Raw genomic sequence first — 42,347 nt, forward strand, 5'->3', positions numbered from 1 at the left:
CTGATTGAGGTGTCACCTTGTGTGTATGCCTTAACTATTTTTTCTCGCAAGTCGAGCGAGTACGGTTTCATTAGACTTCATTTGTGTACTCCTCTTACTGTACCTCATAAACTTGCAATAGGCTGTATATCTTAAGACAAATTATATGTATTGGGAATGTGCATTGTATGCACTTTCAGAATGCGCGATCGCATTTTAAAAATATTAAATCAATCATAATATTTTTTGACTAGGAAACTCATAAAACTAGCAAAAAGCCTTGGTTAGTTCTATTATCTCAAGTAGCTGAACTATTCTGCACTTTTATGTATCGACATATTTTCTACTCTGTTAGATGCTTTAAGTAGATGGAACTCATACTAAGTAACACTAACTCCGACCAGGACATCAGTTTTCTTATTATAGTTTAAAGTAGAATCTCTTAGCTTTTGAAAATCATTGCTAATTGCATTCAAAAAATATATACAAAGCAACATTTATCAAAGTGCTGCTTGTAAGTTGTTGTACAAGCATTACAAGTACACTTAATCAACTTTGAATAACAAATTTTATGTTTATATTTGAAAATATGAAATAGGAGTTATGTATGAACAAGCAAAAAATTAAAAAACTGCTCCAAAAGGATAACCCAGTTGTATTAGAAGTAGGATCTGCCGGTGGCGGAGATTCCCTAGAATTTTTGAAGGAGTTTTCGCAAGTTCAACTATATTGTTTTGAACCTGATCCTCGAGCTATAGCATTGCACAAAAGTCGGGTACAAGATAGCAGATGTCAGCTATATGAAATAGCTATGTCTGATACTAACGGGCAAGCAGAATTTTATCAGAGTAGTGGTCAGCATCCAAAGTATACTTCGATTCATGATTGGAGTGCATCATCTTCTCTCAAAGCACCTAAAGAGCATTTAAAATTATATCCTTGGTGTACTTTTGATACAAATATTAAAGTACCAACTTGCAGACTAGATACATGGGCTGAAGAGCATCAAATTGGTGAAGTTGATTTTATTTGGGCTGACGTTCAAGGTGCAGAAGAAGAACTCATTAAAGGAGGGCTTAAAACATTGTCTCGCACCAGGTACTTTTATACTGAGTACTACAATAAAGAAATATATCAAGGTCAGCCCAATATTGAGAGAATAAAATTTTTGATTCCAGCTTTTAAAGATATTGAATACTATAAAGGGAATGTACTTTTTAAAAATCTGGAGCTAGTTGATAGATAAAAGATCTTCGTTTTATTCTTCTTAACAGTTCCCAATAATACTTGATTTATGATAGCCTCCAATTTCAGCTATGTGACTTATTTTAATGGCGACGGGTTGGCAAATCGTTTACGGTTACATTGCTTAGCTTATGCTTATGCATTAAACACAAAACGCAAGCTGATTGTGAATTGGAAGCGTAACAATAATTGCTATGCTACTTACCACGATCTTTTTGTCGGAAGACCTTGTAGCTACGAGTTGTTAGGTCTTGGAGAACGCTTATTTTTTCGTAGTGTAAAACGATTTGACTGTTACTCTTTTGAAAAGGGTACATTAACAAATGGTGAGAATGTTGAATCACTAATAAATCCACCACATAGAGTTGTATCAGTGAGTAATTTAGAAGCCTCTACAGGTGGTGGTTCTCGGCTTGGTTCCTATCATCAAGAAGTCCTTAGAAGTCTTCTACCTCGACCTGAGATTGAAAAAAGAGTTAGCCAATTTATGGGTCAGTTTAAATCTCCTACAGTGGGAATTCACGTGCGACAAGGAGATTTTCTAAATAAGTACAACACCGCATTACCTCCAGTAAAACGTTATGTTGCGATCGTGCGGCTACTTGCACAACTCTGGCCAAGTGCAGTTTTTATTCTTGTTAGTGATGGAAATGAAGAAGTACTGATGCCCTTACTTAATACTGGCAAATGCAAAGTACGGGAGAAAGTTAATGAACGCCATACTTTAGAGGGCGTACAAGATGCACTTATAGACTTGCTGATATTAGCAAGAACTAACTTAGTAATAAGTACACCTTATTCGTCATTTGGTGGCTTTGCTGCGATGCTTGGTAATAAACCTATAGTGAGGGCACAAGAAGATTGGGAAACTCAACTAGTTGAAGCTATAAATCAGAAACTAACTTTCTGCGATCGCCCTAGATAATCTTAACTAGTTTATAAAGTTTTTTTCAAACTGACAAAGTTAGCTTGATTTACTACAACATTTACTATTGTAAAACTTGCTAAAGAAAAAATTAATACATCTCATCTTACTATCACACAATTTTTATAAAAGTAATACTAGTACAATTTTAGTTGATACAAAGAGGTCTAATGCAACTAGTTTTTTCTAACGAAACCAAACCTACACTAGCTTTTTTTGGACATCACAAAGGAGCTACCACTTGGATTAGAAGTGTACTTAGAAAGGTGTGTTCAGAACTGCGTTTAAAATATGCGATCGCTGGCGCTCCAAACAAGTTTGATTACAATCTAAGTAGGTTTATAGATCAGAATAAGATAGACTTTTTATTTTATGTGAACGCAGATTATAGATATGTGAATTCATTAAGCAATTTCAAAGGATTTCATGTAGTTAGAGATCCTAGAGATATTATAGTATCTGGCTACTTTTCTCATCGCTATAGCCATTCAACAGAGAACTGGGAAAAACTCATATCACATCGAGCACAGTTAGAAAAAGTTTCAAAAGAAGAAGGTCTACTGTTAGAGATGGAATTCAGCAGACAGTTTTTAGAGGAGATGTATCATTGGAACTATAATTTGCCTAATGTCCTCGAACTCAAGATGGAAGATATGATCCAAAATCCCTATGAAAGTTTTGTGAACATCTTCCAGTTTTTAGAAGTTATTGATGATTCTAGAAGCAATACACAAAAGTGTTTGAAGTATTTTTTATCAAAAGCAGTAGTGCGTAAGCTTAATAAATATACGCCTTTTGAAGTGAGTTGCAAGCGGATTTTGATGAGCAGATTGTTAGAAATTGTCTACATCAATCGTTTCACACACAAGTCACAAGGTAGACGGCTTGGCGAGGAGGATATCACTAGCCATTATCGTAAAGGAGTTCCTGGTGATTGGAAGAATCACTTTAATTCAGAACATGTACAATTTTTCAAAGCAAACTACAACGACTTACTGCTCAAGCTAGGATATGAATCATGCTTGAACTGGGAGCATACTCCTACTGATACTCGACTACTTTACCCAGTTAACTAGTTTTATTTAACTCACTACAATCATCTCTGAACTTTTCTGTATCGACATACTTGAGTTTTTGAGTGAGGGTTATAAGCAAGTTTTTGTCACTTAACATCTTACTCAACTTCTTTCCTCAGAGTTAATATAAGTACGGCTCTGCCTACGTAGAGATTCTTATAAATAGTTACTTCGTAATTAACTAGTGAAGATTTAAGCAAATATTGTTTTAAGTCGAAGCATTTATTATAGATTTAATTAAAATTAACTTTACTATATGGATGACCAATGGAATCAAACCTTTTTTTAAAAAATACTAAACCTACACTAGCTTTTTTTGGACATCACAAAGGAGCTACCACTTGGATTATAAATATTCTTAAGCAAGTATGTTTTGACTTAGGGCTAAAACATGCTGTAGCTAGTAATTCTAATAAGTTTCAACAAGATCTAAGTAGGTTTATAGATCAGAATAAGATAGGCTTTTTGTTTTATGTGAACGCAGATTATAGATATGTGAATTCATTAAGCAATTTCAAAGGATTTCATGTAGTTAGAGATCCTAGAGATATTATAGTATCTGGCTACTTTTCTCATCGCTATAGCCATTCAACAGAGAACTGGGAAAAACTCATATCACATCGAGCACAGTTAGAAAAAGTTTCAAAAGAAGAAGGTCTACTGTTAGAGATGGAATTCAGCAGACAGTTTTTAGAGGAGATGTATCATTGGAACTATAATTTGCCTAATGTCCTCGAACTCAAGATGGAAGATATGATCCAAAATCCCTATGAAAGTTTTGTGAACATCTTCCAGTTTTTAGAAATTATTGATGATTCTAGAAGCAATACACAAAAGTGTTTGAAGTATTTTTTATCAAAAGCAGTAGTGCGTAAGCTTAATAAATATACGCCTTTTGAAGTGAGTTGCAAGCGGATTTTGATGAGCAGATTGTTAGAAATTGTCTACATCAATCGTTTCACACACAAGTCACAAGGTAGACGGCTTGGCGAGGAGGATATCACTAGCCATTATCGTAAAGGAGTTCCTGGTGATTGGAAGAATCACTTTAATTCAGAACATGTACAATTTTTCAAAGCAAACTACAATGACTTACTGCTCAAGCTAGGGTATGAATCATGCTTGAACTGGGAACACACTCCTACTGATAATCGATTACTTTACCCAGTTAACTAGTTTTATTTAACTCACTACAATCATCTCTGAACTTTTCTGTATCGACATACTTGAGTTTTTGAGTGAGGGTTATAAGCAAGTCTTTGTCACTTAATATCTTACTCAACTTCTTCACCTCTGTTACTAAAAAGTGTACTACCTTGTACTATTCACAAGAATTGAATTTACAACTTAATCAATCTCATCTTTACTAGGAAAGAACATGACTTTAAAAACATATCAGTATATTGAAGGAAGTTATAATCACTTACAAAGTACGCGACCAAGCGCTTTAGAGATTATTCCAGAAGTTATCAAGCTTGTTCAGCCCACATCAGTAATAGATCTTGGTTGTGGTATTGGCATATGGCTATCAGTATTTCAAGAATTAGGTATTGAAAATGTTACCGGTGTAGATGGACATTGGGTAGATCAAAAAAAAATAAAAATCCCAAAAGAAAACTTCATTTCTGCCGATCTTAACCAAAGTTTTAGTCTTAAAAAAGAGTTTGATTTAGCTGTTTCTGTTGAAACAGCAGAACATTTATCAGTTAATAGTGCTGAAACATTTGTTGAGTCTTTAATTAAGTTAGCTCCAGTTATTCTATTCTCAGCAGCAGTTCCTTTTGTACCTGGAAATATGCATATCAATTGTCAGTGGCCATCTTATTGGGCAAAACATTTCAGTAATAGAGGGTATGTAGCGGTTGATGTTATTAGAAGTAAATTATGGTCAAACTCAAAAGTTATGTGGTGTTATTCTCAAGGAATTCTTCTATTTGTAAAAAAGGAATTGTTAAGCAATTATCCTTTATTAGAGGTAGGAAAAGTTGAATCTAATTTAACACAACTTGATGTGATTCACCCAACTTACTATCTAAAAGTTGTGAAAGAATTAAACTACGAAAAATCACTAAGAAAAAACTCTTCCTTTTTGACTAAAAAAAATATGTTTAAAAAATTTAAGAATTTTGTTAAAGCATAATGCAGTTGCTCGTGGTAGCTTGTAAATTTTACAGCTACAGGTTCAAACACTTTTTGATATTGCTATTGAGATAGTTTTCTATAACCTTCTAAATTCTAAGTATGAATAACTATATCAGAACATCACTCAGTCACAGATTGTATTTGCAGATGTTGGAGAGCTATTTACACAGTAATAGCCATATTTTTCTATATCGCAAAGCATTTAGATACTTTATTAAAATGCTTGCCCTTGTAAGTGGTAAGAAGCAAGGTATTCAGTTTCCATCTCGAACGACTGGTGGTTGGCGATGGACATGGCGCTGGCGCTGGGAAATGATTATGGGTTGGTACGAATATGAAACAGTTCAATGGTGTCAGCAGTTGATTAAACCTGGGATGCTTGTCTTAGATATAGGCGCTCACATAGGCTATTTCACCTGGTTATTTTCTGACTTAGTTGGACCTAATGGAAAAGTAATTGCCTTTGAACCTTGTCCTGAAAACTACCCCTTACTATTGCATAATATCAAAGCTAGAGAGTGCCACGTTGCAGAGCCAGTTTGTCAAGCACTCTCAGATAGTGTCGGAGAAGTAGAACTTTTTATTTCTAAGGGAAATTGCACACATAGTCTAAATGAGCAATGGACTCGGAACGAAGAAGGAAGCGTTAGAGTTCCATGCACTACTGTGGATGCTTATATGTCTGCATTGAAGAATCCTGCAGTGGGCTTTGTGAAGATCGACGTTGAGGGTGTAGAACCTCAGGTTCTGGCTGGTATGGTAGAAACGGTTCGTAGAAATCCAGAACTAGTAATAATAATTGAGCTAAATTCTGAAGCACTTAAGGCTGGTGGACATAGTGCAAAAACGCTAATTTCTCAACTAGAATCTTTGGGCTTTATACCTAAAGAAATTATGGAAAATGGTCAACTAGTATCACCTAGCGAAACCTCTTCTAGAAAGGTACGAAATCTACTTTGCATTAGAGCTTGATAATGTATTGATAAATCTTTAATGTATTCTAATTTTGTTTCAAAGGAGATACAATGAAATCAAAAATTTTAATATTCTCTATTGCTCAAAATGGTTATGAGTTTACGTATAGTAAGTGTATTAAGAGTCAACAGTTATATGCAAGTAGGAACTCTTATGAATACGTACTTGTTAATCGTCCCGCGTGGGTTAACTCTCCTAAAGAAAGTGCTTGGCTAAAAATTCCTTTAATTGTTAAAGGGTTGAATAGAGGGTATGAATGGGTTGTTTTTATAGATGCAGATGGTGAAATTCGTTCACAAACACCTAGAATAGAGTCTATAGAAGTTCTAGGAAAATCTATCTATTTAGTACATGGACATTCCGGTAGAATTAACTCTGGAGTGATTATTGTTAAGAATACTGCTGATGCTAAAGAGTTTTTTGAGCAAATTTTAAATGCGATAGAAGCTGAAGTTCCTGAAGAAGATAAAGCACCATATGAGAATGGACATATTATCCATCACGCTAAAGAATCTAGATATGTACAGATCTTAGATCAGCGTTGGAACAATACTGACAATGCAAACCTAAATGATTTTGTTAGGCACTATACTGGTCCTATGAGTCAGTATTACAAAAAGCCGACTTTCAGCCAACTAAAAGTTAGAATTTTTAGATTTCAAATGAAAGTAAATACGCAAATAGCTAAACTAATTGGCTTTTACTCAGAACCTCATGATTCTTTAAAGTATCGGCTTGAAAAACTTGTTCAGCATTGTCAAAACAATTTTTCAGTTTTTATGTCAGTTGATTGAAGTTATAAGCGGCTGAGCTTCCTTGAGTTAATTTCTCGTTATTAAAGTTTTTATATATAGTAATAATGTAAAACTATTTATAAATATCATACATCTATTTTTATAGCAGAATTTTATAATATTATGAGTGGACGTACGTAGTTATGTATCACACGTTCTATGCTGGTTAATAGTTAATTGCTGTTCTATTGAATATTGATTAGTGACCGAAGATATCTGAGCTTTTCTGTATTGAAAATATCAGGTTTTAACTGCAGTATTTATATAACAAGTTTACTAATGTAGGAATCAGAATTTGAAAACAGCAATTTCATCGGAATTACATTAATGAAACTGAAGTGAGGTTGATAATCTGTACTGAATGACCTTCTTTGTTCTCCTATCAAATTAGTTAAAAGGAGGAAACTTGAACACAAAGAAAAGCATTTTAATCTGTGGGTACTATGGTAGCTATAACCTTGGTGACGAGGCAATGCTTGCAGGTATGCTTAAGCTATTACGTGAGCTGCAAAATAATCTGCAGATTACAGTTTTTTCTAGAGATACTCAAGATACTACAGCCCGTCATTCTGTTAGAGCGGTTCATTACAGAAATAGTCAATTAAAAATCAAACATAATATAGCACTGCTTCAAAATCAGTTTTTCATATTAGGAGGTGGCGATCTGCTGCGAGATGGCGTTGACCAATCTATTGCACAAGGTTGGTTGCGTCCCCTACAGCAAGCCATCAGACTTCGCCGTCGCACTCTTGTTTTGGGGATTAGCGTTGGTGAAATTTGGAGAAAGGAAACCCAAGATATGATTCCTCAAGTTCTCAACCGAGTTGATCTCTTGACAGTCCGCGACGCAGATTCCAAATCCAAGCTAGAAAAACTAGGTGTACGTAAATCGATTCATATCATCAGCGATTTGGCGTTGCAGATTTTACCAGAAACGATATCTTTACTAAATCAGCCAGTTGAGCAACCTGTTCAAATAGGTATTTCTATTCGACCATTAAATTTGCGCGGACGATATACAGATACAGGTATTTATCTGAGATATCAGCAAGAGATGGCTGCGATCGCAGATCTGTTAGTAGAACAGTATGAAGCTACTGTCCATTTTCTACCATTTCAAGCACTGAAATCCGGCTATCACTCAAGCAATGATGACTACGTTGCTACTTTAGAACTATTGCGCTACAGCCGTTATTCAAACCACTTCGTTGTTCATCGCTCTTTTGAATCTCTCCATACCCTCAATCAACTAATTAGTGAATTAGACTTAGTAATTGGTATGCGCCTTCACTCACTAATCCTAGCGGCTGGTTTAGGTGTACCAGTTATAGCTGCAGAATACGATTCTAAAGTACGTGGATTTATGGAGGAAATTGGTCAAGCGCAGCATTCCATTCCTTTAGAGTACTTTGAGCGCAGGCAGATACTTCCCATAATTGATATTATTTTGAGTAACCCGCTAATGGTTCGCAAGGATGTAGAGGCAGGAATTCAAAACTACCGTCAACGCTTGTTAGGGATACAGCAAACGCTTAGACAAGTACTGGCATGAGATTAGAGGGTATCAATATTTTTAGACCTAATCACAACAAAGTTTTTGATTTAATTCTGCCTAGCTACTTAAGTTTATCTAAATTTTCCTTTACTAATGCAAGTTACTGTGAGGAATTGATTGCAGCATTTTCCTAAAGGAACATTTTTGTCATTCAGCCATAAACTGACTTTTCTAAGAAAAACGAATAATATTTCTAGAATTTGGAATTAATTAGTACCTTTATGAATGCACCTATTAAAGTTATTTATATACTGAGTTTAGGACACAGTGGAAGTACTTTGCTAGATCTCATACTTGGCTCGCATAGCCAAATTGAAAGTGTAGGAGAGATCATGGCTTTTGGGAAATATTGGAAATCTTTTTCTGATAATTCACTAACGTTAGAAGACAAGGATCGTTGTACTTGTGGATTTCATGTCAATGAGTGTGACTATTGGAGTAAAGTTAGATACGAAATAGAAGCAAACTGTGAGGAACTTGGTATAGTACCGAGCTTTAATAGTAAAGAGGAAATCGATCAAAATACCTACTGTTTGATGAAGGCAGTTCTAAAGGTGTCTGAGAAAAAAATAATATGTGATAGTTCCAAAAATCTTTTTAGATTAAAAAACTATTTGAAATCAGAATTATTTGAAGTTTTTATTTTGCATCTTGTTAGAGACGGTCGCGCAGTAGCATATAGCTGGGCAAAAAAAAGAACTCACTCTGAAAAAGAAGCACAATATAGCTATTTTAATATATTAAAACGTTGGCAAAAGTTTAATATAAATAATTACTTAAGTTTTAGTAATTTTAATAACTACTTTTGTCTAAGATACGAAGATCTTGTAAATGATCCACCACATATAGTATCTAAAATTCTTAAAAAAAATAGTTTGGAATTTGAAAGCGATCAATTACAGTTCTGGAAATTAAAGCATCATAATCTTTATGGTAATCGCATGCGTAGAAGAAGCAATCAGGAAATAAAAATAGATAGTAGTTATTTAGAGAACTTATCGCATCAAGAGTGGTGGCTTGGTACTCTTTTGACAGCATCAGGATTAAGATTATTTGACTATTCTATACAAAGAAAGTACCAATTAAAGTAGCCTGGCTACTCACAATAAAGATTCTATCAACTATTTGAACGAAGGACAAATTTATGCTTAAACTAACAGTCAATAGACCGTACAAATTGGCTGAAATAAATAAGCCTCAATCTACAATTAAAGTATTAACTCCTCCTGTTTATCCGTTAGAAAATAACTACATATCTTGTTTGTGGTCATCTGTCCACTCCTATGGAGTAGAAGTCGAGCAAATTGAGCTATCCTCAATCGTTATCCAGCTCAAAACAAATCAGAGAACAGCGGATGTATTTCATTTACATTGGATTCAAAGTTGCTATGATTTGGCTCCTAACAGAATACTTCAATCCTTATGGTCTACCCTGAAAAACCTGCGCCATCTTTTCTTGCTTAAGTCTCAGGGTTATCAACTTGTCTGGACAGTTCACAACACGCTATCTCATAATTGTAGTGCTCCGCTAATTGAGCGAAGCTTTCGTTGGATTCTGAGCCGCTTGTGCAGCGATATCATAGTTATGAGTGAGTATAGTCGGCAGGAATTCGCTCAGATGTATGGACGCACCCATCGAGTGCATATTGTCCCTCATGGTAACTACATCGGCGCTTACCCCAATCAGATCAGTCGTGCAGAAGCCCGCCAGGAACTTGGTATTGCTCCCCACCAGAAGGTTTTACTTCATTTAGGTAAAATAAAACCTTACAAAGGTATTAACCAGCTACTCGCTGTATTTAGGCAGATTAAAGATCCAGATGTTGTGTTAATTATTGCTGGACTCTGTCGCGAACCTGAGCTGCTAGCAGAAATTAAGCAAGCTACCGAAGCAGATTCCCGAATTCACCTACAGCTTGAATTTATCAAAGATGAAGATATCCAAATTTACATGAATGCGTGCGACTGGGTAGTATTACCTTACGAAAAAATTTTGAACTCTGGAGGAGCCTTATTGGCGCTTTCTTTTGGTCGACCTGTCATCGTTCCATGTAAGGGTTCCCTAAGCGAGATCATTACTGATGGTAAGCACGGCTTTTGTTATCCTCGCGATCGCGATTTAGGAATAGCAATTAATCGTGCCTTAACAACTCCTATAGAACACTGGCAGCAAATGTGTACTCAAAGTTATGCCTTAGCACAGAAGTATAATTGGTCTAAAATTGGTAGACAAATTTACAAAATATATCAGCAAGGTGTATAGTACTGTATATTCAGAATTTGTCTAGGGCACGATCGCAATTATATGTAAGTTAAACTCCTGAGTCAAACACGTAGATCTACAATAAATACTTGAATTAATATAGCTTTTATAGGAATTTAGATTGAGGAATAACTTTATTTCTGTAGTCATAAATTTTAGTATAGAAAAGGACTAAGTCTTGATCTATTTGTTTTAGATACATTGATAGTACTCAAGGAATGAAAGTAACGGCTGAGGCATCAACTGTTTGAGTGTAGTTGCAAAAAAAAATATTATAATTCTCAAATTAATTAGCTAATTATAATTAACTGCTTTAACTCTTTTTTATTAGTACGATAATATTTACTTTGCTGTGCCTCTCTACAGATTTATCAAAGTTTTAATAAAGCAAAACTTATATTTATTCACTTGTTAAGTAACTCTTTATTATTCTAGCCAGGTTGAAAGATCGCGGTGGAGAAGGTCTTGTAAGTGTAATATATCATCGCGGTATATATCAATTAACTGTTTACGTATTTCCAAAGGTAGTTTTGGAGGTTGCACAAAATTAAAATTTCGTATATTGGCATAAACATTATAAATTTGTTTGAGCAAAGCTTCTGAGATAAATGGTTTGATAGTATGACTGAGTCTTCTTGATTTCTCTAAGTAGTTATAAATAATTTTATTTTTAGGAATTCCACCTGCATTGTAAATATCTAATGACTTATCTACATGAAAATTTTCATCTACATCTAAAAATAGAAAAACATCTTGTAATAAACTTTCAGTGTTATTTTTCAAGTCTTCAAATAGATAAATTTTTAGTTGTTCTTGATTAAAGAATTGAAGATAGCGTTGTATTTTCTTGTAATACAAACCATTCATCCGAATTGACGAAGAAGTAAGAACTGCTTGTTCAAAAACATGTAGGGGGTCTTGTTTACTAGAAATATCAAACTGCTTACGATATTCCATTAAAAACTTGGAGTATGCTCCTTCAACCGGATCGCGAAGAATAGTAATTAGTTTTACATTTGGTAGGCAAGAATAAATACGTTTCGCTGCTTGTGGATGGTTTAAGTAACTAGTTGATGCTTCTCCAATAGCCGTTTCATTAGAAACTTGTCGGAATAAAGCACAATAATCTTTTAGATTGGTTATAGGTGAAATTTCGGCGATAGGACAACGCTCATCATAACCATAAGAGAAAAAATGTGGTTCCTTTAAGGAACTTAGATAAATCTCTGGGTGTTGTTTAAGATAGTTATAGAGTGTAGTTGTTCCCGACTTATTCGCACCAATAATCAAAAAATTAGGCATCTTCATAGATCTGTGTCCTCTGCCTGAAAGAGTTTAAATTAGTCATTTGTACTTTTAGTTGACAAACTAAAAGCAAAATTGCAGCTAATTACGTCAATACGCAGTGTTATTTATGACTGCGCTTTTACTAGGACAACGTGAGACGAAGTCGACGCCAAACATAATCGGGAATATTACTCATTCGACTTCGGTTAGCAGATAAAGAGCGTATCCCTGCAAATGGCAAAATCATCCAAAACCATACAACCAAAGCATAGGATGCAGAAACTTGTTCATAGTCATAGCCAGCCTTGCTTAATAGATTGCCACAGAAGGTTTGTAAACTTCCAATCTCTGTAGGACTAAGTTTGTCTCGCCAACGATATGCAGGTTCACAAGATAACCCTACACCAGGCTGTCTCCAAGCAGACGAGTAGGAACTGTTCACTAAATCAACATCCAACATAGAAGGTTGATATTCTAGCGATAGCCATGCTGTTAAAGCTTGGAGTGTTGCTTCTGGTTCAGTGACTAAGTCTTCAAAACGTTGAATAAATATGCGGCTTTCACCAAATTGTTTGCGGGCTTCCATTGCTGCGTTAAAAGCAGCTCTCCAATGCAAGCTATTAAGTGCAAGGTTATAGGAATCTGTAAGTCTACGTTTTTGAGAAGAGTCAGTAGCAACATTCTTCCAGTCACGAGATGAAGCCAACACACCTCCTGGATGGCGAACCATACAAATTACCTGTGCATTAGGATAAAGAGAAAAAATTGTCGATAGTTGAAAAATATGTCTAGGTGTTTTTTCACCGAATCTAGTTTTATTCATTCTTTGAGCACAAAGCTGGCAGAAAGCCTCAAAATATGAGTCAGTACCGCGACCAATTTGCTGAGCTAATGTCCGTAGCTCTATACGCTTCATCCAGCCTTGCTCTGGATCGGACTTGACTCCATAAGATTTGTGGGTGAGAGCTAAAAAATAGTCTTCAGTAAGTTTTACTTCTTCTGAGTTCAAGATTTGTTGTTCGCGACCAGCCATCTTCATGCGCAAATCTTCAAAGTAATGCGTTTCTTTAGCGATCCACACATCTGAATGCTTATTTAAAATCTGACTCATCAATGTTGTACCCGAACGGGGTGTACCAACAATGAAAACCATATTTTTATCAGAAATACTAATTTTGTCCGCTTCCATAATTTCACATTACGAAAAATAAAGATTTTTTACTACTAATAAAACTAGCTACTAAAACTCAATATAAAACTTAATTTTCTCACTAAAGAGTGATATTAATGACAGCACTGCGATTATCTGAGAATGAATTAATAACTTCAATAAAAAATCTAAAAATAGTATTACCTAAATAGCACAGCTCAAATCTAAAAATAGAAAATAAATCTTTTTCCCAAAAACTATATTATTAATATTTCTTGTCTATTTCTATTTTAGTATTTTCTGGTTTTTAAATAATATGTTTTTTAGTTTTTATATGTTACTGATACTTATATGTTCCATGTCACTTGAAAAATATTCAATGTATATAAGTTCAGATATATCTAAGCTAAATGTATGTTTTTTTCAGCTTATTTATATATACGATTAAGTAAAAAATTATTACTCAGCTAGAGCATCATATAATGTTTAGCTCTTATACAGCTGCATCTTTATGCCGTAATAATCTTTGTGAACTTGATGTACAAGAAAGTAGAAAAATTACGTTTGTGAGTTTGATAACTCATATAACTACGTACTTGTTGTATTAGTCTCAATGTCATATCTAAACAAAAGTAGGATAATGTTATCCCTGAATTTTTATTGAAAAAACAAGCTAATAGACTGCAGAACTTATCAGTATCGACAAGCTTTAGTTTTCAGAAGATTATCCAGACAAGGAGAAATGTTCTTGCGTAAAGTTTGATAAGGATCGAATATATCTGTTGCTTAGGAAAGATATACGAATCGAGTTACATACCAATTAAGAAATATGTAATAGATTAGCTTCATTTTTTATTGTGTTTTCTAAAAAATAATAGATGTTGAAATTTTATGGTAGCAGCAAAAGAAAAAATCAATATCTTGAATATTGAAATAGATAACCTTACAAAAAGGGAGTTGCTAACACAACTCAAATCAGGTGTTGTATTTACTCCTAATGTAGACCATTTAATAAAACTGCAGAAAGACAAAGAATTCTATACAAGTTATTTGATGGCTGACTACAAAATTTGTGATAGCCAAATATTGATGTATGCCTCAAAATTTTTGAATACACCAATTAGAGAAAAAATCTCAGGTTCTGACTTTTTCCCTGCTTTTTATAATTATCATAAGAATAACGAAGACATAAAAATATTTTTATTAGGTGCAAAACCAGGAATTGCTAAAAAAGCACAACAGAGAATCAATCAAAAAATCGGTAGGAATATCATTGTAGGTTACTATTCTCCCTCTTTTGGATTCGAGCATAATAACGAAGAGTGCAAAGAAATTATCGAAGTAATTAATCAGTCAGAAGCAACTGTACTGGCAATTGGGGTTGGTGCTCCTAAGCAAGAAAAATGGTTGTGTAGATACAAGAATTCCTTACCCAATATTAACATCTTCCTCGCACTAGGTGCAACTATTGACTTTGAGGCAGGCAACCTAAAACGAGCACCAAAATGGATGTGTAATATGGGTTTTGAATGGTTACATCGGTTGTTGTCTGAACCCAAAAGATTATGGAAGCGATACTTAGTAGAAGGATTACCATTTTTTTTATTAATTCTAAATCAAAAACTAAATTCGTATAGCTTACAAACAAGTGATGAATAGATTAACGAGTATTAGCAAAAAAAAAGTTATTACTTCAATTAACAATCAGGCAAAATTTAGAAAGACTACAGATGTTCATATTTCTGTCTACTCTGCACCTAAACGCATTATAGATATTATAGGCTCCCTAATTGGGTTATGTATTACAGGATTTTTGTTTATTCCTATTGCAATTGCTATTAAGCTAGATAGCCCAGGATCAATACTATTTAGGCAAACTCGATGTGGTTTACTAGGAAAAAAATTTTGTATTTTGAAGTTTCGCTCTATGGTAGCTAATGCTGAAGAAATTAAAGAATTAGTAGAAAATCAAGCCGTAGGCCCAATTTTTAAAAATAGTAATGATCCTCGGATCACGCGGATAGGGCATTTTTTAAGAAAAACAAGCCTTGACGAGCTTCCACAGTTTTGGAATGTCCTGAGAGGAGAAATGAGTCTCGTTGGAACAAGACCTCCAACCCCTGATGAGGTTGCTCAATATTCTCAGTTTTTTTGGCAACGCTTAAATGTTAAACCTGGTATGACTGGAGAATGGCAAATTAATGGTCGCTCTAAAATCTCTAATTTTGAAGAAATAGTTGAACTAGATCTGCGGTATCAAAAGAATTGGAGTATAGCCTACGATATAAAAATTATTTTTAATACTTTAGTAGTCTTTTTTAAGAAAAAATATGATGCTTTCTGATTGATTTTAACTATAAATTGACTTGAAAGTAATTGAGCTAAAGTAGCAGTTTTTGTAATTGCTTAAGGAGGATTTTTCAGCCATTTGTTCTAACACTAACCAATATTTTACTCATGAAAGTAACGGTAATAATTCCTGTATACAAGGTAGAGAAGTACATTGCAGAAACAGTGCGCTCTGTACTGCAGCAGACATATAGCGATTTTGAGTTGCTGCTGGTCGATGATGGCTCTCCAGATGCGAGTGTTGAGGTGTGTCAAAACATTTGTGACCCGCGCATCAAAATCTTACGTCAGCACAATCAGGGACCTGCTGCAGCACGTAACCTGGGAATACGTCATGCGCAAGGTGAATACATTGCTTTTATTGATGGTGACGACCTGTGGTTGCCACAAAAGCTAGAGAAGCACCTCGAACACTTGCACAATTCACCTGATGTCGGTGTCAGTTTTAGCCGCTCTGCTTTTATTGATGAAGCTGGTCATTCTTTAGGCATTTATCAACTGCCGACTAAACTCCAAAATATTACTCCAGCATATGTGCTTTGCCGCAATCCTATTGGAAATGGTTCAACGCTAGTAGTACGGCGTGCGGTACTTGAAGCAATTAAGTTTGAGTGCGATCGCAATGGCACAACTGAAGATTGTTATTTTGACCCTCAATTTCGCGGACCAGAAGATGTAGAATGCTGGCTGCGAATTGCACTGCAGACTAATTGGCAAATCGAGGGGATTCCAGATGTCCTGACGCTATATCGTGTCAATTCAGGAGGACTTTCTGCCAACTTGTACAAACAGCTAGAGGCTTGGGAGAGAGTGCTAGACAAAACGCGTGATTATGCACCTGAGTTCATCGCGCAGTGGGAAAAGCCCGCTAAAGCTTATATGATCAGGTATTTAGCACGGAGGGCAGTAACACTGCGAGCAGCTTCAATTGCAGTGGAACTTATCCATCGTGCCATGCTTGTATACTGGCGAATTTTACTAGAAGAGCCACGCCGCACTTTGCTGACTTGGGGGGCTGCTTATGCACTGTTGCTTTTACCTCAGTTCTTTTACGACCAAATGGAAGCTGCTGCTCTAAAGACTACAGGAATGACTCAAAGACGCCGTATTCTTCAAGACTTATCTGGGGAATTAGTATAGACCATTTCAAGTCCTGAGTGCTTCAAACTACTCGTCTTTTTTGTTGTGAATGCTAACTGATAAAACAAAATTACTCATGAAAGTAACGGTAATAATTCCTGTATACAAGGTAGAGAAGTACATTGCAGAAACAGTGCGCTCTGTACTGCAGCAGACATATAGCGATTTTGAGTTGCTGCTGGTCGATGATGGCTCTCCAGATGCGAGTGTTGAGGTGTGTCAAAACATTTGTGACCCGCGCATCAAAATCTTACGTCAGCACAATCAGGGACCTGCTGCAGCACGTAACCTGGGAATACGTCATGCGCAAGGTGAATACATTGCTTTTATTGATGGTGACGACCTGTGGTTGCCACAAAAGCTAGAGAAGCACCTCGAACACTTGCACAATTCACCTGCTGTCGGTGTCAGTTTTAGCCGCTCTGCTTTTATTGATGAAGCTGGTCACTCTTTAAATAGCTATCAAATGCCTGTGCTAAGAGACATCAATCCAAACTCTATAGTTTTGTGCAACCCAGTTGGCAATGGTTCAGCACCAGTGGTACGGCGTGCGGTACTTGAAGCAATCAAGTTTGAGTGCGATCGCAATGGCACAACTGAAGATTGCTATTTTGACCCTCAATTGCATCGATCAGAAGATGTAGAATGCTGGCTGCGAATTGCACTGCAGACTAATTGGCAAATCGAGGGGATTCCAGATGTCCTGACGCTGTATCGCGTTAATTCAGGAGGACTTTCTGCTAACTTGTACAAACAGCTAGAGTCGTGGGAGACAGTGTTAGATAAAACGCGTGATTATGCACCTGAGTTCATCGCGCAGTGGGAAAAGCCCGCTAAAGCCTATCAGTTACAGTACTTAGCTCGCACCGCAGTACGTCTTAAAGCAGGTACGATGGCTGCGCAGTTTATTTATCGTACTCTGTTCACATACTGGCGAATTCTGCTACAGGAGCCACGCCGTATATTGTTGACTTGGGTGGCTGCACACGCGCTATTGCTTTTACCACAATCTGTTTACTGGTATATGGAGAAGCTTGCTTTAGAAAGGACAGCAGCTATCCAAAAACGTCATATGCTTCAGGAGCTATCTAGATCTCTCTAAAGATTGAAGCTAAAAAGAGCGATCGCTTCAACCGTATATTTAATGAAATCTATATGCTTATTAAGCATATAAAAAGACTATCTGTGTTTCTCTTCATCGCTTCTTCAATTAGATAACTAACAGTAAAATTAAAACCTAAGAAACAGTGTATTTTAAACTTCCTAAACAAATCGGTGTAGTCCTAAAAGCTAGTAGCTTTTGGCAAGGCAACTATTTAATCATCAAAGAATTCAAGCATTTTCGTCGAATTATTTTATTAGCATTACTATTTACGCTTTTAGCAGCAGTTTTTGAAGGCATTGGAGTTGGGTTCATCTTAACCTTTATCCAAAGCTTGACTAATCCCAATGCAACTCCGATCAAAACAGGGATACAAGTATTTGATATCTGGATCTTGGGAGTAAATGCTCCTGCAACTGAGCGACTTTACCGCATATCAGGGCTAATTCTACTAACAACTCTATTTCGTTTAAGCCTGACGTACTTAGGACGGCTTTATGTATACACTTCTCAGTTTACTTTAGCTTATCGGCTGAGTTTAAGAGTATTCGAGCAATTACAGTCACTTAGCTTAAGCTACTTTGTGAAAACAAGAACTGGAAATCTAGTTAATAGCCTCACCGTTGAAATTAATCAAATTGCCCAAGCTTTTGAGGTAATTTCTATTTTTGTTACCAAAGGTTTAATTCTGACAACCTATGTTGTGTCAATGTTTTTATTATCTTGGCAGCTAACAATCATTACTGTAATGTTATTTGGTCTGCTATCAGTAGGGATATCTACGCTTCTAAAACAAGTACGAGAAGCAAGTTTTGCCAGATCCAAAGCTAGTCGCTGGTATGTTTCAGTGTCACTGGAGTTCATTAATGGCATTCGTACTGTTCAAGCATTTACAGCACAAGAATTTGAGCGTAAGAGATTTTATCATGCGAGTTCACAACTCTTGCAAGCTGCTACTAAATCTAGATCAGCCCAGGCATTAGTAGAACCTCTCTCAGAAGGAGTGGCCACTGTAATACTCATTTGCTTGTTGATTTTGGCATTCGCTGTTTTAATTCCAAGAGGACAGCTACAAGCAGCTTCACTGCTAACGTTTTTGTTCGTTCTATTACGGCTAATGCCAATTCGGCGTCAACTCGATGGAGCTAGAGTAAAATTTAGTAACTTCCAAGGGTCAATTAGCAATATTAAAAAACTACTTCGTACTCACGACAAAGCTTATATTCAGAATGGTCAAACCCAGTTTCCTGGATTGCAGCAAACTATTAAGTTTGTGTCTGTAGACTTTGGATATAACCAAAGTGAATTGGTGTTACGCGACATTACACTAACTATTCATCAGGGACAAATGACAGCACTTGTTGGTGCTTCTGGTGCTGGCAAAAGTACTTTAGCAGACTTAATTCCCAGATTTTACGATCCAATGGGCGGTCAGATTCTGATTGATGGTGTTGATATACGAAAATTTGACCTTAACTCGCTACGCCGAAAAATCGCTATCGTTAGTCAAGACACGTTCATTTTTAATACTTCTGTGCGTAACAATATTGCTTATGCTCTAGAAGATGTAGACGAAGCGGCAATTTGGGAAGTAGCGCAACAAGCAAATGCTTTGGAATTTATCCGAGAGTTACCTGAGGGTTTTGAAACTCAGTTAGGCGATCGGGGTGTACGGTTATCTGGAGGTCAACGCCAGCGTATTGCGATCGCCCGTGCCTTATTGCGTAATCCAGATATCTTAATCCTAGATGAAGCTACAAGTGCATTAGATTCTGTGTCTGAAAATTTGATTCAAGAATCATTAGAGAAACTTTCTGCCGGTCGAACAGTGATTGCGATCGCCCATCGATTATCTACCATTTTTCAAGCAGACAAGGTAGTAGTACTTGAGCAGGGCAAAATTGTAGAAGAAGGAGGATATCAAGAGTTACTAAAAAGACAGGGAAAACTGTGGAAATATCATCAGATGCAACACAAATAAGAGCAATCTTATAGTTTTTATAAAAAGAAGTAATGAATTAGCAAAAATAATCATTTTCTAGATTTTTACCTCTAATTTGAGTGGAAGTATCCTTGCTAAACTTTAGATTTTACACTATAAAAACTTTTGAGAAGGTATAATTTATACCTGAACTTTTCGGTATCGACTCTTTTAGAATTTTAGTCAAATATGGTTTTATCGTGATGAAAGACTTAGAAAGATTTTCAAATCATAGCAAACATCCTCATTATGTAATCACTGAATTTAACTAAATTAATTAAATTACTTCTATCACTCTACATAAATTATTCTAGGTTCTACTGGGGAAATTTAAAATTAAATTCAGCAGTGATTGAAAAATTTTTAATATAGAGAAGATGAAAATATCTATTTTTAACAAAAAAGTTAGAATAATCTATGTCTTTATCCTAGCTTTCACTATTTTATTCTCATGTTTTGTTCAGATAAATGCTAAAGCAATATACAAACAAAATGGTGTCGATCCTTGGGTAATGAATGAGCGTATTGGTAAAGGCATTAATCTAAAATCTCAGATTACTCCTAATGATCCTAGCTGGTGGATAGCTTGGAACCCAAAGTTACCTTTTCTTGTGAAAGAAGCAGGGTTTAACTCCGTACGTTTATGGATATATCCAATGAGAAATGCTCAGGGAATGAAGCTAGAAAGTGACTTTTTTGATTCCCTCGATCGTGCTATCAATGATTGCCTTTCTCAACAACTCGTTGTAGTTCTCACCATGAAAAATCACAAAGAGTTTATAAATGAGCCAGACAGCTATAAGTCACACTTTCTTTCTTTTTGGGCACAGATTGCTAATCATTACAAAAACTATTCTGCCAATCTTATTTTTGATATTTTAAATGAACCTTACGGCAATTTAAATAGCACTATATGGAACCAATGGATTGCTGATGTTGTTCCTACAATACGAAAAACTAATCCTAACCGAAATCTTATTATTGGTAGTGCTGGCTATAGTAATTGGCGGCAGCTTGTTAATAATTTAAAGCTTCCAGCTTCTGACAATCATATTATTGCTCAACTTCATTATTATAAGCCATTAAACTTTACACATCAAGGTATTAATGGTAGAAAAAAAGGATTACTTTGGGGAACAGAGAAAGATTACAAAGAGCTATCTACTATCTTTCAGCAAGTATATCAGTGGTCTAAAAAACAAAACAAACCAATTTACTTAGGAGAGTTTGGAGCCAATAATTTCGTACCTGAAAATTTACGATTGAAGTGGCTTAAGGCTGTTCTTGCAGAGGCAAGTAGTAAAGGTTTCTCCTGGTCTTATTATAGTTTTGGTAAAGCAGGTCATCCTTGGGCAATATACAATCCCAATCAGAGAAAATGGGAAGAACCAATTACATCTGTTCTTTTACCTAATAAAAATTACAACTCTGAAGTAAAAAACAAGGTTAATTAAATTTATTTCCAACTTTTGTTTAGTTTCAAACTACTTATGTTAGTTATTGTTTCCCAATTAACTTGCTACGTCAAGCAAAACTTATTAAAAAGTAAGTATTTGTTATTGTCTTAGATTGTAACTTCTGAATATCTATTTACATAACAGATTTCTTCAAATTAAACAAATATGTAAGAGCCATAAGCAAGCAATCTTTAAATTATATTAGGTGTAGTTATGACAGTAAATAAAACAGATAACGCCAGCAAACCAATAATTTTTATTGTTGGTGCTTCACGTTCTGGGACAACGTTAATGAAGCAAATTCTAAACAAACACTCAGACGTACATATTACTCTCAGAGAAACTCACTATTTTGACGATTTACGTGTAAAAATGGCTGGACGCGAGCAACAGGCTCTAAACCTAGAAGAGATAAAACTCACTGAAGACTACTTTCTTGCTCTTACTCACAAAAGGTATGGGGAAGGTATTCCAGAACAAGGATGGATGGATCGAATAGAGTTACGAACATTAGCACAGAAGCTTGGTTGTGGCACTGACTCGTATTTTGAAGCATTTTGCCAGCTGTCTGCTCAGCGTGACAATAAAAATATTTGGGGTGAAAAGACACCTAGACATATTTTTAAGCTTTCAGAAATTTTAACTCGCTATCCCAACGCAAAAGTTATTTGTATGGTTCGTCATCCAGGAGGAGTTATTGCTTCGTACCGCGACTGGAGGAATGTTGCTGCTTCTTCTCAGAAAAATAGAATTACAAACTCTTATAATCCAACGATCATTAGTTTGATGTGGAAAGCAGCTTTTAATGCAGCGCTTCAAGCTCGCGATCAATTTGGTACAAATCGTGTTTATATCCAACGCTTCGAAGACCTAATCATAGATCCTGAGTCAACACTTAGTGCCCTAACATCATGGTTAACTTTAGACTATGAACCCTCAATCCTTGAAATTGATTTAGTCAATAGTTCCTACTCTAACAAGCAAAGATCCTCAAAAGTCGGTTTCTCTATGGAGCCAGCATACAGATGGCGAGAGAAACTTAACTCTACAGAAATTGCTACCTTTCAGTATATCTGCGGTAGTTTATTAGACAAAGCTAGGTACGAGCAAGAACCTATCCCAGTTCCACTTGTTCTAATCATCAAGTCTTGGCTGACTTTGCCTTTTGCTGGATTACGCTCCTTGATTGCTAATAAAAGCCGAATAAGTAACACTTTTAACTATGTTTGGCATCGATTCCGCCTTGCTTTCGGTCAGTAAAAAATTAATTAAAATTAAAATGAGTGGAGTAAAAACTCCACTTATATTTATATCCTTTAAATCCTTATTTATATACTTAATTTCTAAGTTAAACTTTGATTTTGAATTGATACCATAGGAAATTTTTTGCCAAAAAACTTGATAAACTGTATAGCTTTTCTATAGGGAAATATTTGCAGCAGAAAGAGCTTAAAAAATATGCGCTGAGTTTCTTTTTCTAGTACAATTTTAGGATACAACTGAACTGCTTTTTTTATTCGTTGGCTGGCTCTCTCAATCCCATCACTATCCAAAACGTACTCAAGATATAGCTTTGTAAAAAATTGGTAGGTTTTTGCTAGAGAGTGCTTCTTTAGATATTGTAGTTCTGTTGGGGCGATACAAAAAGCCCTCTCAGTGACGGTAAGAATTGCTTTTTCCATGACATCTACTTTAGACGACATGGCTTGTGATGACTTCCGGTAAAGTATTTGGTATTTAGGAACAACCACAAAAGGACACTGAGCGGCTAAACGGATATTATAATCCCAATCCTCAGCAGACTTAAGAGAAGAATCAAACTCTCCTGTAGTCTCAATAAATTTCCTACGAACAAGAATATTTGAGCCACTGCAGATAAAGTTTTCAACTAATAGGTGAGGATAAATATTACCTTCAAAAAACAGTGGTTTTCCAGCATATAGTAATTTTTCTTCTTCATCGATAAAAGCAGTCCAGCTATAAGCAGCTCCTGCCTCAGAAGACTCTTGTAAAGCGGCTAACTGTAGTTCTAGCTTATCAGGTGTCCATAAATCATCTGCATCAATAAATGCAATATAATCCCCACTAGCGTGGGTAATACCACGATTACGAGCTACGGGAAGACCACCGTTTTTATAGGAAAAAACTTTTAATCTTGGATCAGAAACTGTACTCAGTAATTCACAAGTTTTGTCAGTTGAACCATCATCAATTACAATTAACTCAAAACTAGAATAAGACTGCTTTTGAATAGAGCTAATTGTTTTTAAAATAGTTTTTTCTGCATTGTAGGCGGGGATAATAATAGATACATTTGCCATGATTAAAGCTCAAGATTATGAATATTTTCTAATTTCCTAGATAAGTGGTTGCTTAATAATTTTTTTGTAACTGAGTTTGCAATGAGCTTTGAGATAATTTTCTAAAAATAGAATTCATCAAATGTATTACTAGTAAAACTTGATAAGTTCAGATAGCGAGTCATAATATACTATGCTCTTTGCGTTGCATAGCATCAAGGAATTTAATTAACAGATGCTTTTACTTTCAACGCCATGCCCATCATGACTAAGCCAGGCCAAAAAAGATAGGTGAGTGGGTCTAGATTTTCAACAAAACTGAAAACAAACAAAGTTATTAATATGCTTAAACTAACTCTTGCAAGTATATTCTTCTGTGCCCTTGCTATCAGCTCAAGAAAACTCCACAACATAGGAAAAGCTAAAGCAGAAAAACCTACTATTCCATGCCGAAATAGAAGACCAATCCATGTATGGTGAGTGCCAAGAGGTACACGTAGGATAGCTGAGGCAGCTGACTCAACCATTCCATGACCCCAAATTGGTGCTTGTTGCCATCGATATAAAGACATACTATTCAATACGTCTCTAGTCGCTGAAGATGCACTGCGAAAGCTATGAAAATAATTTTTGAAATTATTTACTACATCTAATAACTGCGTGCCTAAAAAACCTAGAAAGAAGCTAGTAGTTCCAGTAGCAATTTGTACTCGTGGTTTGGTAAAGTTTACGAGAAGCCAAGTTAGAACTAAAGTAGCTGGCAAACAAATAATAGCTGCTCTCGATACTGAGCCAATAATCATAATAATAGCAGCAGCTATACCAATCCACCGCCACTTCTTCTGAGGTTCTAAACAAGCGAGGTAAAAGTAAACATTAGCTACTAGTCCCAAAGCAGGAGACCAAGGAGCAAATAAACGTAGGCGAATTTGGCTTCCTCGCACATGATCAAATAACTTTACAGTGTAAAATAAATCACTTAAACCTCCTATTTTCTGCAATGGGGAAATATACGTAAAACCAGCTAAGTTTGTATGTGCTATTAAATATGAGAAAGGAACAATAATTAAAGTTTGCAGGCAAAGAAGGCAAATCGCTCTACACAGTATTTGAGGTCGGATATTAAGAAGGCTGCCAATGAGAGGAAACAAGACGAAAAGAGCCCATGTTCTAGCAAAAGAGTTTATAGTTGATTTGATAATCTTGACCGTTCCTAAGTCGAAGTCAAGATGACCCATGATTAGAGCAACTTCCATGGCTAACATGGAAGCAGCCCATATCCAAATAGCAAAAGGAATAGTAAGCCTCTTGTCAACTGGTGTGTCGTCTGTTTGCTCCCAAAGTTTTTTGCATACGTATAACCCTAAAATCCAAGCCATCACAGGTATTACTATGAACTGGGCTCCTAGAAAGTACAGTACATACGTTCCAACGATGCAATACCAAATTACTTTTTCTTCAAAATTTTGTGGCTTCATGAGATATTAGGGCAGAACGATTTACTATGTTTTTTTAGGAAAAGTCTCTGCTTATAGTGGCATTTCCTTTGTACGCAATTTAGATTTTTTAAACAATGAACTGTAATGTCTGCGGTAAAAAATTGCTAATAAACCAGCAGTTAAAAACAGAGATCCTAATGTCGTCCCTAGCAAAATAAATTGCTTGTTTGGTGCACTAGGGCTTTGCGGTAGACTAGGTTCTGTGAGAACTTGGATAGGAGGAAACGAGCCTAAATTGTCTGAACCACCAAGATCTAAATTGGCTAGTGTAGAGGAAAATATTGCCTCAGAAATGAGCACATCTCGCTGAAGATCGTCTACTACAGACTGATGCTGAGCTAAGTTTTTGAGCCTGTTATCAAGTATTGCTATTTGCTTTTCGATTTCCTTTGCCTGCGCTTGGAGTCCTTGCTTATCTGCTTGAACTAAAACTAATTGTTGAAAAAGTTGTTGTCGAGCGCCACTATTATTTAGGCTTAGTTGCTCCACATATCCGAGACTAACAGGTTTTCCTAACAGAGACTGACTTCGAGCTAACAAGGCTGCTTCCATAGCATCTCGTTTAGCTTCCTGGTTGATTAAGGCAGGGTTTTCTGATGTGTATCTAGAGCTGAGATCAGCTACAATACCACTCGTTTCTCCGTAATCAGTCAATGCTTTTTGAAAATAAGGATCTGTTTGCAAGCTGAAAGCTTCTGTAGCTTGTTGAGCAGACAAACCTAAGTTAGCTGATAGCTGCTGCAAACGAGCATCAGCTTGTTGTTGTTGAGATGCGATGTTAGCTTGTTCCTTGCGTAGCTGTTCAATACTAGAAGAAAGTTGAGTAACTTGTTCGTTAGCGCTGAGACCTGAACGAGCTTTGTAATCAGACAGGCGTTGCTGCGATTCCTGTAGTTTTTTGCGTGCTGTACCTAGTACTGCTTCAAAGCCAGTGTTTTGGATAGTAGATTCTTGCACTCTTAGCTCGCGAAGTCTAGCATCAAGCGCCTTATGAAGTGCATATGATTTTGCCTGAGCTTCTTCTGGCGTTTCTCCATTAACCTTGAAAGTTACAAGCGTGGTATTGGCAATTCTCTCAACTCGCGGCTTACCAAACTCTTGTAAAGTCATATTAACTAGAGAGGCAGCGGCTAAACGAACTGGTTCACTCTCTGCAATAAACTTATAATTCTCTCTGGGGTCTTGCGAGGTGTTGCTATATGGAGACTGTACCTGAGTAGAAGTTTGCCCAATCTGAGGTAAATTTACAGATGTTCTTGACTCTGTGCCTGGTAAAGTGGCTGTCCAACTGCTAGTGTAGGTTGGTTGTTGAGTACTGAGATAAGTAAACGCTGACGTCCAAAGTACTGCATTGACAGCCAAACCCAAGAATAAGTAGTTTTTTCCATTCCACTCTAGTTTTTGACGCCTTGTAGCGCGGTGAGGTATTCTAATAGATTCTGCCATCTTTCTTTTATTGAAGAGTAGTAAGTGGGAAAAAGTTATTTTTGTCCCCAAGTAGCGCTGCTGTACACTGAAATATCAATCACTTTAACTAGCTGATTTAGCCAACAAGCACTGAAGATAAATCTAGTAACGCCTTGCCCTCGCAATACTCAGGAATTGGAGCATCCATAAGCTTCAAAATTGTTGGTGCAAGATCTAGCGCATGACCCAGGGGTAATGTAGAACCAGAAGCAATTCCAGGTCCCTTAGCAATTAGGAAACCTTGCGAACGATGACTACCTGTCCGAAAATAGGGTACTGGACCAATACGTCCCACCGTAGGACTATCCACAACATCTGCAGCATGATCTTCTTGCCAAATGACTACTAAGTCAGCATCCGGTAGCTTAGGATCAACATCAATTGCTGATTGCCGCGTGCGAATAATATTTTTGACTATGGGCGTACCAGTTCGACTATTTCTTAATGCATAAAGTTCTTGGCTTAATTGATCGCAAAGGGCTTCGTACTCTGATGGTGCAACAATTCCTTCAGATTCTCTTCCTTGTAAATTGATGCGAATATAACCTTCTGAAAAACTTGGCAACGCAAATGCTTTCATTTGAGACCAAAATGGTTTATACCAAACTGCGGGTTGGTAGTACAAAGGATCTGATTGCGCTTGTAATTGGAAGGGAGAAATTAAATCGAACTGTTGAGAATTACCAAAAAGCGGCTCAAGGTAATTGAATAATTTAGTCGGAGTGTTGCGGCGCAACGCTCTTTTCAATGGATTAGAGTCATGTTTTAAGCTCCAAAGCATACCCAGCGGTCCCCGCTGAATACGTGCTCCAGTGAAGGGATGTTTTAACGCTGTTCCCAGTTGTCCTGCAGCTATTCCTACACGTGCTGGAAAACTAAATCGATAGAGCAACTCTGGTAAAAACACCATACTGGGTAAATCCATAACATTGGCACCCATGCCATGATCGGCAAAAATCAAGATGCGAGCATTTTCTGGGGCTTTAGTTAAGATTTCACCAATGGCTTGGTCTATAGCTTGGAAAACTTCTAGTAAAGGATCTCCAGAAGGGCGATTCAATAGCGCATATAAAGGGTGATCTGATTGACTAAGATGCCAAAAATAGTGCCCTGCTGAATGAGTTTCACCAAAGATTGTTAAAAATAAGTCCCAATCTTCTCTTTGCAATAGTTCTTGACAAATAGCAGAACGACGCGAGATCCCAACCTCAAGATTTTTTTGCAGGCGTTTCAAGGCAGCTACATCCAGACAACTTGCATGATCTTTATGCAATGCTGGATGTTCTCCATACTTATCAATCAGTTGCTGTAGTAGTTGTGATGGTTGAGATTCACTAGATGTTAAAGGAGCATGCGCTCCCCAAGCAAAAACCTGTACGCCATTTACTTGATTGGAGGGTCTAGAATGGGGCAGGTCAAATATTCCTACCTTATATTCATCTCCTAATGTATAAAAAGGTGGGTACTCAGCAAAATCGTAAGCACCAATTTCGTCTATCTCATAAGTTCCTTGGCGAAGTTTAATAGGTGCCCAATACCCAGTCTTCTGCGGCGAACACCCTGTCAAAAAAGTTGTCCAAGGCGTTTCTGCTCTGTAATAATTGAAATTGTGTAATCGATTATAGGCACCCTGCTCCTTCAAACTACGTAGATTTTTTAAGTATCCTTGAGAAATCCATTTTTCAATCAACGCTGGTTCAGCTGCATCCAAGCCAATTGCAATAACAGGAGTTTTCATATCAACACTAGTTAATCAATGTAATTCAAAAGAATAAATACAAATAAAACCTTAGATCTTACAAACAAAGTCATGACTAGCCGCAGTCAATGATGCGATTAAGATGTATTAATAAATGTATTGCAAGTAGTTCAGCGAAGCTTTGTTTCTAGGTTTAACTAAGAGAGCATCTGTCGAATAAAAGTACTGTAATTGTTAGTCAATGCTTACTGAATAGTTAAACTCACTTTTATGTTCACTTCAGTATCTTCCTCTGAAAGCATAAGGTTGTCGATACAGATAAATTCAGTATTTTTATATGTAAGAATTAGTCTGTGGTGAATGAGATAGTTGTGATTGGTACTTTTCTAGTAGCTCTGCTGCGATCGCAAAAAAGTGTAGCAATTGCTTGAGGTCTTTGGCACTCTCTTTAATCTCTAGTTTACACATCTGTCATATCTGCTTCTAAAACCCAACAGAAGTTTGATATTATCTGCATTCCTTCCTTAAAAGATTGGTACTATTCAGGCAAGTAGTAGATACGGTAGAGAAAAATGCACACGCTGTGATGGTAATTTACATTGCACATTATGCTAGTTAATGGTTAATTATTGCTACCCTAGCCATTAACTATTGACTTATAACTATCTTTAATTCTATCTACTTACTTATGTGATTAAATAAGTTTCAATTAGTGTGTCACATAATAACTACACAATAGTAATGTTTTATTGTAATGAAATTATATAACTATGCTATTGGAGTAAAGAACTTGAGTTCATAACAGACAACATACTAACTTATGCTTCCTTCTACACATATACACTTTTAAATAGAAAAATTTTATTCAATGCTACACAGCATTTAGTTGCTCAGATTTTTGACCTTCTCATGTACGAGATTAACAATATTACTGTTTAACTATGTTATGTATTTAGTTATACATTTGAACCATATTACTATCAAAGTAGATTTGATAGAATTAGTAGTAGATGTAAAATATTAATGATTTAATTAATCTTTATTAACTCTCTAGAAAAGTTTTCTAGATAACATACTTATAAAAGCAGTATAACTTAATGTAGTACTTGTTGAACCTGCTCAAAACCTAATTTGGTGAAAAAATCTATGTCAGTCCTAATACACATGCCTATATTACTAAGCAGGATTATTTAGAACTTTTCTATTATAAATTCTTGCTTGATAGCTTGATTCAAACCTAATGTATTTCTGCTTCACTAAACGCAAAGAATTGTGATTTAAATCACTGACATTAAGTAATAATTAATTTAAGAGTTGGTGTAGTGGTGAATCAGCTAAAGGTAGCCATAGATAAGACAGCATAAGTGTATTCCTTTAAATTTTTCTTTTTACCTTAATACAGGTAAAGTTGGTTGCTTAGCTGAAGTTATCGGCAAGCTTCAGCTATTGCGGTGATGTAACGTAATAACTAGAGGTTGATGATTAGATCATTGCTTAGGTTAGTACCGTCCTTTGTGAATTTGGTAAATGTGAAAAAGTAGAGCTGTTGTGAAACGCTTTTCTTCTATATCTCCCAAAATCTATGAGAACAATGCCTTTAAAATTAACTTGATTTCTACTTAGGAAGACATTGATAGTATGCTGTTATTTCATTTCAATAGTTCAATGACTTCAACATTAGACTACAACTGTAGAAAAGCCATAGATATACAGCAAATTAGTTAGCTTTGATAGATAACTGCTAGCCTTTTATAGCCAAGCTTTACTCTCTAGAATATGCTTGTAATCCTAATAACACCAAATGAGTCAGCATTTCTATTTGCGATCGCTGGCTTGTAACTGCAAGCTGATTAACTTGCTCAATAGGTATCTGTTGTTGTAGTAACGCTAAAGATTGCTCTAATTCTTGAGCTAAAGTGCGGTTGTTACTACGAGCATTGTCTCGCAATTGTTGACCAACGGGTGACAACAATAGAAAGCTTAACAAACCAGAAATAAACCCAGAACGAGAGTTGCGTTCGCGCTGTGCTTGAATCTGAATAGCTCTTAGCAGTTCTTCTGACATATAAAAGGTGGGACGACTTGTTGCATCAGGATTGTGTCGTCCGTAACCATTAGTTCTCGCTTTATCTTCTGAATGTGGAGGATACATCAAGCTCTCTTTTAATAAACACTTACTTCCTTATGTATCAATTTTATAAATATGGCTAGTCAATAAAGTTCTGGAAATCAAGATAATAAACTCTGTTAATGAAATATGAAAGTTCTGAAACAAAAATTACAACAAAAGGTTATGGTTAATTAGTTGCGTATTTCTTCGTTAAGAGAGCACTAAATTCTGTAAAGTATGAGTTTTTTTATGAACTTTAGCAAAATTACTTACTAATTGTTTTCTAAAGAACAGTTTTGCTATATTATTGTTTACTAAAGTATGATTTATAACTGCGATACTTCACCTTAAAATCCCGTCAATATGATGGTACAAAGAGTATTCTTCTCATCCCGAATAATCTATTTTTTCTTCAGTAGTCTAGCCTTACTGAATTAGAAAAATAAAATATTTAATCAGAAACTTTGTTCTGCGGTAGAGCAACAAACTGTAAGCAAGTAGAGGTAAAGATGAACTATTCGGAATCTGACTTAGACTTAGATAGTAAAGAAGAATTTAAGGCTGCAGATATTGCCGTTTTTGCTACAAAAGGAAGTTATTTAACAGATATACAAAAAATTATTCTCAAGGGCGCTTGGTTAGGTTATACATATGAAGAGATTGCTGACAAAGAGGGATACAGTGACAACTATTTGAAACGTGACGTCGGACCTAGATTATGGAAAATTCTTTCCGATGCTTTAGGAGAAAAAGTTAGTAAAAAGAACTTTCGCACCGCGTTGCAGCGAAAATTAGAAGAAGTAAAATCGTTACCACCTCAAGAAAGAAAGTTTACAGAAACTCAGAGGGATTGGGGAGAAGCAGCAGATGTGGCAATTTTCTATGGTCGTACTCATGAGATATCTGCATTAGAGCAATGGATAGTTAGCGATCGCTGTCGTGTAGTCACAATTTTAGGTAGAGGAGGCATTGGCAAAACAGCCTTATCGGTTAAGTTAGCCCAGCAGGTACAAGACAAGTTTGAGTATGTTATTTGGCGATCCCTACACCATGCTCCACCAATTAAAGATACCTTGGCAGAACTCATTTATTTTCTTTCGCAAAACAAAGAAACTGATTTACCAGAAAATATTAGTTTACGTGTTTTAAGACTACTAGATTACCTACGCAAACACCGCTGTCTGCTTGTGCTTGATGGTTTTGATACTATTTTACATAACAATAATAACAAAGAATTTCACCGAGAATCCGAAGGTTACTCACAGTTGATTGGGTGTATAGGAGAAACATTGCATCAAAGTTGTTTGCTATTAACTAGTCGAGAGAAGCCAAGAGATTTGTTTTTGGAAGAAGGCGAACAACGCATAAAAACATTGTACTTAGGTGGGTTAAACCTAGAAGAAGGTCAGCAAATTATTAAATCTAGCCAATTGTATGGAACTGAGGCAAGCTTTGAAAAAATCATGAAAATTTATGGGGGCAATCCTTTGTTATTAAAGATGGTTGCTCCTATTATTCAAGATGTCTTTGATGGTAATGTTACAGACTTCTTAAATTCAGGTAAAACAGTTTTTAGCAATATTAAAAATCTCTTCGACCAAGATTTTGAGCGTCTATCAGGGATGGAGCAAGATATTATGTACTGGTTAGCAATTAACCGCAAGCCAGTTTCCTTACGAGAACTAACCGAAGATATTCTTCAAGAAGTGCACCCTCTAGAGTTAGCCGAGGCTCTAGAGTCCCTGCGACAACGTGCGTTGATTGAAAAGTATTCAGGACTATTTACACAACAACCTGCGATCGCTGAATATGTGACAGATCGCTTTATTAAGCAAATCTGTGTAGAGTTGAAGACACAACAACTAGTGCTTTTCAGAAGTCATGCCTTAGTAAAAGCTCAAGCAAAAGAATATATTAGAAATGCACAAACTCGCTACATTTTGCAACCAATAATTAATCAGCTTTTTGCTGACATGGGAAGTCGCAAAAGTATTACCAATCACCTCAACAAAATTATCAAAAGCTTGCAAGAGCGATCGCCGCTGCAACCAGGGTATACCGGAGGTAATATCCTCAATCTTCTGTGTCATATGCAAGTTGACCTTAATGGATATGACTTCTCTCATCTAAACATATGGCAAGCTTGTCTTGATATTGATTTACATCAGGTGAACTTGGCGTCCTCAAATGTAGATAAATCGGTCTTCTTAGCAAACTTTGGTAGTCTTCTAGCAATCGAATTTAGTTCTAATGGACAATTTTTGACTGTGGTTGATACCAGTGGTGCAACATACATTTGGCACGTTCCTCAGATGAAGCTACAACACCTGAATAAGGGATGCAATACATGGTTGCGTGTCGCAACTATAAGTCCAGATGGGCAAACACTGGTTTTTGCTAGCGATCGCACAGTGAAGTTGGGTGATATAAATACAGGTCAATGTCTCAAATCTTTGCACGGACATCTTAATCCAGTCTGCGCGATCGCGGTAAGTTCTGACAGTCAAGTTCTTGCGAGTGCAAGTTGTGATGGCATCAAACTATGGTCTGCGGATACTGGAGAATCTATTGCCACATTGCGCGGAGGTGTGAATCAGATAACCTCATTGACGTTCAGTCCTAATGGTGAAATTCTGATCAGTGCTAGCAGCACTGGAACAATCGAGTTATGGTCTGTTAACTCGCAACAACGGCTGACAACTTTGCAACAGCATACCGGCAAAATTCTATCAATGGCAATGAGTCCCGACGGTCAAATCTTAGCCAGTGGGAGTAGCGATCGCACAGCCAAACTTTGGTCAGTCAGCACAGGTGAATGTCTCAAGACACTACAAGACCATACACGCGAAGTTCAATCAGTAGCGTTTAGTCCCGACGGTCAAATCTTAGCCAGTGGGAGTAGCGATCGCACAGCCAAACTTTGGTCAGTCAACACAGGTAAATGTCTCAAAACCTTAAAAGGACACACAAGTCAAGTCCGAGCAGTTACTTTTAATCCTGATGGTCAAACACTAGCAAGCAGTAGTAACGACCAAAAGATCAAATTATGGGAGATGAGTACTGGTCAATGCATTAAAACCTTAAACGCTCATCAGAACTGGGCTGCATCCCTCGCTTTTAGCCCTAATGGGCTGATGGCAAGTGGTAGCAATGACACATCTATAAGATTGTGGAATCCTCAAGATGGCGAAAATATCAAAATCTTGCCAGGTCATACTAGCCGAGTACAGTCGGTTGCTTTCAGCCCAGATAATCAGACTTTAGTGAGTGCCAGCAACGATCAAACATTAAGATTATGGTCAGTTAACACGGGTGAATGTCTGACAACCTTACATGGGCATCAAGATCAAGTGCGTTCGGTGGCGTTTCTTCCCGATAGCTTGACGATTGTGAGTGGTAGTGATGACTGTACCGTAAAGTTATGGGATGTCACAACAGGAGAATGCTTGAGGACAATGCATCATCCTAGCCAGGTACGTACAATTACAGTGAGTTTAGATGGTCAAATCATCATTAGTGGTAGCACTGATCGAACTGTGAGAGTTTGGCACGTTTCTACTAATCAATGCTACCAAGCTCTACACGGACATACAGCTAGCATCAAGTCTGTCGCTTTGAGTCCTGATGGTCAGATTTTAGCAAGCGGCAGTGACGATGGTATTGTTAAGCTTTGGGATGTCAAGACAGGTCAGTGTTTGCAGTCACTTTCAGCCGATACAAGTACGATATGGACAGTTGTGTTTAGCCCTGATGGTCAAATGTTAGCAACGAATGGCGATCGCTGTAGTGTTAAGCTCTGGGATGTCACAACGGGTGAATGTTTACAATCGCTGCAAGGACACAAAAGTTGGGTAAGGGCGATCGCCTTTAGTCCTGATGGTCAAGTAGCAAGTAGTAGCCAAGACGAAACAATAAAGTTTTGGCATAAGACTGGACAATGTCAGAAAACATTAAGATCTACTAGACCTTATGAAAATATGAACATTACTGATATCGAAGGTTTAACCAACGCGCAAAAATCTGCTTTAAAAGCGTTAGGAGCAATTGAGTTATCATAGCCAACATCATGCTAGCTTTTCATTATCCAATTAATCGGATATAACACATTGCTAGAGTAAAAGACAATCAAGAGTTTTGTTCAAGAAAAGTAAGGGTTTGGAACACCAAACCCTTATTTGAGATTTATATAGTATCAGTTGCTTCGACCACAAGTCCCTTTGCTTTAGGTAAAGAACTTGAAAGAAAAAGCCTCTTCTCCTAACATTGAGAGAAGAGAGGTATTCCAGTTAAACTTACCTTACTTGCGATGATTGAAGTGAAGGTAAATAATTATCTAAACGTGAAAAAACTTTTTGTTTAATGTATTTTATAAAACTTTTTCTATAGCTAACTACATCTTCATCTACTTCTTGTAATCTTTCTGTGATAAATTGTAGAACTTGCTCTGCTCTATTATCCCAAGTCAAGTTCTGCACCTCTTGAAAAGCACATTCAGCAATAGTATTAGCTAGCACAGGATTTTCAAATAAGCTTAATATAGCTTCTTTAAAGGAAATAGGATCATCTGGCTCTGCTAGAATGGCATTTTGTTGATCTCTTGCTACTGTCATTATTGTTGGTAATGCTGAAGCTACAATTGGTCTTCGAGAAACCATATAGTCGAAAAGCTTAAGCGGACAAGTTGCTCCAGCTAAATCCCAATACTTACTTGTAGGAAGGATTAGTACATCTGCTGCATATAAGTAAGAAGCTAATTTTGTTTGATGTACGTGACCCACAAGCGTTATATTACTTAAGCCAATTTTTTGGCAAGCTGCTTGTACTTTCTGAACATCATCAGCCCATCCTCCAACAAGTACAAATTTGTACTCTGGAAGAAGACGAGCCGTTTCTAAAATTGTTGGAATACCTTTATACTCGTACAAGTGCCCTGAATAGACAACTATTTTATCTTCTTGGTAAATAGATAATTCTTTTCGAGCTAATTGTTTATCTTGATAAGGTAGAAAGTTCTTCAGATCAACTGCATTAGCTGCAACTAGGATTTTGTTCTTAAGCAATCCATTGTCGATATAGTTTTCAGCTAACTGAGGCAAGGTAGTAACAACACCAAGCAAGTTTTTATAAGCAAAAATTTTCTGATAAAAAGACTTTGATTCTTCTGGTATCGGTTCGTGCCACTCCCATAAGACAGGTACGCCAATTTTTAGTAAGATATCAGCAATAGCAGGAGTGCGAGTATATACAACAGAGGGGGATTTCAAGCAAGCATATAAAATAGCTACTTTATAAAAAATTTGATTTTCATAATTATGAGGAAACGGATACCTGAATTTGATGTGGATTGGCAAGCGTACAAGCTTAAATTTATGATGTAACCCGTACCAGTTTTGAAATTCTGAATTCATACCTTGAATAGCTGAAAAAGCATCACCAGCAGTAACTAGTTCAAAGTTTTTAATTTTTTGAGAAAAAGCCTGTGCCATTTTAGCAATTTGTACAGTATGAGCCATCTTTGATGGCAAATTGCCTTTTGATAAATATATTAAGCTCTTCAATGTTTTCATTTTTTCTTAGAACTCAAAGATTAAATAAAAAATAGAAAAAGAAGGTTTTTGATATTTTATTAAAAACTAATTTATTGTAGTTATATAAAAGTTCAGCAGTTTGTCCATTTTACAAATTAAAATTTCCAAAAGAGTAGTCACTATCATTACTATTTTTATTGAGTGAGTCATAAAAAAAGATAATTTACAAAATTATTTTATGTAAAAGTAGAAAGATTAAAAAATCTACTGAAAAGCTATTAAATTTATTTAATCCATTTTTACCTCTGATTGAATTAAGAACTTTACTTTCAAATTCCGCTGACAAACTACTGACTCATTTATCTTGGAGAGAAAAGCGTTTATTATAAATCTGGTATCTCTAAGTGCATGGGCAAGTATCGTTACATTCTGTTTAACAAGCCATATGGTGTTTTAAGCCAATTTACCGATAGTAGTGGCGCAGCAAGACATACGCTTAAGGACTATATCGCGGTTCCTGGAGTGTATCCTGTTGGACGCTTAGATTGGGATAGTGAAGGGTTGATGCTATTAACTGATTGCGGACAGCTACAACATCGTCTCTCACATCCACAGTTTCAGCACCCCCGTACTTATTGGGTACAAGTTGAAAGAATTCCTGACGCTGCGGCGTTGCGTCAATTACAGCAAGGAGTCGTCATTAATAACTACCAAACGCGACCAGCATTAGTGCGTTTATTCGATCTTGAACCAGCGATTCCACCGCGATCGCATCCCATTCGCTTTCGGAAGAATGTTCCTACCGCTTGGTTAGAAATGACACTGACAGAAGGTAAAAATCGTCAGGTACGCAAAATGACTGCAAAAGTAGGGTTTCCAACTTTAAGATTAGTTCGAGTGGCGATCGCTCACCTCCTACTAGGAGATCTTCAGCCTGGTCAATGGCGCTATCTGACTTCTGAGGAAGAATCTTTATTAAAACTGTGGCAGCAACCGCAGCAACGAAGTTAGTATTATAGACTTTGATTACCTTATCTTCAAATTAGTCGCGATAACTAAATTAAATGCATAACTGCTTAGTAATTGTGGGCAGGAGCAACAAATTGTGGCAACTTGGAGGATGTAGCCAATGACATGCTATAGTGCCTCAAAGCTATTTGTAATATGCTGATTTGCCCCCAGTGTCAGTTTGAGAACCCAACCAACAACAAGTTCTGCCAACAGTGCGGTACTTCGCTTACGCATAAACCTTGTGCAAAGTGCGGCACAACTGTGGCACTCAATCAAGAACGATGCCACAACTGCAATGCTATTACCGGAACGATTTGGTTAGCACATGCTCAAACATCTCAATCCTCGTTGATTTCTTCTACTGCGAGTGAGACGCCATGTCAAACAGACACCGTAGCAACTGTAGACGAAACCTCTGATTTAGCAGTACAAAATGTACCGCTTCCTGTTGTGCCAAAACTAGAAGTTGGGGCGTTTTTAGATCAACAGCAACGCTATCAAATCCTTGACTTACTCACAGCATCAGCAGACCAAACTGAAATTTGCTGGCGAGTTCTTGATTGTCAACCATTGCAATTATCACCCCTCCTCGCAGGTGCAGCAGCCGTGGAAGAAGTTCCGGCGATCGCAAAAACTTATCTAACGCTACAATCACAACTCCAGCAAGTCGTTCCAGCGATTCATGATGCATGGCAAAGTGACGATGTAGAATTTGTGTTGATTGAGGATCGTTCTCATTGGCAACAGCTTGTAACTCTCTGGCAAGATAACCAAACTTCTCCTCTGCAAATCTTGTATTGGCTGCACGAGATGACGCAACTTTGGGTAGCACTTGAACCTTGGCAATGTTGGCAAAGCTTGTTGGAACTCGCTAATCTGCGGGTAGACGAAGATGGAGTACTTGCACTACAGCGCGTGTACAATAAACCCGATGCTGGAATAACACTGCACGACTTAGGCGATCTCTGGTATCAGCTATTTCAAGAGTCTCAACGAACTCAATTAGGCTTAGTAGTTGAATTAATTAACGCGCTACAAAGCCGTAGCATTCAATCGATAGACGAGGTGCGATCGCACTTAGAATCGATTGCTGCAGAATTTCAAGACCAGTTTGCCCCCGCAACAACGCCGTTAACTTCCGATTCTGCAACAACACTCGATGATGTCCAAAATGTAGGAGATACGCAAATTTATACTGAAAGCACGCCAACACTATTACTACCCGTAACATTATTTAGCTTAGAAGATGTAGGGAGTACAGATGTCGGTCGCCAACGCGAACACAATGAGGATTTCTTTGGTATTGAGACGACAATTCATAAACTTGATACTCCTGGCGATCGCACCCTGCAGGCGCGTGGGCTATACGTTCTTTGTGATGGCATGGGCGGACATGCTGGTGGCGAAGTTGCTAGCAAACTTGCAGTACATACTCTCAAACAATATTTTGAAAGTCATTGGCAATCCGATCGGCTACCCGATGAAAATACAATTCGCGAAGCTGTGCAATTGGCAAACCAAGCAATTTACGACCTCAACCAACAAGATGCCCGCGCAGGTGTTGGGCGCATGGGTACAACTTTAGTCATGGCTTTGATCCAAAATACTCAAGTTGCTGTTGCTCATGTTGGTGATAGTCGTCTTTATCGCCTATCACGTCAGTGTGGACTCGAACAAGTAACTACAGATCACGAAGTCGGGCAACGCGAAATTTTACGTGGGATAGAACCTGATATTGCCTATGGGCGTCCTGATGCTTACCAACTCACGCAAGCCTTAGGGCCAAGAGAAGCAAGTTATGTTAGTCCTGATGTTCAGTTTCTTGAACTCAGCGAAGATACATTACTGATATTAACCTCTGATGGTCTTTCAGATAATGACCTTGTAGAACATCACTGGCACACGCACTTAGAACCACTTCTTAGTTCAGAAGCAAATTTAAATCAAGGTCTTGCCAATTTAATTGATTTAGCAAATCATTACAATGGTCACGATAACATCACAGCAATCCTAATTCGGGTAAAAGTTCGCCCGAAACGCGATGACGCAGAACCAACAATACCTTTAACTTAATTTTTACTGCGATACTTTAATCTTTTCATCTTATCTTATTTGGTGTGGTCGCACTGTACTTATTAAATCCTCAACAAAAAACACCACTACAGCAGTGGCAGTTTGAAAATCAATCGCTAATTCGGATTGGTCGTTCTCCAGATAATGACGTCGTATTAAGTGACTTGATGGTTTCCCGCTATCATCTTGAACTACAGCGCGTTCATACCGGACACCAAAGTGTGTGGCATTTGACTAATCGAGGAACAAATGGCACTTTTCTAGATGGTACTTTGGTGACACAAAGTTCTGTTGCTGATAATTCCATAATTCAGTTGGCGCGAGGCGGTCCTATCCTCAGATTTCAGATGAATCCACAAGGAAATATTGCTGCAATTCCTAGCTTGCGCTGCGATCATAGCGGAAATTCGGCTAACAGCCTTTTTTGTAGTCGCTGCGGTCAACCTCTTACAGTTTTGCGCCAAATTCGACAATACCAAGTGCTACGTACCCTTGGACAAGGAGGTATGGGAACAACATATTTAGCATGGGATGCTACCAAAACAATCACCGAACATCCTCAACTTCTTGTCTTAAAAGAAATGAATGCGGATATGGCAAAAATTGCCAAAGCACGAGAGTTATTTGAACGCGAAGCGCGTACTTTAGCTGCATTACAGCATTCAGGTATTCCTCAGTATTATGATTTTTTTCTCCAAGATGGTAAGAAGTATCTAGCAATGGAACTGATCCACGGTCAAGATCTCGAAAGACTCGTACTAGAGCGAGGACCTGTAACTCCAGCACAAGCGATCGCTTGGATGCTGCAAACTTGTGATGTATTAGAGTACATCCATACTCAAGATCCTCCTCTAATTCACCGTGATATTAAACCCGCCAATTTACTAGTACGCCGCGCAGACAACCATATCGTAGTACTAGACTTTGGTGCAGTTAAGGAAAGTAGTACAGCTCCGGCAACTCGGATTGGTGCAGAAGGATTTGCTGCGCCTGAACAAGAGCGAGGGCAACCATTAATTCAATCAGATCTTTATGCAGTAGGTGCTACATTAATTTTTCTACTGACTGGTGAAACTCCCTTTAAGTTTCTTAAACAACGCGGTAGAGGATATCACTTTGATGTCTCTAGTGTCCCCACAATTGCACCACAACTGCGAAGAGTTATTGAAAGAGCAACAGATCCTACTCCCAGCGATCGCTATGCTACCGCCAAAGAACTCGCTGCTGCTCTAAAATCAGCGCGTTAACTTGCGATAACAACCTTATTCTTCATCCCACGCTTCAACTGCTAATAGCTCGCTGACAGGATCTTGCATCGCAAACCCGAAGTCCAATAATTCTTGTTTCCAGTAATGCCATTCATTTCCATACAATAGGGCAATTTTCCAGATGCTATCACTTGGTTTGAGGATATTTGATTCTACCAGCGATCGCACATGATGTTGCAACTTCACCATTGGGTGAATAACTTGCTGAGACATAACCTCGATTTAATGTTTAATAAAGTTTGGTCAATGCTCGATTAGAGAAGCGCCTTCAATTTGATTTAATCTGCAATGCTCTAGCTTCTCAAGCTCGAAAAGCACTTTCTATTAATTTAGAGTACCACAAATATTTTTACTTGGTGTGTGTATTTTTCCCTGAAGTACGGTAATCACTACCATGTTTGTCTTGTGTCATCAAGCTAGGTACTAAGAGGTTACTACTTGCACAAGAATGGGTAGCTTAACAGTAGACACAATACATTGAGTAATAATAAAAGACTTATGGATAAATATCAAAATAGTTCTCGCAAGCGTTTTCAGCGAATTATAACCTGGATATCGATTGTGGCTTTTTTTGGTTCAACACTATATGGTGCAATTAGCACTATTAACCATGCTTTGACTCAACCTAGCTCGAATGCAGCAGTGTCGCCAGAATCACAACTGCAAGCACAGGCACAAGGATACGAAGTCGTTTTGCAACGAGAGCCAGAAAATCAAGCCGCACTCGAAGGATTAGCCTTGACACAGTTGAAGATGAATTCTGCAAATGCCGCGATCGCTGCATTGGAAAAACTTGTAAAACTCTATCCTGAACGCCAAGACTACAAATCAGTGTTAGAGCAAGTCAAGCAACAGGGCGGCTAAAGTTATGCTTTAAGGTCTGGACAGGTAAGATGCCTACCCCGCATCGGCATTCTTATTAAACAACTACATCATGATCTGGCAAGAGATCCTCAATATTTCTCAAGACAGGAATTGCATAGCTACCCGTGCAAATTAACACAACAATAAATGAGAAAAGCGCAAATTGTAGCGCCATACCGCTACCTTGTTCAGTACCAAATATATTTCCTAAAAACGGTGCGAGTATTCCTCCAGGAAGCATCGCAGGTTCAAACACGCGGTCTGCTAGTGGACCTGCAATTAATAGCCCTAGTGATGATACGATCCCTATTAAAAACGAACTCGCAGCAAATACCCGTCCTTGTAATCTTGGTGGGATTTTGGAAAGCCAAATCGCATCTTCACAACTGTTAGCAGTCGGTTTCAGCAGTCCAGCACAGAAAAAAGTGGTAATCCAAATTGTTGGTACAGCGGCTAAACCTAGTAACGTCTCCAAACTAAAAATAATTCCTCTACCCCACAATACACCGCGAATTCGTCGCTTAGGACCTCCCCAAATTCCTAATGCGATCGCGCCAACCAGCCCGCCTAACCCCAATGCAGAAGAAACACTACCCAGAATCGCGGTGTTATTATTAGTACGAGCTAAAATAACAGGCTCAAGTAATGCGGCGTTATCAAAAAAGATAAAACTTAGTGTGAATAGTTGCAACATCGCTAGACTAGGGTGTTGCAAAAGATAGCGAAACCCAAACGTTAATTGTTGCCACGATCGCAATTTCGTCTCGTATTGCATCTCATCTTGGTTCACAGGTTGGGGAATATGCACAACCATGAGTGTACCAACAGCAATAATGAATGTCATCACATCCAGAACTAAAATACCAGTAAGACCAACAAGCGGATACAGAATACCAGCTAAAGCAGGTGCAAAGACACCCGAACCAAAGCCTTGAATTGAACCCATTGCCCCAATGCGTACATAATGCTGCTTCGGAAACATACAGCCTATTGCAAGTTTATGAGGTACAGTAAGAGGAGTACACAAATGAAGTCTAATGAAACCGTACTCGCTCGACTTGCGAGAAAAAATAGTTAAGGCATACACACAAGGTGACACCTCAATCAG

The 42,347-nt window shown here is 37.3% G+C and carries 32 protein-coding genes and 1 pseudogene; 22 read left to right on the forward strand and 11 right to left on the reverse strand.

The window, feature by feature from the left end; all coding sequences use genetic code 11:
* The first annotated feature begins 586 nt into the window (after nt 1–586).
* The 10 genes from IQ230_RS19345 to IQ230_RS19390 all read left to right on the forward strand — a co-directional run bounded on the left by IQ230_RS19345 (nt 587) and on the right by IQ230_RS19390 (nt 10,954).
* Nucleotides 587–1,225, forward strand: coding sequence for an FkbM family methyltransferase (locus IQ230_RS19345; RefSeq protein WP_193933890.1), 639 nt, complete (start codon nt 587–589; stop codon nt 1,223–1,225).
* A 48-nt stretch (nt 1,226–1,273) separates the two neighbouring features.
* Nucleotides 1,274–2,149, forward strand: a complete 876-nt coding sequence (locus tag IQ230_RS19350; RefSeq protein WP_193933891.1) for an O-fucosyltransferase family protein — start codon at nt 1,274–1,276, stop codon at nt 2,147–2,149.
* 170 nt (nt 2,150–2,319) lie between these two features.
* On the forward strand, nt 2,320–3,225 hold the full coding sequence (locus IQ230_RS19355) for a sulfotransferase domain-containing protein (RefSeq protein ID WP_193933892.1): 906 nt from the start codon (nt 2,320–2,322) through the stop codon (nt 3,223–3,225).
* Between the two features lie 267 nt (nt 3,226–3,492).
* Nucleotides 3,493–4,401 (forward strand): sulfotransferase domain-containing protein, encoded by a 909-nt coding sequence (locus IQ230_RS19360; RefSeq protein WP_193933893.1) that lies wholly within the window; start codon nt 3,493–3,495, stop codon nt 4,399–4,401.
* 202 nt (nt 4,402–4,603) lie between these two features.
* A complete protein-coding gene (locus IQ230_RS19365; RefSeq protein WP_193933894.1) occupies nt 4,604–5,365 on the forward strand; it encodes a class I SAM-dependent methyltransferase in 762 nt (253 codons plus the stop codon).
* Nucleotides 5,366–5,586: 221 nt separating this feature from the next.
* A complete protein-coding gene (locus tag IQ230_RS19370; protein WP_193933895.1) occupies nt 5,587–6,339 on the forward strand; it encodes an FkbM family methyltransferase in 753 nt (250 codons plus the stop codon).
* 53 nt (nt 6,340–6,392) lie between these two features.
* Nucleotides 6,393–7,136 carry a hypothetical protein gene (locus tag IQ230_RS19375; RefSeq protein ID WP_193933896.1) on the forward strand — a complete coding sequence of 248 codons (744 nt, stop codon included), beginning with the start codon at nt 6,393–6,395 and terminating at the stop codon, nt 7,134–7,136.
* 406 nt (nt 7,137–7,542) lie between these two features.
* The gene (locus IQ230_RS19380; RefSeq protein ID WP_193933897.1) at nt 7,543–8,688 is read left to right on the forward strand and encodes a polysaccharide pyruvyl transferase family protein; all 1,146 of its coding nucleotides are present in this window, start codon (nt 7,543–7,545) and stop codon (nt 8,686–8,688) included.
* A gap of 224 nt (nt 8,689–8,912) precedes the next feature.
* On the forward strand, nt 8,913–9,782 hold the full coding sequence (locus tag IQ230_RS19385; protein ID WP_193933898.1) for a sulfotransferase family protein: 870 nt from the start codon (nt 8,913–8,915) through the stop codon (nt 9,780–9,782).
* Nucleotides 9,783–9,835: 53 nt separating this feature from the next.
* Nucleotides 9,836–10,954 carry a glycosyltransferase family 4 protein gene (locus IQ230_RS19390; protein ID WP_193933899.1) on the forward strand — a complete coding sequence of 373 codons (1,119 nt, stop codon included), beginning with the start codon at nt 9,836–9,838 and terminating at the stop codon, nt 10,952–10,954.
* Between the two features lie 426 nt (nt 10,955–11,380).
* On the opposite strand, the gene IQ230_RS19395 is transcribed toward IQ230_RS19390, so the two are convergent.
* Both IQ230_RS19395 and IQ230_RS19400 read right to left on the reverse strand, forming a co-directional pair.
* The gene (locus tag IQ230_RS19395; RefSeq protein ID WP_193933900.1) at nt 11,381–12,262 is read right to left on the reverse strand and encodes a sulfotransferase domain-containing protein; all 882 of its coding nucleotides are present in this window, start codon (nt 12,260–12,262) and stop codon (nt 11,381–11,383) included.
* A gap of 121 nt (nt 12,263–12,383) precedes the next feature.
* Nucleotides 12,384–13,430, reverse strand: a complete 1,047-nt coding sequence (locus IQ230_RS19400; protein ID WP_193933901.1) for a sulfotransferase family protein — start codon at nt 13,428–13,430, stop codon at nt 12,384–12,386.
* An 852-nt stretch (nt 13,431–14,282) separates the two neighbouring features.
* Between IQ230_RS19400 and IQ230_RS19405 the strand changes: the two genes are divergently transcribed.
* The 7 genes and pseudogenes from IQ230_RS19405 (at nt 14,283) to IQ230_RS19435 (ending at nt 22,680) form a co-directional block, all read left to right on the forward strand.
* A complete protein-coding gene (locus IQ230_RS19405) occupies nt 14,283–15,050 on the forward strand; it encodes a WecB/TagA/CpsF family glycosyltransferase (RefSeq protein ID WP_193933902.1) in 768 nt (255 codons plus the stop codon).
* Between the two features lie 70 nt (nt 15,051–15,120).
* Nucleotides 15,121–15,735, forward strand: a pseudogene (locus tag IQ230_RS19410) (sugar transferase); the annotation flags it as partial.
* A 113-nt stretch (nt 15,736–15,848) separates the two neighbouring features.
* A complete protein-coding gene (locus tag IQ230_RS19415) occupies nt 15,849–16,880 on the forward strand; it encodes a glycosyltransferase family A protein (RefSeq protein ID WP_193933904.1) in 1,032 nt (343 codons plus the stop codon).
* Between the two features lie 76 nt (nt 16,881–16,956).
* On the forward strand, nt 16,957–17,982 hold the full coding sequence (locus tag IQ230_RS19420) for a glycosyltransferase family 2 protein (RefSeq protein ID WP_228055153.1): 1,026 nt from the start codon (nt 16,957–16,959) through the stop codon (nt 17,980–17,982).
* Between the two features lie 145 nt (nt 17,983–18,127).
* The gene (hepA, locus tag IQ230_RS27750; protein ID WP_193933906.1) at nt 18,128–19,963 is read left to right on the forward strand and encodes a heterocyst formation ABC transporter subunit HepA; all 1,836 of its coding nucleotides are present in this window, start codon (nt 18,128–18,130) and stop codon (nt 19,961–19,963) included.
* Nucleotides 19,964–20,340: 377 nt separating this feature from the next.
* Nucleotides 20,341–21,417: a glycoside hydrolase family 5 protein gene (locus IQ230_RS19430; protein WP_193933907.1), complete on the forward strand. Its 1,077-nt coding sequence runs from the start codon at nt 20,341–20,343 to the stop codon at nt 21,415–21,417.
* A 216-nt stretch (nt 21,418–21,633) separates the two neighbouring features.
* Nucleotides 21,634–22,680 (forward strand): sulfotransferase family protein, encoded by a 1,047-nt coding sequence (locus IQ230_RS19435; RefSeq protein WP_193933908.1) that lies wholly within the window; start codon nt 21,634–21,636, stop codon nt 22,678–22,680.
* A gap of 83 nt (nt 22,681–22,763) precedes the next feature.
* On the opposite strand, the gene IQ230_RS19440 is transcribed toward IQ230_RS19435, so the two are convergent.
* The 6 genes from IQ230_RS19440 to IQ230_RS19460 form a co-directional block, all read right to left on the reverse strand.
* Complete coding sequence (locus IQ230_RS19440; RefSeq protein WP_193933909.1) at nt 22,764–23,741, reverse strand: glycosyltransferase family 2 protein; 978 nt, start codon at nt 23,739–23,741, stop codon at nt 22,764–22,766.
* 203 nt (nt 23,742–23,944) lie between these two features.
* Nucleotides 23,945–25,198: an O-antigen ligase family protein gene (locus tag IQ230_RS19445; RefSeq protein WP_193933910.1), complete on the reverse strand. Its 1,254-nt coding sequence runs from the start codon at nt 25,196–25,198 to the stop codon at nt 23,945–23,947.
* Nucleotides 25,199–25,249: 51 nt separating this feature from the next.
* Nucleotides 25,250–26,665 carry a GumC family protein gene (locus IQ230_RS19450; RefSeq protein ID WP_193933911.1) on the reverse strand — a complete coding sequence of 472 codons (1,416 nt, stop codon included), beginning with the start codon at nt 26,663–26,665 and terminating at the stop codon, nt 25,250–25,252.
* A gap of 97 nt (nt 26,666–26,762) precedes the next feature.
* Nucleotides 26,763–28,424: an alkaline phosphatase family protein gene (locus tag IQ230_RS19455; RefSeq protein ID WP_193933912.1), complete on the reverse strand. Its 1,662-nt coding sequence runs from the start codon at nt 28,422–28,424 to the stop codon at nt 26,763–26,765.
* A gap of 294 nt (nt 28,425–28,718) precedes the next feature.
* Nucleotides 28,719–28,853 carry a hypothetical protein gene (locus IQ230_RS27500; protein ID WP_265576239.1) on the reverse strand — a complete coding sequence of 45 codons (135 nt, stop codon included), beginning with the start codon at nt 28,851–28,853 and terminating at the stop codon, nt 28,719–28,721.
* A 1,294-nt stretch (nt 28,854–30,147) separates the two neighbouring features.
* Nucleotides 30,148–30,537: a hypothetical protein gene (locus tag IQ230_RS19460; protein ID WP_193933913.1), complete on the reverse strand. Its 390-nt coding sequence runs from the start codon at nt 30,535–30,537 to the stop codon at nt 30,148–30,150.
* Nucleotides 30,538–31,004: 467 nt separating this feature from the next.
* Here IQ230_RS19460 and IQ230_RS19465 point away from each other — a divergent pair, with 467 nt between their 5' ends.
* Nucleotides 31,005–34,553, forward strand: coding sequence for a WD40 domain-containing protein (locus tag IQ230_RS19465; protein ID WP_193933914.1), 3,549 nt, complete (start codon nt 31,005–31,007; stop codon nt 34,551–34,553).
* 234 nt (nt 34,554–34,787) lie between these two features.
* Here the strand turns inward: IQ230_RS19465 and IQ230_RS19470 are convergent, their stop codons facing one another.
* A complete protein-coding gene (locus IQ230_RS19470; protein ID WP_193933915.1) occupies nt 34,788–36,062 on the reverse strand; it encodes a glycosyltransferase in 1,275 nt (424 codons plus the stop codon).
* Nucleotides 36,063–36,431: 369 nt separating this feature from the next.
* On the opposite strand from IQ230_RS19470, the gene IQ230_RS19475 reads away from it, so the two are divergent.
* From IQ230_RS19475 to IQ230_RS19485, 3 genes are all read left to right on the forward strand, one after another.
* On the forward strand, nt 36,432–37,034 hold the full coding sequence (locus IQ230_RS19475; RefSeq protein WP_193933916.1) for a pseudouridine synthase: 603 nt from the start codon (nt 36,432–36,434) through the stop codon (nt 37,032–37,034).
* A 153-nt stretch (nt 37,035–37,187) separates the two neighbouring features.
* Complete coding sequence (locus IQ230_RS19480) at nt 37,188–39,107, forward strand: serine/threonine phosphatase (protein ID WP_193933917.1); 1,920 nt, start codon at nt 37,188–37,190, stop codon at nt 39,105–39,107.
* 44 nt (nt 39,108–39,151) lie between these two features.
* Nucleotides 39,152–40,354, forward strand: coding sequence for a protein kinase domain-containing protein (locus IQ230_RS19485; RefSeq protein ID WP_193933918.1), 1,203 nt, complete (start codon nt 39,152–39,154; stop codon nt 40,352–40,354).
* Nucleotides 40,355–40,369: 15 nt separating this feature from the next.
* On the opposite strand, the gene IQ230_RS19490 is transcribed toward IQ230_RS19485, so the two are convergent.
* Nucleotides 40,370–40,588: a DUF4327 family protein gene (locus IQ230_RS19490; protein WP_099699550.1), complete on the reverse strand. Its 219-nt coding sequence runs from the start codon at nt 40,586–40,588 to the stop codon at nt 40,370–40,372.
* A 285-nt stretch (nt 40,589–40,873) separates the two neighbouring features.
* Here IQ230_RS19490 and IQ230_RS19495 point away from each other — a divergent pair, with 285 nt between their 5' ends.
* Nucleotides 40,874–41,239 (forward strand): tetratricopeptide repeat protein, encoded by a 366-nt coding sequence (locus IQ230_RS19495; protein WP_193933919.1) that lies wholly within the window; start codon nt 40,874–40,876, stop codon nt 41,237–41,239.
* Nucleotides 41,240–41,294: 55 nt separating this feature from the next.
* Here IQ230_RS19495 and IQ230_RS19500 read toward each other — a convergent pair.
* Nucleotides 41,295–42,347: MFS transporter (locus IQ230_RS19500; protein ID WP_193933920.1), on the reverse strand; the 1,053-nt coding region annotated here is incomplete at its 5' end.

The organism is Gloeocapsopsis crepidinum LEGE 06123 (genome assembly GCF_015207655.1).
GTDB lineage: Bacteria > Cyanobacteriota > Cyanobacteriia > Cyanobacteriales > Chroococcidiopsidaceae > Gloeocapsopsis > Gloeocapsopsis crepidinum.

Coding starts and splice junctions, on each gene's coding strand:
- IQ230_RS19440 (WP_193933909.1), bottom strand. CDS start 23,741: ATGGCAAATGTATCTATTATTATCCCCGCCTACAATGCAGAAAAAACT.
- IQ230_RS19375 (WP_193933896.1), top strand. CDS start 6,393: ATGAAATCAAAAATTTTAATATTCTCTATTGCTCAAAATGGTTATGAG.
- IQ230_RS19475 (WP_193933916.1), top strand. CDS start 36,432: ATGGGCAAGTATCGTTACATTCTGTTTAACAAGCCATATGGTGTTTTA.
- IQ230_RS19495 (WP_193933919.1), top strand. CDS start 40,874: ATGGATAAATATCAAAATAGTTCTCGCAAGCGTTTTCAGCGAATTATA.
- IQ230_RS19365 (WP_193933894.1), top strand. CDS start 4,604: ATGACTTTAAAAACATATCAGTATATTGAAGGAAGTTATAATCACTTA.
- IQ230_RS19385 (WP_193933898.1), top strand. CDS start 8,913: ATGAATGCACCTATTAAAGTTATTTATATACTGAGTTTAGGACACAGT.
- IQ230_RS19345 (WP_193933890.1), top strand. CDS start 587: ATGAACAAGCAAAAAATTAAAAAACTGCTCCAAAAGGATAACCCAGTT.
- IQ230_RS19415 (WP_193933904.1), top strand. CDS start 15,849: ATGAAAGTAACGGTAATAATTCCTGTATACAAGGTAGAGAAGTACATT.
- IQ230_RS19405 (WP_193933902.1), top strand. CDS start 14,283: ATGGTAGCAGCAAAAGAAAAAATCAATATCTTGAATATTGAAATAGAT.
- IQ230_RS19355 (WP_193933892.1), top strand. CDS start 2,320: ATGCAACTAGTTTTTTCTAACGAAACCAAACCTACACTAGCTTTTTTT.
- IQ230_RS19450 (WP_193933911.1), bottom strand. CDS start 26,665: ATGGCAGAATCTATTAGAATACCTCACCGCGCTACAAGGCGTCAAAAA.
- IQ230_RS19420 (WP_228055153.1), top strand. CDS start 16,957: ATGAAAGTAACGGTAATAATTCCTGTATACAAGGTAGAGAAGTACATT.
- IQ230_RS19470 (WP_193933915.1), bottom strand. CDS start 36,062: ATGAAAACATTGAAGAGCTTAATATATTTATCAAAAGGCAATTTGCCA.
- IQ230_RS19455 (WP_193933912.1), bottom strand. CDS start 28,424: ATGAAAACTCCTGTTATTGCAATTGGCTTGGATGCAGCTGAACCAGCG.
- IQ230_RS19400 (WP_193933901.1), bottom strand. CDS start 13,430: ATGGAAGCGGACAAAATTAGTATTTCTGATAAAAATATGGTTTTCATT.
- IQ230_RS19490 (WP_099699550.1), bottom strand. CDS start 40,588: ATGTCTCAGCAAGTTATTCACCCAATGGTGAAGTTGCAACATCATGTG.
- IQ230_RS19435 (WP_193933908.1), top strand. CDS start 21,634: ATGACAGTAAATAAAACAGATAACGCCAGCAAACCAATAATTTTTATT.
- IQ230_RS19350 (WP_193933891.1), top strand. CDS start 1,274: ATGATAGCCTCCAATTTCAGCTATGTGACTTATTTTAATGGCGACGGG.
- IQ230_RS19395 (WP_193933900.1), bottom strand. CDS start 12,262: ATGAAGATGCCTAATTTTTTGATTATTGGTGCGAATAAGTCGGGAACA.
- IQ230_RS19390 (WP_193933899.1), top strand. CDS start 9,836: ATGCTTAAACTAACAGTCAATAGACCGTACAAATTGGCTGAAATAAAT.
- IQ230_RS19430 (WP_193933907.1), top strand. CDS start 20,341: ATGAAAATATCTATTTTTAACAAAAAAGTTAGAATAATCTATGTCTTT.
- IQ230_RS19465 (WP_193933914.1), top strand. CDS start 31,005: ATGAACTATTCGGAATCTGACTTAGACTTAGATAGTAAAGAAGAATTT.
- IQ230_RS19445 (WP_193933910.1), bottom strand. CDS start 25,198: ATGAAGCCACAAAATTTTGAAGAAAAAGTAATTTGGTATTGCATCGTT.
- IQ230_RS27500 (WP_265576239.1), bottom strand. CDS start 28,853: ATGTGTAAACTAGAGATTAAAGAGAGTGCCAAAGACCTCAAGCAATTG.
- IQ230_RS19370 (WP_193933895.1), top strand. CDS start 5,587: ATGCTTGCCCTTGTAAGTGGTAAGAAGCAAGGTATTCAGTTTCCATCT.
- IQ230_RS19480 (WP_193933917.1), top strand. CDS start 37,188: ATGCTGATTTGCCCCCAGTGTCAGTTTGAGAACCCAACCAACAACAAG.
- IQ230_RS19460 (WP_193933913.1), bottom strand. CDS start 30,537: ATGTATCCTCCACATTCAGAAGATAAAGCGAGAACTAATGGTTACGGA.
- IQ230_RS19360 (WP_193933893.1), top strand. CDS start 3,493: ATGGAATCAAACCTTTTTTTAAAAAATACTAAACCTACACTAGCTTTT.